The organism is Flavobacteriales bacterium, assembly GCA_025210295.1.
GTDB lineage: Bacteria > Bacteroidota > Bacteroidia > Flavobacteriales_D > Parvicellaceae > S010-51.
Map to the genome: position 1 here is coordinate 1 of JAOASC010000041.1, position 57,671 is coordinate 57,671.

The window sequence follows — 57,671 nt, forward strand, 5'->3', positions numbered from 1 at the left end:
AGATCGTTACACCATTCGTGCAGGTCGGAACTTACCCGACAAGGAATTTCGCTACCTTAGGACCGTTATAGTTACGGCCGCCGTTTACTGGGGCTTCAATTCATGCCTTCTCCGAAGATAAGCACTCCTCTTAACCTTCCAGCACCGGGCAGGTGTCAGGCCTTATACATCATCTTTCGATTTAGCAAAGCCATGTGTTTTTGATAAACAGTCGCCTGGGTCTATTCACTGCGGCTTACCAGAAGTAAGCGTCTCTTCTCCCGAAGTTACGAGACCATTTTGCCTAGTTCCTTAGCCACGAATCACTCGAGCACCTTAGAATTCTCATCTTGACTACCTGTGTCGGTTTGCGGTACGGGCAACTATAACCTGAAGCTTAGAAGTTTTTCTTGGGAGCATGATTAGTGTATTTCCGTCATCTAATGAGTCAGTTATCACTCGACATTCAGCAAGGTAGCGGATTTGCCTACTACCCTATACCTATTGTCTTAGACGTGCTATTCCGTCAGCACGCATACAGTTCACTTCTCCGTCCCTCCATCGCAGTTATAGTTGGTACAGGAATATTAACCTGTTGGCCATCGACTACGCCGTTCGGCTTCGCCTTAGGACCCGACTAACCCTCAGCTGATTAGCATGGCTGAGGAAACCTTAGTCTATTGGTGAGGGGGTTTCTCGCCCCCTTTATCGTTACTTATGCCTACATTTTCTTTTCTAAGCGCTCCACAATACCTTGCCGGTACTACTTCGACGCACTTAGAATGCTCTCCTACCACATTACGTATTAAACGTAAGTCCATAGCTTCGGTGATATGCTTATGCCCGATTATTATCCATGCTCGATCGCTCGACTAGTGAGCTGTTACGCACTCTTTAAATGAATGGCTGCTTCCAAGCCAACATCCTAGCTGTCACTGCAATCGAACCTCGTTTGGTCAACTTAGCATATACTTGGGGACCTTAGCTGATGGTCTGGGTTCTTTCCCTCTCGGACATGGACCTTAGCACCCATGCCCTCACTGCCGTATATATTTTATAGCATTCGGAGTTTGTCAGGGGTTGGTAGGCGGTGAAGCCCCCTAGCCCTATCAGTAGCTCTACCTCTATAAAACTCTACTACGACGCTGCACCTAAATGCATTTCGGAGAGTACGAGCTATTTCCCAGTTTGATTGGCCTTTCACCCCTACCCACAACTCATCCAAAGACTTTTCAACGTCAACTGGTTCGGTCCTCCATTTTGTGTTACCAAAACTTCAACCTGGTCATGGGTAGATCACAGGGTTTCGCGTCTACCGCATCTAACTATACGCCCTATTAAGACTTGCTTTCGCTTCGGCTCCGTAACTTAATTACTTAACCTTGCTAGATACGAGTAACTCGTAGGCTCATTATGCAAAAGGCACGCCGTCACAAATAAATTTGCTCCGACCGCTTGTAGGCGCACGGTTTCAGGTACTTTTTCACTCCGTTATTCACGGTACTTTTCACCTTTCCCTCACGGTACTTGTTCGCTATCGGTCTCTCAGTAGTATTTAGCCTTACCGGATGGGCCCGGCAGATTCAGACAGGATTACACGTGTCCCGCCCTACTCAGGATACTGCTAGATCTTTAAAACATTTCGTGTACGGGACTATCACCCTCTTTGGCACACCTTTCCTGAGTGCTTCCACTATATTTTAACTTCTCATGTTGCAGTCCTACAACCCCAATATTGCCGAAACAACATTGGTTTGGGCTGTTCCCCGTTCGCTCGCCACTACTAGGGGAATCATTTTTATTTTCTTTTCCTCCAGGTACTTAGATGTTTCAGTTCCCTGGGTTTGCTTCCCGAATAATCGGGATAACTGGTCTTCAACCAGCTGGGTTGCCCCATTCGGAAATCTACGGGTATAACGAGTATTTGCCTCTAACCGTAGCTTATCGCAGCTTATCACGTCCTTCATCGCCTCTGAGAGCCAAGGCATCCGCCATGCGCCCTTAATTGCTTTTTAATAAGTAACAATTTATTTTGAATCTAATTTTTGTGATCTAATTAATTTCTATTGTTTTATTTTACTATTTTCAATATGTCAAAGAACTTATTCTGTATGATACAGATTGTGGAGAATATCGGAGTCGAACCGATGACCTCTTGCGTGCAAGGCAAGCGCTCTAGCCAGCTGAGCTAATCCCCCTTATAACTGTAGTCCCTCGCAGATTTGAACTGCGGACCTCTACATTATCAGTGTAGCGCTCTAACCAACTGAGCTAAGGGACTATATATTCACTATACAACCTCTCAACGCTCTTATAGTCGTTACACTGAGCTTATAAGGAATAAGTTTGAAGTATATAAAAATTAAGACTAACTCAGAAAGTATTCTCAACTTCCAAAAATCCTAAGATTCTCTAAAAAGGAGGTGTTCCAGCCGCACCTTCCGGTACGGCTACCTTGTTACGACTTAACACCAGTTACTAGTTTTACCCTAGGCAGCTCCTTTCGGTTACCGACTTCAGGCACTCCCAGCTTCCATTGTTTGACGGGCGGTGTGTACAAGGCCCGGGAACGTATTCACCGCGTCATGGCTGATACGCGATTACTAGCGATTCCAGCTTCATAGAGTCGAGTTGCAGACTCCAATCCGAACTGAGATAGGTTTTTGAGATTTGCATCCGCTCGCACGGTAGCTGCCCTCTGTACCTACCATTGTAGCACGTGTGTGGCCCAGGGCGTAAGGGCCGTGATGACTTGACATCGTCCCCACCTTCCTCTCTGCTTACGCAGGCAGTTTCTCTAGAGTCCCCGACCGAATCGCTGGCAACTAAAGATAAGGGTTGCGCTCGTTATAGGACTTAACCTGACACCTCACGGCACGAGCTGACGACAGCCATGCAGCACCTTGTATATTGTCCGAAGAAATACTGGTTTCCCAATATGTCAACATACATTTAAGCCCTGGTAAGGTTCCTCGCGTATCATCGAATTAAACCACATGCTCCACCGCTTGTGCGGGCCCCCGTCAATTCCTTTGAGTTTCAACCTTGCGATCGTACTCCCCAGGTGGATCACTTAACACTTTCGCTGTGCCACTGACAGTGTATCGCCAATAGCTAGTGATCATCGTTTACGGCGTGGACTACCAGGGTATCTAATCCTGTTCGCTCCCCACGCTTTCGTCCATCAGCGTCAATAATGACTTGGTAAGCTGCCTTCGCTATCGGTGTTCTATGTCATATCTAAGCATTTCACCGCTACATGACATATTCCGCCTACCTCAATCACATTCAAGAGTTCCAGTTTCAATGGCAGTTCTACAGTTGAGCTGTAGGCTTTCACCACTGACTTAAAACCCCGCCTACGGACCCTTTAAACCCAATAAATCCGGATAACGCTTGGACCCTCCGTATTACCGCGGCTGCTGGCACGGAGTTAGCCGGTCCTTATTCGTATAGTACCGTCAGCTCTCTACACGTAGAGAGGTTTCTTCCTATATAAAAGAAGTTTACAACCCATAGGGCAGTCATCCTTCACGCGGCATGGCTGGTTCAGACTTGCGTCCATTGACCAATATTCCTCACTGCTGCCTCCCGTAGGAGTCTGGTCCGTGTCTCAGTACCAGTGTGGGGGATCTTCCTCTCAGAACCCCTAGACATCGTCGCCATGGTGAGCCGTTACCTCACCATCTAGCTAATGTCACGCATGCCCATCTTTAACCGATAAATCTTTAAGAATCATAACATGTGTTATGAAAATATTATGAGGTATTAATCCAAATTTCTCTGGGCTATCCCTCTGTTAAAGGTAGGTTGCATACGCGTTACGCACCCGTGCGCCACTCGTCATCTCCCGCAAGCGGGAATGTTACCGTTCGACTTGCATGTGTTAAGCCTGCCGCTAGCGTTCATCCTGAGCCAGGATCAAACTCTCCATTGTAATTATAAAGTTTAATCTGTTTAATCTCAAAGAATTTTTCAATTTGCTTATACTTAATATATAAGTATTGCTGTTTGCTAGTCTTAATTTTTATTTTAGTTTCTAAAATGTTTTCTAAAAACTATACTTCAATAAGTCAAAGAACTTCTATTTTTAAATTTTCTTTCGCTTTGTCAAAACCGTTGTTTTTAAAAGCGAGTGCAAAGATAAATGAAATATTTAAACCTGCAAGAAAAATTTTAAATTTTATTTTTTAATCTCGCCCTGTTAATAAAACCGTTGTTTTGTAGAGCGGGTGCAAAGATACACAACATTTTCTTTTCAGCAAGCAATAAAACAAACTTTTTTTATTTTTACCCTCACAAAAACCACTAAAACACTGTCTAAAAGAAAGTTACAACCTAAAGTTTTTTTACCTTTTTTTTCTTTGTATTATATATGATTAATAAACACTGTAATAACTGCATAGAGTAATTTTATAAATCTGGTTTAGTTAAGCTAACTAATTTAACTATTAATTGATACAATGATATAATATTTTAAAGTCTCTTTTCTCTATATTCTCTATTCTACTTTAACCCGCGTTAGGGATAGAAGTAATTGTTTGAACTCTTTTTGATATAGATTCAAGATTTTAAGATTCAGGACTAAAGACTTGAAAGGTTAGTATACCTCAAGATAGGCATCTAAAAAAAGTGAGTGCGGATAGCCCGACCTGAAAGGGAACGCCCTATTTTTTGGGATTGATAACCAAGGTTTCGAAAGACAAAGGCAATAAATCGTTGATTGATTTGAAAATTAAAATCTCATTTTGACCTTTTAGGATAATTTCGATTGGGGAATTTTGATTTCGTTCGTATTCGCTAATTACTTGTCGGCAAGAGCCACATGGTGTTACGACTTCGTTGTATGCTTCTTTAATGGACTTAGCTGTAATCGCTAGCTTACGGATTTTTGAATTGGGATAGTTGGCTTTGCAATAAAAAATAGCAACTCGTTCAGCACATAATGAAGATGGGAATGCTATATTCTCCTGATTGTTACCTAAAACAACATCTCCTGTATCGAGCAACAAAGCTGCTCCAACATAAAAATCTGAATAAACAGCATACGCCTTATCTCTAATCTCATCTGCTTTTTGAATTAGCATTTGATTTTCTTGAGATAACTCCTCAAATTGTAAGGATTGATACGCTATTTCTATTGTCTTTTTCTTCATATTTGCATTGCTAAATTAAAAGTAATTCGTTAATAACCTACTATTTTCAGTGTTTTTTGACTATTTTGTAGCATTACTTTTACAATTCGCTTATTTAACGTTGATTTTTTTGATTGAAAACAAATTATTTTTCTGCTTTTCGCGTTATCTAAATTTTATAGAATAAAAATAATAGGTATGGGAATGATGACATTGCTTTCTAGTTTTTTGGGAATTGAATTATACGACAATGATTTTGAAAAATTAATTTTTAGATTTTGCATTGCATTGCTCTTTATCTTTATAACTGTTAGGGGGCTATACTATCCTATTGCTAAGAAAAAAGAATATGCTTTTTCTTATATGATTTTAGGCGTCGTGATCTTCTTTATCAGTTTTACATTAAAAAAGTTTGAACTAGGTACAGGAATGGCTCTTGGTCTCTTTGCTATTTTTGGTATAATACGTTATCGAACTGATGCCATGCCTGTAAAAGAGATGACGTATCTTTTTATCGTCATAGGATTGTCTATTATCAATGCCTTATCAAACAAAAAAGTAAGTTATACTGAGATTTTATTTACCAACCTTGTAATTGTTGTTATAACATATTTAATGGAACGTGTATGGTTCAATAATAAATCCCTTGTTCCTGTACCTAAGCCCCCAAAGCCTGAAGCTAAGCAATCAGTTGTTTATGACGATTTAGAGCTAGTAAAACTTGAAAAGAGAGACCAATTATTAGCTGACCTTTCAACAAAAACTGGACTAACTATCAACCGAATTAAAATTGATTCTATTAACTATAAAGAACAATTTGCTCAAATAACTATTTACTACAAAAATATTTAACCTTTATTTAAATATAAACTCAAGAGCTCTTTTTTATCGACTTTTCCATTTTGATTTAAGGGAATCTTATCCACTAAAATAACATCTCCAGGAATCATATAATGCGGTAGTGTTTTGGACAATTCCGCTTTTAGCTGTTCCACTGAATAACTTCCTTCTTCTTCTAGCTGGATAAAACTGGCTATTTTTTTAGTTATCCCCTTACGCTTTAAAGGAAGGGTTTCTGCATAGACTACATAATCCAGATTATTAAAAGCCCCAGTTATTTCATTTAATTCTATTCTATAACCGTGTAATTTAACCAAATCATCATTTCTACCATAAAAGTATAAATAACCATTTTCTAAATATCCTTGATCTCCTGTTTTAAAAGCTCTTTGATGATTAATCATTCTAAACTTTTGGTCATTGAGTGCTTTATTATTGACATATCCTATTGAAACATTGGGTCCTACAATAATAATTTCCTTATCTTCTATTAAGATTTCTGTTTCCTCTTTTACTTTTCCTACTGGCAATGGATCTTGTTCTTCTAATATTTCTGGCGTTATTTCTACTACTGTTGTTGCAACTGTAGCTTCTGTTGGACCATACGTATTGATAACACGGGCAAAACTATAATTTGAAAACAACTTCTTAACCAATGCATTAGGTAATACCTCTCCACAAAAAAGGAAAGTAGTTATTGATTGAAACCTTTTAGTATCTTTAATTCTTGCATAGGTCAAAGCAAAAGATGGAGTAGAAACCCAAATACTACCATTGTATTGCTCTATTCTTTCCATTAAGACGGATGGATTGGCTCCTTGCGCACTACTGTTCAACATTATTGTTGCTCCTAGATGAGCAAAAGTCATGACTTCAAATACTGATAAATCAAAACTTAATAACGCTGTATTGATGAATGTATCTTTGGTTGAAAAGTTAAAATCTGTCCCACCCATCCAACGGACAAATGACTGAACTGCTTCTGATGATATTTGAACTCCCTTAGGTTCTCCTGTACTACCAGAAGTAAAAATAATATAGACAACAGGGTCTGATTGTTCCTCTTTAATCAAGGTTTCATTAACCAGTTTACTTGTCTTTATATTTGTTTTTAAGAGGCTAATCTGATTTATTCCATCGATAGCTAACGTCTCTTCTGTTGTGTTAATAATTAATTGACTATCTACTGTCGTCTTTATTTTCTCAATTCTTTCTAGAGGATAAATTACATCTACTGGAATATAAGTGATTTTCAATTTCATAAGGGCATATATAGCGACTAACATATTAGCACTCTTATGTCCATATATAATAACTGGGGTTCCCAATTGATGGCATTCATTTTGTTCAAGAACAGTTATTAATTCATCAACCCTGGCATTAAACGCTCTCCAAGTTAATGAAAAATCTTCTCCAATTACTGCCAACTTATCGGCTTCGATTTCCTTCTCTACAAATTCTTTTTTATTAAAACAAAATCTCATCTCTTAAAATAATTTACCACTAAAAATATAAATTGCAAAAGCTACTGAATTTACCATTAGAAAAATTGATATAACCTTGATGATAACTGGAGACATTCCTCCAAAAACTACATCTTTTTTGGATTTCTTACAGCGATATATATAATAATTATGTAACACTGAATAAACACCAAACAGCATCCCACTAGCAATGTAATGCAACTGAAAACCATTCCAAAACCCCATCAATGTAAATGTACTCATTAACGCAATATTTTGTCTTGTAATAGGTTTGTATATTTTCTTTTTCGTCAAATATTTAAATATCGGTCTGAAGAAATAATTATTTAGCCAATCCCCTAAACTTTTATGCCACTTCTTCCAAAATTCTTTGGGGTTTAATGCTAAAAATGGCTGATCAAAGTTAATTGGAACTGTAATTCCTAATAAGTGCCCAAAACTAATGGCTAAAAGTGAATACCCTGCAAAGTCAAAAAAGAGGTACAATAAGTAGGTGTACATATACTCCAAATGATACACTAGCGTGCCATCGTTTACCAAATAAACCAACACTAAACGTCTGATCGCTTCGGCTATGATAAATTTATACAGTAGCCCTACTATTAGTTTTTCCCAAGCTAGATTGAAGTTGGTCCATGTGATTGAATCATAACCTTTATCCACGTCTTTCTGAAATCTTCTAAAATTATCTATAGGACCTATTAATAACGTTGGAACAAAAGCTGCAAAATTGAAAAAGCTTAAAAATGAAATTTTTACATCAGTTTCTTTATCGTCTATATATAAACCGATAACTTTAAATACAACATAAGATAAGCCTGCAATTTGAAATATGTTTTTTAAGGTAAGTACAGGTTCCTCAGACCAATCTATTACGTTTACTGTTTTCATCAAAAAGATGGGAACAGCCAAAATCAACATGGGAAATAAGACATTTGACTTTTTGTAGTATTTCCGGAGTAAGTTTACCGCAACATATAAATAGATGATTAATCCTAAAAAATGGAAAGGCTTAGGATATAAAAGCGCTAAATATGCAGTTGCGATCAAAGCTAATACCCATTGGTATGCAATGACTTTGCTAAAAAACTGTTTAGCAATTAGCATGATAACATATGCAATAAAAACGAAAGCAAAAAAGATTGCTGAAGTAAATGGGAGTGTATTGTGCAGTTCCATTGTTTTAAAATTGTTGGTAAACAAAATCTACTTTAGAAGCGGCCTCTACCTTTTTATTAGGGTGTAATAAAACATCAATATCTAGATGATATAAGTATAACCACCCTATAATTAGAAAAAGATAGATTAATACATTCTTCACAATCGCTTTAACTTCCATAATATAAACTATCTATATATTGATTAACTTTCATCCAGCCATAATCGCCGAGATGCATAACATCTCTCAATACTCCTGGTTCATAATTTTCTTTTGAATCCACAAACATGTTGTAATATGGTATCTTATTTTCTTTTAATTGGCTAGTTATCGAGTCCATAATTGGATTTAAACGTTCTAGACCAACAAAATAATGAGGATTAAGCGGTTGTATAATAAAACTCGCATTAATATTTTTCTCGCTCAAATACTTAACAACCATTTTAAAGTCTCTATATTCTTCATTGGCATTTATAGCTATACTTTCAACAGTAGAAGATCGTTCTTTTCCATTTTCATCAATTAAATACTTTGTATAATACTCATCTTCTACAATTAGTTTATTGTTGGTGATCGCTTTTAAGAATGTTTCTTGAACTTTAAGTGCAGTATCACTTAAGCTTCCCTCCCATTGACTAACGAGTTCGTTTTTGGGCTTTATAGTATAATTAACCTTGTTAATGTAATAGGTGTAGCCTACTATTTTTTTTAGCTTCAAATCAACATTATATTTCAAGTTATTCCACCATGACTTTGGGCGTGAAAGGTATAATTCTGATAAGTAACTATACTCTTTGGGTACAGGGTCAAAATTTTGTTTATTTTGAGCGATATACTGACCTATATAATGCTTATAAGCTTCATCTATTTCATTGTTGGCTATAATTTTACTTAAAAGTTCTGGCTTAGCAAACTCTACGAAAGCACTTGAATTGGTTCCTCCTCCTTGAAACCAACCTGGACTAAGAAATATACAAACTTTAGAATTGTCTAGATATTCTGTTGCTGCTAATAATTCAATTAGAATGCTTAAATGTTGGTGATGTGCATGACCAATTCCCAAGACTTGTCTTCCCATTTTATTTGGAAAAAATTTATAAGTAGCATAGGGAGTATAATTAAACTCTGAAGAACCAAACAGCGTCAGTTGATTGGTATTTTGAATACTTGCCAAATAATCGATTATATTCTGCTCATCTCCATTTAAGTTGGGAAACACTCCACTAACCGTTATTTGTTCAGCTGTTTTATTTTCTTCATTTATCACTAATTTCACGGCACTTGATGGCAGTAAAAAATAGGCAACCAACAACACTCCTAGGCTTATAATCAATGATAAGAAGTGTACTTTAAAAAATTTAGCCATTTTTAGCTTCCAATTTTCTATTAATGTACTGTATAATTAAATTAACAGTTTGAAAATTATCTTCAATAATTTCGAAGAAAGGAACTTCTATATCATATTCTTCTTCAATTTCGACTGCCAACTCTACAATTGTTATTGAATCTAATATTCCTGATTCCCATAATGCGTCATCTGGTTCAACTACAGAAAAAGAGACCTCTTCTATTTTTTCTATTAAAAATTCTTTCATCATTAATTTATTTTAAATGTTAAATGTGTTACCATTGCATGGCGTTCGAATGATAGCAACCAGAAATGAAGTAGTTCTGGATCACTTTCATCGAAGTGTAACAGTGGTCCATCTACACCAAAAAAGTGACTATCTAGCCATTTTCCTTCCTTATTAACTATAACTGCATAATAAGGGTTGTTTTTGGTTGAATGTTTTTGAGCATACTCAGCTTTTTCATAGAAGCCATGATTTCCTATTCCCATAGGCATTTTAAATCCTTTGTTATAATCTTGCGTTGCTAATTGGGGAATTGCTGCTTTTTGAACTCCTCCTATAACTACTCTGGTTATTTGAGTGGTATCTGTTCCTCTTGAAAAACTGATCTCAAATTCTAAACATTGATCCTGAGTTTTATTATTTGAAGTAACCGCTCTTACCACAACCTTTTTGGGAAATCTTAATTTACTTAATGTTGTTGACCGAGGATCGGCTGTTGAATAATATCCTGGATAAAGAAATGTAGAAAAAGAAGTGGTATCATTTAAAAAATCATTAATTGCTTTCGGGGCTTTTGGATAAACAATATTTTTAAATTTCGATTTTCTAGCTCCTGTCAACGGGTAGAATTCATGATTTAAATTTACAAAAGCAACCTCTTTACTAGAATTTATTGTTCTTAAAGCTTTAAAATTGACTTCCTTACTTACTAGATCTTGATAATTGATTAGATAATCCTTGTATTCATCAAACGTCAACTTTCCTTTATTCACTTCATCAAACAATTCTTCATAAAATGCTCTTGGAAATTCAAACCAACCATGATACAGTGGTTTTTGTTGTTCCCCCTCTTGAGCATAGGTGATCAGTTCCCATAAATAACTATTCAAACAGTTTCTTGCTAAATCTACTCGGACAGTTTTCTTCCCCTCTGTTGTATGCTTAGAAATATCAAATTCATCTCCGACAAATTGAACTTGTTGTCTATTCCATTCTGCATTAATGATTCCTATACGTTTTAAATAATCATCTACTAAGTAATCTGGAATTGTTGGTATCCACTCTAATAAATTAATATTTTCAATTGTAATGGTATCGCTATGCTTATTCGATGGATAAAAGGTAAGGGTAAAATTGGTTGTATCTATCCTTTGAACTTTAATTTGGTGATGTTTATATCGTTCCCAATCTGCACAACGAGATTCAATATCATTGTTATCTGGATATTCTTCATCTGTCATTTCTTTCATTGATGCTTCATATACCAATTCTTGATTATATTCCACAGTTTCTTCTTGACATCCTATCAGCAAGATTGTAATAAATACTATAATAAAAACGAATCTATTTTTCATTTTAAAAAGTTCCAATTAATTCCAATTTTATAGGCCCTATCTTCTAATGGATAATGCATTGCTCCAAAGTAATTACTTTCACTAGTTATTCCTGAATTGAGGTGTGTTAATGCAAAAAATATTCTTACATTTTTAATTCTTGTATTCACAAAAAAATCTACAAACGGATAATTTCCAACGGTATTGTTATTGGCTAAGTAAAATGCTCCTAATGAAGGAGAATAAGACATCAGCTGTACATTGCCATAGTAAGTTAGCTTTGCTCCAGCAAAAACAGCTAAAGATTTCTTAAATGCTTTAAATGCATAACCAGCTTTTAAACTTGTAAAATACTTTGGTAATCGATAGACAATAGCCCCCCCTGTGTGTTGATAGACCAATCTTGGGGTAAGTTTCCAGTTTTTTAATTGAAACTCTTTTTCGATTTCTCCTTTAATAACTTGTGTGTAATCTAAAGTTTGAACTGCTTCTTCTTTATAATTTAAATAAATTGGATTTTTAATGTCGGTGTATTCGACTTTCGCATTCAAAGCGATTTTTTTATGATTCCCACCAATTAAAAAATGATAATTTTCAACTGGTATTAATGTCTGTTGCCAAGAATTGTGATTTCCACTATATCGTTGTAAGTCTATTGATGGGGCTTGTTTGTTAATGGCTGTTTCTATATTCCACTCCATTTGATTTATTGTATACTTAAGATTAGTATTCCAAGAATAATTGCCTTCTCGATAACCTAGCCAATAATAATTCAATTGGGTTTGAAAATCAGTACGAAGTGTTTTGATACTGGTATTTACTCCTAATGCCATATCGTTGTAGTATTGATGTTCATTAGCATGTCGATAATCCAAATATTCGTATTTTACATACGGTAATAAATTATAAGACCAATTCTCTTTCTGAACTTTAAACTGATAGCTCAACTCTTGTGTAATTTGGTTTGTTTTAATGGAATCATTGGTCAATAAACTATCCATATAAATGGCAGGATAAAATTCACTATCGGGGTTAGCATCAGTATAAAATCTTTTTGCATTAACAAAACCTGTATGGGACAATAGTTTATGGCTACTCCCTATCCCTAAGGAATCTTTTTTATTAATAAGCTCTAGCTCTTGATTTAGCGTTAGTAAATTTCCTATTCTTTGTTCATACGCGGAATCTAAATTAACAGTAATCGTTTTTCGATTAAGGCTTAAATCCGATTTGATGATAAAAGAGCTATCATTAGCTATTCCTCCATTTTGCTCTGTTGTGTTTTGAATACGTTGAGCAAAAAAAGATAGTTTATAACGGTTTTGGGGAGTAGTATAATTAAGAGAAGCTAAAATATTATTATTATTGACCTTTTGCCTTTCGTAGCTACCGCCAGCATTTATTTTATCGTATTCTAAAGAAAAATTTCCTTTCTTGGAAAAATTCTGAGTATGTAATATATTAAAATATTGTTCGGTTCTGGCTCCTAATACATAGGTCGCCGAAGTAAATGGATGATACACATTATATTCTTTGTTTGCTACTTCAAACCCACCAATAAATCGACTTACTAAAAATTTACGCTCTTCTTGCTGATTAAAAACTAATGGATAATTATCTAAACCATTATTCCCCAACCATAGATAGGCATTGTCTTTTCTATATTCATGAAAAGACTCAAGACTTGATGTATCTAGTTGGGTAATCTTATCATTTTGAATATAATAAAAAAGAGGCTTTTCTTCTTGCGAATAAATTAATTGCAAAAAGAAAAAACCTCCTATATATAATAAAAACTTCAACTTGAAATTAAGCTTCTGTAGTTGGCGCACCAAAATTTAACGGGAATCCTTGTTGAGCACTATCTTCATTGATCACACCTTGAACACTTTCGTATTTGGCTATGTTATCAGCTAATGCTCTCATTAATTTTTTTGCATGTTCAGGTGTCATTACCACTCTTGATTTTACTTTAGCTTTAGGCACACCAGGCATAATTCTTATAAAATCCAAAACAAACTCAGAAGAAGAATGCGTTATGATCGCTAAATTAGAATAGGTTCCTTCAGCTATTTCTTCATTTAATTCGATATTAATTTGATTGGGGTTTTGTTCTTGACTCATAGTTGTTTTCTTTTAGTTATTTCTAACAAAAATAAAAAAAGCCTTCCAAATGGAAGGCTTTTATTGAAATATTTATGGTATTACTTATTCAGAAACTTCTTGTTCTAATACTGTAGGTTCCATCTCTTCTTTTGGACCAACAGTAATTGTTTGGAAGTCTTCAAGTCCTGTACCTGCAGGAATTTTATGCCCTACAATTACATTTTCTTTCAATCCTAGTAAGTAATCTACTTTTCCGTTAACAGCAGCTTGATTCAATACTTTAGTTGTTTCCTGGAATGACGCAGCAGAAATAAAACTATCAGTCTGTAATGAAGCTTTAGTAATTCCTTGTAATAATGGAATTGCAGTAGCTGGAACAGCATCTCTAGCAGTTACTTTCTTTTTGTCATTACGAGTCAACATTGAATTCTCATCTCTTAACTTACGAGCTGTAACAATTTGTCCAGCCATTAGGTTTTGAGAATCTCCTGCATCTTCAACAACTTTTTTACCCCAAAGCTTATTATTCTCTTGCATAAACTCCCATTTATTTACAGAAGCTTTTTCTAAGAATATTGTATCTCCAGCATCAGCGATTTCAACTTTACGCATCATTTGACGTACAATTACCTCAAAGTGCTTATCGTTAATTTTCACCCCTTGTAGACGATATACTTCTTGTATTTCATTTACAATGTACTCTTGTACAGCTGTAGGTCCTTTAATACTTAGGATATCTTGTGGAGTTGTCGCTCCTTCAGATAAGTTTTGACCAGCTCTTACGAAATCATTCTCCTGTACTAAAATGTGGCGAGATAATGGAATTAAGTATTTCGTTACTTCACCTGTTTTAGCTTCAACAATAACTTCTCTGTTACCTCTCTTAATTTTTCCATAAGAAACCACACCATCAATTTTAGCTACAACAGCTGGATTAGATGGATTACGTGCCTCAAACATTTCGGTTACACGAGGTAAACCACCTGTAATATCCCCTGTTTTTCCTGATTTACGAGGAATTTTAACTAAGATATCACCTCCAGTAATTGCATCGCCCTCTTTTACAATAACGTGAGCATCTACTGGTAAGTTAAATGCTTTAAGTGTTTCTCCTTTCTTGTTTACAACTAAGATCGTTGGAACTGTTTTCTTGCTTCTGTTTTCTTTAATTACGATTTCAGAGAATCCAGTTTGCTCATCAACTTCTTCACGGTAAGTTTCACCAGCAATTAAGTTTTCAAACTCAATTTTACCTTCAACATCCGAAATAATTACGGCATTATATGGATCCCAAGTACAGATTACATCTCCTTTCTTAACGGTACGTTTACCACCTACTAATAAGTGTGCACCATAAGGAATGTTGTTTGTTGCTAATACTTGACCTGTTTCTTTATCTAAGATTCTCATCTCAGCAGCACGCCCAATAACAACTTCAACATCGTTTCCTTCTTCATCTGTTTTAGAAATTGTTCTTAATTCATCAATTTCTAATTTACCTGTGAATTTAGCTTTAATGCTAGATTCATCTGCAATGTTAGATGCTGTACCCCCAACGTGGAATGTACGAAGTGTTAACTGTGTTCCTGGCTCACCAATTGATTGTGCAGCAATTACACCAACTGAGTCTCCTTTTACAGCTAAGTGACCTGTTGCTAAGTTACGACCGTAACATTTAGCACAAACTCCTCTTTGCTTCTCACAAGTCAATACAGAACGGATTTCTACTTCTTCTATATCAGCTGCTTCAATAGCTCTTGCTTGATCTTCTCTAATTTCAACACCTTCAGAGACGATAATTTCTCCTGTTTCAGGATGTTCAATATCATTTAGAGCAACTCTTCCTAGAATTCTATCATATAATGATTCAACAATATCTTCATTTTTCTTCAATGCTGATACTGTTAATCCTCTCAATGTTCCACAATCATCATCGTTTACAACAACATCTTGTGCCACATCTACTAACCTTCTTGTTAAGTAACCTGCATCGGCAGTTTTTAAGGCTGTATCGGCAAGACCTTTACGGGCACCGTGAGTAGAAATAAAGTACTCCAAAATTGATAGTCCCTCTTTAAAGTTAGAAAGAATTGGATTCTCAATAATATCTTGACCTCCATTTGTTCCTGACTTCTGTGGCTTGGCCATCAATCCCCTCATTCCTGACAGCTGACGAATCTGCTCTTTAGAACCCCTTGCTCCTGAATCCATCATCATATAAACTGAGTTGAATCCTTGCTGATCGTTCTTTAAGTTTTCCATCAAGATATGTGTCAATCTAGAGTTGGTATGTGTCCAGATATCAATGATTTGGTTATAACGCTCGTTGTTAGTGATCAATCCCATGTTATAGTTCATTTTCACTTCATCAACTTGTGCTTCAGCTTTCGCTACCATTTCATCTTTTTCATCAGGTATAACGACATCTCCAAGGTTGAATGACAACCCTCCTTTAAATGCCATGTAATATCCTAAATCTTTGATCTCATCCAAGAAGTTTGCTGCTGTTGGTACATCAGTTACTTTTAAAATTTCACTAATAATATCTCTTAATGCTTTCTTTGTTAAGACTTCATTAATATAACCAGCTTCATCAGGTACTAACTCATTGAATAAAACTCTACCTGTAGTTGTTTCAATCAATTTTGTTACTTTTTCACCCTCTTCAATATCGTTTGTTCTTACTTTGATTTGAGCATGTAAATCTAATACACCTTCGTTGTATGCAATTTTAACCTCTTCTGGTGAGTAGAATGATTTACCTTCTCCTTTAATAGGAACTTCTTTAGTTGATTTTCTTGCTTTAGTAATGTAGTATAATCCCAATACCATATCCTGAGATGGTACAGTAATAGGAGCTCCATTGGCTGGGTTCAAGATATTATGAGACGCCAACATTAACATTTGAGCTTCTAAAACAGCAGCATTTCCTAATGGTAAGTGAACAGCCATCTGATCCCCATCAAAATCGGCGTTAAATGCCGTACACACTAATGGGTGTAATTGGATCGCTTTTCCTTCAATTAACTTAGGTTGGAATGCCTGAATACCTAATCTATGTAGTGTAGGGGCACGGTTCAATAATACTGGGTGACCTTTAATTACATTTTCTAAGATATCCCATACTACTGGATCTTTCTTATCTACAATTTTCTTTGCTGATTTAACTGTTTTTACAATCCCTCTTTCAATCATCTTACGAATAATGAAAGGCTTGTAAAGTTCGGCAGCCATATCTTTTGGTAAACCACACTCATGCAGTTTTAACGTTGGCCCAACAACAATTACAGAACGTGCTGAATAATCAACCCTCTTACCTAATAAGTTTTGACGGAAACGCCCTTGTTTACCTTTTAAACTATCAGATAATGATTTTAACGGTCTATTTTTGTCTGTTTTAACAGCACTTGATTTTCTTGAGTTATCAAATAAAGAATCAACAGACTCCTGTAACATACGTTTTTCGTTACGTAAAATTACTTCCGGAGCTTTAATTTCTATTAATCGCTTTAAACGGTTATTTCTGATGATAACTCTTCTGTATAAGTCATTTAAATCAGATGTAGCAAATCTTCCTCCATCTAATGGAACCAATGGTCTTAAATCTGGTGGAATTACAGGTACTGTTTTAACAACCATCCATTCTGGGCGGTTTTCAATACGCGTATTTGCATCTTTAAATGCTTCAATAACTTGAAGACGTTTTAATGCTTCATTTTTACGTTGCTGAGAAGTTTCGTTATTTGCTTTATGACGTAATTCGTAAGATAATTTATCTAACTCTAAACGTTGTAACAAATCGTGTAACGCTTCTGCCCCCATCTTAGCGATGAATTTATTTGGGTCAGTATCTTCCAACATTCTGTTTTCTTTTGGTAAAGCATCGATAATGTCTAAATACTCTTCCTCAGTTAAGAAATCTAAATATTGTAAAGGCTCTCCTTCTGCGTTATTAACACCAGCAGCATTTATTACAACATATCTTTCGTAATAAATAATTTGATCTAATTTCTTCGTTGGTAATCCTAATAAGTACCCTATTTTATTTGGTAACGAACGGAAATACCAGATATGAGCAACAGGAACAACTAATGAAATATGTCCCATACGTTCTCTACGAACTTTTTTCTCTGTTACTTCAACACCACATCTATCACAAACGATACCTTTGTAACGAATTCTTTTATATTTACCACAGTGGCACTCATAATCCTTAACAGGACCGAAAATTCTTTCACAGAATAAACCGTCACGCTCTGGTTTATATGTTCTATAGTTGATTGTTTCAGGCTTTAATACTTCTCCAAACGATTTTTCTAAAATCATTTCTGGAGATGCAAGACTGATGGTTATTTTGTTAAATCTACTTGATGGTTTCGATTCTTTTCTAAAAGCCATATATTATAGTATTTTGTTGTAAAACAACTATTTTCTAATATTATTCAAAATTCAAATCAACCTAGAAGACTAATGTCTCCTAGGTTTTCATTAAATTAATCTAATGTGATGTTAAGACCTAAACCGCTTAACTCGTTCAACAATACATTGAAAGACTCTGGAATTCCAGGAGTAGGTAAGTTTTTACCTTTTACAATTGCTTCATAAGCTTTTGCTCTTCCAATAACGTCATCCGACTTAACCGTTAAGATTTCTTGTAGGATATTAGATGCTCCAAATGCTTCTAATGCCCATACCTCCATCTCACCAAAACGCTGACCACCAAATTGTGCTTTACCACCTAATGGTTGTTGTGTAATTAATGAGTAAGGTCCAATAGAACGAGCATGCATTTTATCATCTACCATATGACTTAGTTTAATCATATAGATAATTCCTACTGTAGCAGGTTGATCAAATTTCTCTCCTGTTCCACCATCGTATAAGTAAGTTTTACCATTTTTAGGTACTCCTGCCTTATCTGTCAATTCATGAATTTCATCCATGCTTGCACCATCGAAAATTGGAGTTGAGAACTTCGTTCCTAACTTTTCTCCTGCCCAACCTAAAACAGTTTCATAAATCTGTCCTAAGTTCATACGAGAAGGTACCCCTAATGGGTTCAACACGATATCTACAGGCGTTCCATCTTCTAGGAAAGGCATATCTTCTTCACGAACAATACGAGCTACAATACCCTTATTTCCGTGACGTCCTGCCATTTTATCTCCTACTTTTAGTTTTCTTTTCTTCGCTAAGTAAACTTTTGCTAATTGGATAATTCCGTTTGGTAACTCATCTCCAACAGAAATTTTAAACTGTCTTCTTTTATGCTTACCTAAAATATCCGTTGCTTTTAAGTTGAAGTTATGCAATACTCTATCGATTAAAGCATCTATTTCTTCATCTCCAGTCCACCCTTTTGGGTTAATGTGTAAGAAATCAAGGTCTTTTAAGTTTTTCTCTGTAAACTTAACACCTTTCTTCAATACTTCTTCTTTATAGTTATTGAAAACTCCTTTCGACTTCTTGTCTCCAACAATTTCCATTAACTTACCGATAAGTACACCTTTCAATTCATTAACTTCAGCGTTCATCTCTTTTTCGATTTGCTCTAAAAGAGGTTTATCTGCAGCTTTTGATTTTCTATCTTTTACAGATCTAGCGAATAATTTCTTGTCGATCACCACACCTTTAGTAGATGGAGATACTTTTAATGAAGCATCTTTAACATCTCCTGCTTTATCGCCAAAGATCGCTCTTAATAACTTCTCTTCTGGTGACGGGTCACTTTCTCCCTTAGGTGTAATTTTACCGATTAGAATATCTCCAGGCTTAACATCTGCTCCAATTCTAATAATTCCGTTTTCGTCAAGGTCTTTTGTTGCCTCTTCACTAACGTTTGGAATGTCGGCTGTTAATTCTTCAATACCTCTTTTAGTATCTCTTACTTCTAGAGAGTACTCGTCGATATGAATTGAAGTAAAGATATCTTCTTTAACTATCTTTTCTGAGATTACAATCGCATCCTCAAAGTTATATCCTTTCCAAGGCATGAATGCTACTTTAAGGTTTTGACCTAATGCCAATTCTCCTTTTTGAGTTCCATATCCTTCTACTAGTACATCACCTTTCACCAATTTTTGACCTTTGGTTACAACTGGTTTTTGAGTGATTGATGTACCTTGGTTCGTTTTTCTGTTTTTGATTAGTTTATAAACTTTAACATCATTTTCAAAACGAACTAATTGTTCTTCATTAGTAAGGTCATACTTAACATGAATTTCGTTGGCATCCACATATACGACCTCTCCTTCTCCTTCTGCGTGGAATAATACTCTAGAATCTCTTGCGATTAATTCTTCGATACCTGTTCCTACAATTGGAGAGTTTGGTCTTAACAATGGTACTGCTTGACGCTGCATGTTTGATCCCATCAACGCACGGTTGGCATCATCATGCTCCAAGAAAGGGATACAAGATGCTGCAATCGAAGCAATCTGATTGGCTCCAACATCAATATAGTTAATATCTTCTGGTAAAGACATCGGGTAATCTCCTTCGAAACGTGTTTTAACACGCTCAGTTAAGAAATTTCCTTTTTCATCAGTCTTTGCAATCGACTGTGCGATGTTCATGTTATCCTCTTCTTCTGCAGTTAAATAAACAGGATCTTCTGTAATAACGACTTTACCACTTTCTACTTTACGGTATGGCGTTTCGATAAACCCTAGTTTGTTAACTTTTGCATAAACTGCAAGTGAAGAGATCAGACCAATATTTGGTCCCTCAGGTGTTTCAATAGTACACAATCTACCGTAGTGTGTATAGTGAACATCCCTTACCTCGAATCCAGCTCTTTCTCTAGATAAACCACCTGGTCCAAGAGCTGATAATCTTCTTTTGTGTGTTACCTCTGCTAATGGATTTGTTTGATCCATAAATTGAGATAGCTGGTTAGTTCCAAAGAACGAGTTAATTACTGCTGATAATGTTTTAGCATTAATCAAATCGATAGGAGTAAAGACTTCGTTATCTCTAACGTTCATTCTTTCTCTAATTGTTCTAGCCATACGTGCTAGACCAACACCAAATTGATTATGTAATTGTTCTCCAACTGTTCTTACACGTCTATTACTTAAGTGATCAATATCATCGACATCAGTCTTAGAGTTTACTAACTCTATTAAATACTTAACGATAGAGATGATATCATCTTTTGTTAAAACTCTTTGATCAAGCGATTCGTTTAAGTTTAATTTTTTATTAATTCTATAACGACCTACTTCTCCTAAATCATATCGCTGCTCTGAAAAGAATAACTTTTCGATTACCCCTCTTGCTGTTTCTTCATCTGGCGGTTCAGCATTACGTAACAATCTATAGATATATTCTACAGCTTCTTTTTCTGAGTTAGAAGTATCTTTTTGTAAGGTATTATAGATGATTGAGAAATCGGCAGAATTTACATCTTCTTTGTGTAAGATAATTGACTTTACACCTGCTTCTAAGATTTCATCCATGTGTTCTTTTTCAAGAACAGTTTCACGATCTATAATTACTTCATTTCTTTCAATAGAAACAACCTCTCCTGTATCCTCATCAACGAAGTCTTCTACCCAAGTTTTTAATACACGAGCAGCTAACTTTCTTCCTATTATTTTCTTTAATCCTGTTTTAGTAACTTTTACTTCATCTGCTAAATCAAAGATTTCCAAAATTTCTTTATCACTTTGGTAACCAATAGCACGGAAAAGTGTCGTAACAGGTAACTTTTTCTTACGGTCAATGTATGCATACATTACACTGTTAATGTCTGTAGCAAATTCAATCCATGAACCTTTAAATGGAATTACTCTTGCTGAGTATAACTTCGTTCCATTAGCGTGGTGGCTCTGACCAAAGAATACACCAGGAGATCTGTGTAACTGCGAAACAATAACTCTTTCTGCTCCGTTTACAACAAATGAACCTTTAGGTGTCATATATGGTATAGTTCCAAGATAAACTTCTTGAACTATAGTTTCAAAATCTTCATGTTCTGGATCTGTACAATATAGCTTTAAGACAGCTTTTAAAGGTACAGCATATGTTAATCCTCTTTCTACACATTCATCAACGGTGTAACGTGGAGGATCTACAAAATAGTCTAGGAATTCCAATACAAACTGATTTCTTGTATCGGTAATTGGAAAGTTTTCTGAAAAAACTTTAAACAAACCTTCGTCTGAACGATTTTCTGGTGTTGTTTCTAATTGAAAAAACTCTTGGAAAGATTTCAATTGAACATCTAAAAAATCTGGATAATCAATTCGATGCATACTTGATGCAAAGTTGATTCTTTTTGGAATATTAGTTTCGGTTGCCAAGGCTTAAATGTTTAAATTAAACAAATTTCGATCGTTTATTTGTGAAATAGTTACCCTATTATACACAAAAGGGTTTAGGTACATTCCGTCAGACGGAAGTACCTAAACCTTATAGTAATTGATTATATAATTACTTAACTTCTACTTCAGCTCCTGCTTCTTCTAAAGCAGTTTTTAATGCGTCAGCTTCGTCTTTTGAAACTCCTTCTTTAACGTTAGTTGGAGCTGCATCAACTAATTCTTTAGCTTCTTTAAGTCCTAAACCTGCTAATTCTTTAACCGCTTTAACAACTTTTAATTTAGCTGATCCTGCTGCTTTAAGAACTACATCAAATTCAGTTTTTTCTTCAGCTTCAGCACCACCTGCTGCACCACCACCTGCTACTGCAACTGCAGCTGCTGCTGGTTCAATACCGTACTCTTCTTTTAAGATTTCTGCTAATTCGTTTACTTCTTTTACAGTTAAGTTTACTAAACTTTCTGCCATAGCTTTGATATCCGCCATAATAATTTATTTTAGTACTTCCGTACTTGTTTGGTTTTACTTTTTAATTATTCTTTTTATTCTTTTTTATCTTTCAGATAAAGTTTTCACTAATCCTGCAATTGTGCTTCCTCCAGATTGAAGAGCTGACAATACGTTCTTAGCAGGAGATTGTAATAATCCAACAACCTCACCAATCAATTCTTCTTTCGACTTAATGTCTACTAAAGCTTGTAATTGATCGTCACCAATGTATATTGACTCTTCTACGTAGGCAGCTTTTAAAATCGGCTTATCATAATTCTTTCTGAATTCTTTGATAACTTTTGCCGGAGCATTACCTACTTCTGCAAACATAATTGCTGTAGGACCAGCCAAAACATCATACATTTCTGCAAGGTCTTTCCCTTCAACTTTTTCCATTGCTTTTTTAAGCAATGTGTTTTTTACTACGCTTAACTGAACATCTTTTTTGAAGCATGCTCTTCTTAATGAACTTGTAGCCTCAGCTGTTAGTTCAGAAGTGTCTGCAACATAAAATATTCCAGAATTAGCAAGTCTATCAGTTAAGACCTCAATTGCATTTTGTTTTTCTTCTCTGGTCATGTTTCTTCTTTTTTATGCAGTTACGCTTCAATTGATTTAGGTTCAACTTTAATACTTGGGCTCATTGTGCTAGAGATTGATAAACTTTTAATATAAGTTCCTTTAGCAGCAGTTGGCTTTAATTTAATTAAAGTAGAAATTAATTCTTTTGCGTTGTCTGCAATTTTTTCTGATTCGAAAGAAGCTTTACCAACAGCAGCATGTATAATTCCGAATTTATCAACTTTAAAGTCAATTTTTCCAGCTTTTACATCTTTTACTGCTTTCGCTACATCCATAGTTACAGTACCAGTTTTTGGGTTTGGCATTAATCCTCTAGGCCCTAAAATACGTCCTAAAGCTCCTACTTTCCCCATTACTGATGGCATAGTAATGATCACATCTACATCAGTCCAACCACCTTTAATTTTAGTGATAAACTCATCTAGACCTACGTAATCAGCACCAGCTTCCTGCGCTTCTTTTTCCTTATCAGCAGTACATAACACCAATACTTTTACATCTTTCCCTGTTCCGTGAGGTAAAGAAACTGTTCCTCTAACCATTTGGTTAGCTTTTCTTGGATCAACTCCTAACCTAACAGCAACATCTACAGATGGGTCAAAGTTTGTTGATGAAATCTCTTTGATAATTTTAGAAGCTTCTTCTAATGAATATACCTTTTCAGTATCATACTTAGCTAAGGCTTCTTTTCTCTTCTTCGTCAGTGCCATAATTTTTCTGTTTATTCAGATTATACTTCCCAAGGAGCAGTTCCTTTAACTGTTAACCCCATACTTCTCGCTGTTCCAGCTACCATTTTCATTCCTGAATGAACAGTAAAACAGTTTAAATCAGCCATTTTATCTTCAGCAATAGCTTGAACTTGTTCCCAAGTTACAGACCCTACTTTAGATTTATTTGATTCTGAAGACCCCTTTTTAATTTTAGCCGCTTCCATTAACTGGACTGCCGCTGGAGGAGTTTTAATAACAAAATCAAATGACTTGTCGGAATATACAGTGATTACAGCAGGCAACACTTTCCCAGCTTTATCTTGAGTTCTAGCATTAAACTGCTTACAGAACTCCATGATATTTACACCCTTAGCACCTAATGCAGGTCCTACTGGTGGCGAAGGATTTGCAGCTCCACCTTTAATCTGAAGTTTGATTAATCCACTTACTTCTTTTGCCATTGTTATTTATTTATTTCGTGTTTTCGTCGGGAAGCTTTAATCGACTAGCACACTATCTTTAATTCTCTTTTTGTACTTGCATATAATTAAGTTCTAATGGCGTTTTACGTCCAAAAATCTTAACCATAACTTTTAGTTTTTTCTTTTCTTCGTTGATTTCTTCAATAATACCGTTGAAGTTATTAAATGGTCCATCTATTACCTTAACAGACTCACCTACAACATAAGGGATGTTCATTTCTTCATCAGCCTCTGCTAACTCATCAACTTTCCCTAAAATTCGATTTACCTCAGACTCTCTCATTGGCAAAGGATCTCCTCCTTTCTCTCCACCTAAGAAACCGATAATATTATTAGTAGATTGAATAACGTGTTCTACCTCTCCGACCAAAGCTGCTTCGATTAAAACGTAACCAGGAAGATAGTTTTTTTCTTTACTAATCTTCTTTCCATTTCTAATTTGATAAACTTTTTCGGTTGGAATAAGTATTTGCTCAACGTAATCAGAAAGTTTTTGTCTTTCTATTTCAAGTTCAAGTTGTTCTTTAACTTTCTTCTCTTTACCACTTATGGCACGGATAACGTACCATCTTTTCTTTACTTCAGCCATTACTCTTTATTTAGAAGAAGGATTAAACATTTCATAAAAGAACCCTAACATACCTTTCCAAAAACCTTCTTCACCAGCAGGCCAGATTCCAAAAACAAAATCCATAACCCAAACCATTAAAGAAATAATCACACTTGTAACCAAAACAATAATTGCACTAGTTTGTAATTCTTTCCAAGTAGGCCATGAAACCTTATTTAGCAACTCAAAAGCTGCATCTTGTATATATGCTTTAATTCCTGCCACAACTATTTATTTGTTTTTTAATGCACGGATGGAGAGACTCGAACTCCCGACACCTGGTTTTGGAGACCAGTGCTCTACCAACTGAGCTACATCCGTAATATGACAAAAAGGCAATCCGCCATTCGGCGGACACCTTTGTCATTTATTCTGTTTGAATAATCTTTCTTATCCTAAGATTTCAGTTACCTGACCAGCTCCTACTGTTCTACCTCCCTCACGGATTGCAAAACGTAAACCTTTATCCATCGCTACTGGTGTGATTAACTCAACATCAATAGTTACGTTATCTCCAGGCATTACCATCTCACGACCAGCTTCTAAGTTAATAGTTCCTGTAACGTCTAATGTTCTGAAATAGAACTGAGGACGGTATCTGTTATGGAATGGAGTGTGACGTCCACCTTCTTCTTTCTTCAATACATAAACCTCAGCTTTAAACTTGCTATGAGGAGTAATTGAACCTGGCTTAGCGATTACCATCCCTCTTTTGATATCTGATTTATCGATACCTCTTAATAAAAGACCAACGTTCTCACCTGCTCTTCCCTCATCTAAGATCTTACGGAACATCTCAACTCCTGTTACTGTTGAAGTCATTTTCCCGTTATCAGCTTGTAATCCGATAATCTCAACTGGATCTCCTGTATTAACAATTCCTGTTTCAATTGCACCTGTAGCAACTGTTCCACGTCCTGTAATAGAGAATACATCCTCTACAGACATCAAGAATGGTTTCTCAACATCACGCTCTGGAGTTGGGATCCACTCATCAACTTTATCCATTAACGCTTGAACTGACTCAACCCATTTAGCTTCTCCATTTAAAGCTCCTAATGCAGAACCTTTCATGATTGGAGTATCATTATAGTCATAAGACTCTAATAACTCTTCTAACTCCATCTCTACTAACTCTAACAACTCCTCATCATCAACCATATCCACTTTATTCATGAATACAACCAATTTAGGAACGTTTACCTGTCTAGACAATAAGATATGCTCTCTTGTTTGAGGCATTGGACCATCTGTAGCAGCACAAACTAATATCGCACCATCCATTTGAGCAGCTCCAGTAACCATGTTCTTTACATAATCGGCGTGACCTGGACAATCAACGTGAGCATAGTGTCTTGCTGATGTTTCATACTCAATGTGAGCTGTATTAATTGTAATTCCTCTTTCTTTCTCCTCTGGAGCGTTATCAATTTGAGAGAAATCTCTTACTTCAGCCAAACCAGCGTCTGACAAAACTTTAGAAATTGCAGCAGTAAGAGTTGTCTTACCGTGATCCACGTGACCTATTGTACCAATATTCACGTGAGGTTTAGTACGTTCGAAGGTTTCTTTAGCCATCTTTACTTTGTTTTATTTATTTATTAATTATATACTTATTTACCATCACTAACAAAAGAGCCAATGACGGGAATTGAACCCGTGACCTCTTCCTTACCAAGGAAACGCTCTACCCCTGAGCTACACCGGCTTCAAAAACACAAAAAGGAGAACTAGTTACCCAATTCTCCTTTAAGTCACAGAGCGGGAGACGAGATTCGAACTCGCGACCCTCAGCTTGGAAGGCTGATGCTCTACCAGCTGAGCTACTCCCGCTTTTCAGAGTTCAAAGGTAGAATTAATTTTCAAACTCACAAAACTTTTTTTGAGTTTTTTTAATTCTTTTGTGGGGAGAGCAGGATTCGAACCTACGAAGGCTTGGCCAGCAGATTTACAGTCTGCCCTCGTTGACCGCTTGAGTATCTCCCCAACAATTCTACTTAGAGAACTTGAGAGCCAATGGAGGGACTCGAACCCACGACCTGCTGATTACAAATCAGCTGCTCTAGCCAGCTGAGCTACATTGGCGATTTTTTTATGTTTTTCTTTGTAAGAACGTGTCCCTTTGTTTAAAAAGGTCTGCAAATGTAAGAACAATTTTTACATCTACAAACCTTTTCGCAAAAAAAAATCACTTTTTTTTATTTTTTATTTAGAATGAAGCTTTTCTTTATACTTTACCAACTGTCTCCTTAAAGCCTCAACTGACTCATCTGCAGCCTCTTCGAATGATTTGCACTGCTTTTTCGCAAAAATCTCTTTACCTGGTAATAAAATTTTAATTTCTACTGTTTTATTTTCAAAAGACTCTGATTTTTCTACTTTCAAAAATGATTCCGCACCAACAATATTATCAAAATACTGTTCTAACTTCCCTACTCTTTCTTCTACAAATGCAACTAACTTCTTATCTGCATCAAAATTTACTGATTGAATCTTTATATCCATGTTGTTTAATTTTTTAATCACCACTTCTTGGGTGAGCTTGTTTATATATACCTTTTAACTTCTCAATCGAATTGTGAGTATAAACTTGCGTCGCAGACAAATCAGCATGACCTAAAATTTCCTTTATAGCATTTAAATCTGCTCCAGCATTTAGCATTTGCGTCGCAAAAGTGTGCCTCAACACGTGAGGACTCCTATCTTTTTGAGTAGTTACTAGACTAAGATAATATTTTACCTTCCTAAAAACAAACTTTTCATATAATTTGTCCCCCTTATCTGTAACTAATAAAAAGGAACTACTTCCACTAAAAAAACCAGCTTCCTTTTTTAAGACTACATATTCTTTAATTAATTTTAACAATTTATCTGAAATAGGAATATATCTTTCTTTGTTTCTTTTCCCAATAACTTTTACTGTATCTACACCAACATCTGCTTCCTTTATATGAATTAACTCACTCAATCGCATACCTGTGTAATACAATAAATAAAGAATCACCTTATCGCGTCCTCCTTTAAAGTTTTTTTCAAAAACATCATCTTTCAACAAACGGTCCATCTCTGTTGCTCGTACAAAAGCGGGTGTTTTTTTCGCCGTTTTCAACACTTTAATATCTTGAACAGGAGAAACCTCAACCCTCCCTTGCTGAATTAAATACCTGTAAAAAGATTTTACTGCACTCAACTTTCTATTTACTGATCTTTCTGCAATACCCATTTCCAGCAATACAACCAGCCAACTCCTTACCCTACTCGTTTCTGCATCTATCACAGCAACATCAAACTCTTGAAGATAAGCGATATACTGATTGAGATCTTTCTCATAAGCAGTTAATGTATGAACAGAGAACCTCCTTTCATTCTTTAAATAGTTATAAAAAAGCTTTAACTCATCCATAATTCCAATACCTAACTAGCTAAATTTAGACAAAAAAAAAGAGAAAGTTTTAAAACTTTCTCTTTTTTAATCTATATAATTAATGTATAAAACTATACTAAGCTTCCTCTCTTCTTAATCCCTCAATGTATGAAGCTTTAATAATTTCCTGTCTTCTTTCAACAGAAGGCTTAGTAAACTGTTTGCGAGAACGTAATTCTCTCAAAACTTTAGTTCTATCAAATTTCTTTTTGTATCTCTTAAGAGCTCTTTCAATTGACTCTCCTTCTTTTACTGGTATCTGTAACATATCTAATACTAATTTTCTATAATCTAAAACCCCTGATTTTTAATAAGGAAGTGCAAAGATAGCACGAATTTTATTTATTCAAAACTTTTTAGCCAAATTTAATTGTTTTTTTCACATTTCTCTTTTTTTTTAACCATTTTAGAAAACATAGCACAAGTTTGTACTTACTTTTACATCATTATGGAAAACCAACGACCAATAACAGACTGGCTCCCAACAACCATGAAGGAAGTCAAAAAAAGAGACTGGGAAGAACTTGATGTTGTTCTTATTTCTGGAGATTCCTATGTAGACCACCCCTCATTTGGCACAGCGGTTATTGGCCGCATTATTGAAGACGAAGGATTTAAAGTCGCAATTCTTGCTCAACCTAACTGGACCGATGATTTACGAGATTTCAAAAAATTTGGGAAGCCTAAATATTTCTTTGGAATTACTTCTGGGTGTATGGACTCAATGGTAAACCATTATACAGCTAGTAAACGTAAACGATCTACTGATGCATATACAGCTGGAGGACAATCTGGACACCGCCCAGATTATGCTGTTAACACTTATTCTAAAATCATTAAGAAACTCTACCCAGACACACCTGTATTAATTGGCGGAATCGAAGCCTCTCTTAGGAGAGTTACTCATTATGATTATTGGTCAGATAGATTAGCCCCATCTATTTTATCGAGTAGTTTAGCAGACCTATTAGTATATGGAATGGGTGAACAACCATTAAGAGAAGTACTACAACTTTTAAAAAAAGGGGTTCCTTTCCATCAATTAACAATGGTAAAGCAAACCGCCTACCTTAGACCTAAAACCGACAACATTCCCAAAAATAAAAACTGGGATGACATTACATTAAATGCGCATGAGCAATGTTTGAAAGATAAAAAAGCTTTTGCTTCCAACTTTAAGCACATAGAACAGGAGTCTAACAAAACATTTGCCAAAAGAATTATACAAGAGGTAAACAACAATAACCTCATCATCAATCCTCCTTTTCAAACAATGACCGAAAAGGAAATCGACCATTCTTTTGACTTACCCTACACACGTCTTCCTCATCCTAAATATAAAAAAAGGGGGGCTATACCAGCCTACGAAATGATTAAATTCTCTATTAACATGCATAGAGGTTGTTTTGGTGGATGTAGTTTTTGTACCATATCAGCTCATCAAGGTAAATTTATTGCTAGTCGTTCAGAGCAGTCCATCCTAAAAGAGGTCGATCAAGTTACAGAAATGAATGACTTTAAAGGTTACATCTCTGATATTGGAGGCCCCTCAGCCAACATGTATCAATTAAAAGGTAAAGACCTAGCTATATGTGATAAATGCGTAGCACCTTCTTGTATCCATCCTGTAATATGTTCTAACCTAGATACAGACCATAGCGCCATGACCAGTCTATATCAAAAGGTAGACGCGCACCCCAAAGTAAAAAAAGCATTTGTTGGAAGTGGAATTCGTTATGATTTACTCACTCCAAGCTACAACAAAAAAGGAGATCAGGAGACGATGTTGCAGTACATGACTCAACTTCAAAAGAGACATGTATCTGGCCGATTAAAAGTAGCCCCTGAACACACAGCCTCAGACACATTAAGATTAATGAGAAAACCTTCCTTTGATCACTTTAAGTCTTTTAAAAAAATTTATGATAAAATTGATGACAAGTTTAACTTAAATCAAAAACTAATTCCTTACTTTATTTCCAGCCATCCAGGTTGTGAAGAAGAAGACATGGCCAATCTAGCTGTAGAAACTAAAGAATTAGGCTTTGAGTTAGAACAAGTACAAGATTTCACTCCAACCCCAATGACTGTAGCCACAGTTATTTATTATTCAGGCTACCATCCCTATACATTAAAACCTTATTACACTCCAAAATCGAAAAAAGAAAAACAAAAACAACATCGTTTCTTCTTTTGGTACAAAAAAGAAAATCAAGATTGGATTAAAAGCAAACTTGTAAACGCTAAAGACCATACACTTTTAGACCGATTATTAAAAAAGGACAACAACAAACCTAAATGGTTAAAAGACAAGCATAATCAGAGAGCAAAGCCCGTGAATAAGAAATCAAAAATGTTTAGAAAGAAAACTAAAAAGCGTTAAACATTTAAAGTTAAAACGGGAACTTTAGCGTGATTTACCAACACTTCTGTAGTTCTGAACTCCACAATGCTTTTTAACAGACCATAATGGTGATTTGAAACTGCAATTAAATCTACATTATTCAGATTAGCGTAGCTCAGCACCCCATCTTCAACGGTAAAATGATTATATATTTCAATTTTATAATTCTTAATACCGTGTTGTATGGCAACCTTAGTAATTCGTTCTACACAAGAGGTGGTATCTTCAAAATAATGTGGAGTATTAATATACAATAGATGAACAGAAGCATCTAGATATCCTGCTAGAATTTTAACTTGTTCTAAGTTATCATTCTCAGACTCCACTCTAAAATCGGAGGCATAAATTAGGTTATCCACTTTAAAACTATCTCCAGCTGTTTTTCTCAAACTCAACACTGGACATGGTGCATTTCTTGTAACCCATTGTGTCACAGACCCAACAAAGGCTTCTTTTAACCCACTTGCTCCATTAGTCCCCATAACAATTAGGCTAGCCTTAACTTTTTGAGCTTCTTCTAAAATTTTATCTGCGGAATTCCCAAAAAGCAGAACAGATGAAGTCTTTATTCCCTTATTTGCACCTTCCTGCTCTATCACTGCAACTGCTTCTTCAAATCGATTAGCTCCAGCTGTTTCTGTTACAACTCTGGGCAATTTTGGCAACAAGGGAAAAGTCTCCACAGCATCAGAAAAATGTTTTTCTGATTCCCACTTAAATATTGTATCGCTTACTACATGGACAATTCTTAATTCTGCACTAAATAACTTAGCCAAGCTAAACGCAACTTTTTGGGCTTCATTAGCACATTCTGAAAAATCTGTGGGGAATAAAATAGTATTCATCGTCTTATTTTTTATGGGATAACCCAAATATACTTAATTTATTTTTCTTAAAAAGTAACAAAAATCATGAAAACCATCACTCAATAAATTTATGGTATCATTTAATATCTAAAGTATTGTAGTATTTTTTATATTTGTCTATAAACTAACCCCGAGATACAAAGCTTAAACAACGAAAAAGACATGGCATTAAAACAGTCACTACAACATAAATTACTTCAAAAACTTTCTCCTCAGCAAATTCAACTTATGAAGTTGCTTCAAGTTCCTACTATTGAACTAGAACAACGAATCAAACAAGAGATTGAAGAGAATCCAGCCTTAGAAGAGGGACTGGAGGAGCTTCACAACGAGGACAAAGACCTAAACAACACCGAAGAATTAGACTTAAGTAAAGAGGATTTAGATGATTCTAGGGATGATTTTAATATTGATGACTATCTAGATGATGAAACCCCATCATATAAAACATCAACAAGTAACTATAGTGCCGATGATGATGAAAAAGCTGTTCCACTTTCTGGTGGTGCAACTTTTCAAGAGTTGTTAGAAAAACAAGTTGAACTCAGGATTAAGGATGACACTCAAATAGAAATTGCCTACCAAATTATTGGGAACCTTGATGATTCTGGCTATTTAAGACGAGAACTTTTTAACATTGTTGACGACTTAGCTTTTAGCCAAAACATTATGGTTACTGAGGCAGAAGTCGAAGCAGTTCTAAAAGAGATTCAAGATCTTGAGCCTGCTGGTGTTGGAGGAAGAAATCTACAAGAATGTTTATTAATTCAATTGAGAAAGAAAAAGAAAACAATTGAAATAAAGACCGCAGAGGTTCTTATTGAGAATCATTTTGAAGAGTTTACCAAAAAACACTATTCCAAAATCATTAAGAAGCTTGACATTTCTGAAGACGATTTAAAAGATGCTATAGCTGAGATTACCAAACTTAATCCTAAACCAGGAAACTCAATTAGAGAAACAAGCAAAGCTATACAACACATCATTCCAGATTTCATAATCAATGAAGACAATGGGGACTTAAACCTGAGTTTGAACTCTAGAAATGCTCCTCAATTAAAAGTCAGCCGTCAATATGCGGAGATGCTAAAGGGATATGCTGCAAGTGAACGCTCTAAAAAAGATAAGGAGGCCATACAGTTTGTTAGGCAAAAAATTGATGCTGCAAAATGGTTTATTGACGCCATCAAACAACGACAACAAACTTTACTTTACACCATGAACGCTATCATGGAGTACCAGAAAGAGTTTTTTCTTACTGGCGATGAAACGAAATTAAAGCCTATGATTCTGAAAGATATTGCAGATATAATCGATATGGATATCTCAACAGTATCGAGGGTTGCCAACAGTAAATATGTTCAAACTCCTTACGGCACCTTTTTACTTAAATTCTTCTTCAGCGAATCTTTAAGTACTGAAAGCGGAGAAGAGGTTTCTACAAGAGAGGTGAAACGTATTTTACAAGATGCCATTGAAGAAGAAAACAAAAAGAAACCTTTAACAGATGAAAAACTAGCGAATCTATTGAAAGAAAAAGGTTATAATATTGCACGAAGAACAGTTGCTAAATACAGAGAGCAGCTAGACATTCCTGTTGCACGTTTAAGAAAAGAACTTTAAGTATCAACTCCTAGATTTCTATGCGACTGATTAGTCATTTTTTGTCATTGGTACTACATCCTATATTCATTCCATTGTACGGGATATTATTGTTTACACAAATTGAGCACAACAGTACAATTAACTTGAGAGCACTTGAGTCTGTTGATTATTTTAAGTTAGCGTTATCTCCCATCTTATTATTTTCAATAGTATTTCCTTTGTTTAGCTTAATGATAATGTATAACTCTAAAATGATTGCTTCTTTTAGAGTTGAAAGTCAAAAAGAGCGGATACCTGTTCTTTTTCTCTCTTGTATTTATTATGGTATTACCTATTATTTTGTTCGGTCTTTAGACATTGCCTACTACCATTCATTTTTCGGTTTATTTTTAAGCTTCTTAACTGGAGGGTTGATTTTAGCACTATTAAGTTTACTCATTACCCCAAGATGGAAAATTAGCCTTCACAGTATAGGGATTGGAGCGCTAGCTGGTGGGTTTATTGGCTTCACTCAGGAGCTACAACCAATGGCTAATTTAAACACTTTTATTCTCATCAATGTCATGCTTATTGTAGCAGTCGGTATATTGGCTTCAGCACGCTTAATACTTAAGGCTCATACTATTAACCAAGTTCTTATCGGAAGTCTTTTGGGGGTATTTACTGAATACATGATGGTTGCCAATCACTTTTGGATTTAAATACTATAATTTAGCACTCCTCCCTTTAGATTGATTAACTTATCAAATCCATAATTTTTATTTAAAAAATGTATCGCTTGCTGACTTCTACCACCTGTTTGACAAAAGACTACAACATTTTTATTTTTAGGAATGCTTTCATACGCCTCTTCTAAGTCATCTATTGCTATTTCAATCGCATTTAACTTTTCTATTCTAGGTTGCTCCCATGTTTCCCTCACATCTAAAAACACATAATTAGCATCATTAACTAGTGCTAAAGCATCTTCCAACTCAAGTTCTTGATGGTTATTTCCATTAGCGACATTACAAAACACATCATAATCTTGCAACAATCCTTTTTTTAACACAGCTTCTATTGATTTAGTATTTCTATTGACTTGCAATGTTGTTACTCCTCCCCCTAATAAGTCGATAACTTTCAGTTTTCCACTTAAGACTGTCCCTATTTGTAATATCATCTTTAAGACTTCATTGGCCTGAAAAGTACCTAAAACGCCAGGAAGCACACCTAAAACACCAACTTCTGAGCAATTGGGTAATTGATTAGCTTTAGGCGGTTCAGGAAAAAGGCAACGATAGGATGGGCCATTTTGATAATTAAAAACACTCAATTGGCCTTCAAATTTAAAAATGGAAGCATAAACAAATGGTTTATTCAGTAAAACACAAGCATCATTAATCAAATATCGGGTTGAAAAATTATCGGTCCCATCTACGATTACATCATATTTTTCTATAATTGTTAAGGCATTCTCCACATGAAGCCACTCTTGATATTTATCAAACTGAATCAAAGCATTTTGTTGCGAAAGGCGCTCTACAGCGGCATCAACTTTAAGCTGGCCAACATCTTGATTAGTATAAAGTATTTGACGTTGTAAGTTCGACTCTGAAACACGGTCACCATCTACCAGTCCTATTCGTCCTACGCCAGCAGCTACTAAATATTGTAACACAGGACAACCTAGTCCTCCAGCTCCCACCACCAAAACTTTAGCAGTTTTTAATCGCTCTTGCCCCAACTCGCCAATTTCTTCTAATTTTATATGGCGATCATATCTATTTTTCTCCTGATTTGTCAACATTTATTCAACAGCTAATCTTCTCGCATTTTACAATAAAAATTCACTTTCAAAGGTACAACATAAAGCAGCATAATTCTCATCTATTTTAAATTATCATTTACTGTTTTATGAATCCTATCATTTTTTACATTATCAAACCTAAGAATAACAATGAATAATTATATATTTGTATGTTACATTAAACTAAAAACGCACTATGGCAACTAAAACTAAGGATACCAACAGTACTCAGTCTGTTTCTAAAGGGCTTAAGTACTCGAAAGAGCAGTACCTAAAATGGTATGAAGACATGCTGATGATGAGAAAAGTGGAAGAAATGGTCGGAAACTTATACATCAAACAAAAATTTGGAGGATTTTGTCACCTCTACATTGGCCAAGAAGCCTTAGTTACTGGTACAGCATCTGCTTGCCAGAAAGACGATAAACATATTACAGCATATAGAGATCATGCTCACCCAATAGCATTAGGGGTACACCCTAAATATATGATGGCTGAATTGTATGGGAAAAAGACAGGAATGTCAAAAGGAAAAGGAGGATCAATGCACATGTTCCATAAAGAGGTTAACCTAATGGGGGGACATGGAATTGTAGGTGCTCAAATTGCAATGGGAGCTGGAATTGCTTTTGCTGAACAATATAAAGGGACAAAAAATGTTACCTTTTGCTCTTTTGGTGACGGAGCTGCTAGACAAGGAATCTTGCATGAGACTTTCAACATGGCAATGAACTGGAAATTACCTGTCGTATTTATTATTGAAAATAATAATTATGCAATGGGAACTTCGGTTGCTCGAACAACTAATGTTGAAGACATGTCTAAAATTGGACTTTCATACGAAATGCCTTCATTTGTTGTTGACGGAATGACTGTTGAAGCTGTTCATGAAGCTATTGCTGATGCTTGTGAACATGTTAGAGCTGGAAAAGGACCAGTTTTATTAGATGTTAGAACTTACCGTTACAAAGGACACTCAATGTCTGACCCTCAAAAATACAGAACTAAAGAAGAGGTAGAAGAGTACAAAGGCGAGGATCCTATTACAAAAGTGCTAAACACCATAAAAGAACACAACCTTGCTAATGAGGAGGAAATCAAAGCAATTCAAAAGCATGTAAAAGAAACTGTTGCTGAATCGGTAAAATTTGCTGAAGAATCTCCAGATCCAGAACCACACGAATTATATGAGGATGTTTATGTTGAAGAATATCCTTTCGTAAAAGAATATAACTAAGATTAAATTATACTACACATTAAAATAAATTATTAAAATGGCTGAAATTGTAAGAATGCCTAAACTAAGTGACACCATGACTGAAGGTGTTATTGCTGAGTGGCACAAAAATATTGGTGACGCTGTAGAATCGGGAGACTTATTAGCTGAGATAGAAACGGATAAAGCAACAATGGAATTTGAAGCTTTTGAGGAAGGGGTTCTATTGCATATTGGAGTTGAAAAAGGAGGATCTGCGCCAGTTGACTCTGTTTTAGCAATATTAGGAGAAGAAGGTGAAGACATCTCTAGTTTGTTAGAAGAGTTAAAAAACGAGCAACCTGCTGAAGTAAAGGAAACTGAAGCTCCTGCTAAAACCACTCCAAGTACTCCAAAGCCAGCACCTGCTCCAAAGGCAGAAGCTCCTAAACCGGCTCCTGTTGTTGCTCAAACACCAGCTACAACCTACCCACCTGCTAGTTCTGTTGCTGATGGTAGATTAAAAATTTCTCCACTTGCTAAAAAATTAGCTGACGAAAGAGGCATTAACCCAGCGTTTTTAAGTGGAACTGGTGAATCAGGTAGAATCATCAAAAGAGACATTGACAATTACAATGGTTCAGGAAATACTTTTGTTGGAGTAGAAAGTTTTAGAGACGAGCCAGTTTCTCAGATGAGAAAAGTAATTGCATCTAGATTAGGGGAAAGTAAATTCACTGCTCCTCACTTCTATTTAACTGTATCCATTGATATGGATAATGCTATTGAGGCGCGTAAATCTATCAATGCAATGATTGCTCCTCAGAAAGTTTCTTTTAACGATATGGTTATCAAAGCTGTTGCTACAGCATTAAAAGAACACCCTGCCGTAAATGCAGCTTGGTATGGAGACTTTATTCGTACCAACGAGCATGTTCATATTGGTGTTGCCGTTGCTGTTCCTGACGGGCTTTTAGTACCTGTTGTTCGATTTGCTGATGGAAAATCCTTAACACAAATTGGTGCAGAAGTAAAAGATTATGCTCAAAAAGCTAAGGCTAAGAAATTACAACCTGAAGACTGGCAAGGAAACACCTTTACCATTTCTAATTTAGGAATGTTCGGAATTGAAGAGTTTACAGCTATTATCAACTCTCCTGACGCTGCGATATTAGCGGTTGGAGGTATTAGCCAAGTTCCTGTTGTTAAAAATGGTGAAATTGTCCCTGGAAATGTAATGAAAGTAACCTTAAGTTGTGACCACAGAGTTATAGATGGTGCAGTTGGTTCAGCTTTCCTAAATACGTTTAAGAACTATATGGAAAACCCAGTATTATTATTAGGAAAACAAAATATCTAATGATAAGTTTGAAACTATAAAAATACCAAAAGCCCATTCAGTTGAATGGGCTTTTTTTATATCCTCCCTAATATTTAAAACAGTAATTCCATCAGCTCTACTCCAGTAAAGACATACACACTTACCAATACCAATTCTCCTAATAATACTGCAAGAAAAAACTTCCAATAACTATAACTCGTACTTCCTGCTACAAAACAAATTAAATCCGTCGGGACAGCAGGAAAGAATGACCATAATAAAACAATCCAAAAACCATAAGTTTCCATTTTTTCTTCTACCATTTGAACTTTACTAGACGTCTTTCCAAACAATGTAGAGGGCGTTAAAAACGAAGCTGAATAATACATCAATGTGGCCCCTATTTGTATCCCTACCAACGAAATCAATAAAACAAAAAAAGGATTTTCGGGGTATAGTGCGATACCTAACACTACAAAAATAGTACTTGGCAATAAGAAAAGTGCTCTTATACTAGACCCTATAACATAAAAAATCAATATTGAGGTTGCGTTTTCTCCTAGGAATGCCTGAATGGCTGTAGCTGTAAATGAAGCTGGTGAGACAAAATAAAACAACAACACTACAACAGCCAAAGTAAGCCACACCCACCTTAACACTTTTTTTAACAACAATAATTTACGATCACTTATGGAAGTCATGATAAAAAAGCTTACTTCCTAAACCACTTTTTCCAGAACGGATCAGCTGTTTTCTTTTTCTTCAAACGATTCGAACGCTTTTGCTGCTTCTTCATTCGTTTGCGAGTTTCCTTACTTTGGATACTCTGATGATGTTTGGTTAATTCTTTTTCTGCTTGTTTTCGTTCTTTTGCTCGTTGCTTTTCTTTTTTCTCAAAGATTTTATTTTTAGGCTCAGGCCCATTTTCCTGTGCATAACTTCTGGATGTCATAAACAATGACAACCCCAAAAACAAACATATCGTAGCAATTAACTTCATAAGCTATAACCTAAACGTCTAAGGTAATGGTTTTGTTACAAAATTTCCCCCTGAACTATTATTTTTTATGTAAGGCATTATAAACAATTTTAGCTTTTGCTGAACCAATCATGATTGTTAAATCTTCCAAACTTGCTGCTTTAATTCTTTTCACAGACTTAAATTTTCGGATCAGTGTTTCTTGCGTTTTTGCGCCTACTCCTTTTATTTTCAAGAGCTCTGATTTGACTGTCCCTTTTCTCCTTTTACTTCTATGATGTGTAATCCCAAAGCGATGCGCTTCATTTCTTAAATACTGAATCGTTTTTAATGACTCTGAACGTTTATCAATATAAATTGGCAAAGAATCTCCGGGAAAATAAATTTCCTCTAAACGTTTTGCAATACCTACAATAGCTATCTTTCCAAGTAAATCTAGTGTTTTTAAACTTTTTACAGCCGAACTCAATTGCCCTTTTCCTCCATCAATTACAATTAGCTGTGGTAAAGACTCTTGTTCATCTTTTAAACGTTTATACCTTCTATACACAACTTCTTCCATAGAAGCAAAATCATCTGGACCGACTACAGTTTTAATATTAAAATGTCGATAATCTTTTTTGCTTGGTTTAGCATCTTTAAACACCACACATGCAGCTACAGGATTGGTTCCTTGAAAATTTGAATTGTCAAAACATTCAATATGCCTTGGCACCTCTTTTAACCTTAAGTCACGTTTAATTGTTTCAAGAATACGTAACGTATTTTGCTCTGGGTCTGTATTTTTTTGTTGTTTCTGCTTTTCAAGCTTGGTAGCATTAGCATTCACAAATGATAAATTAGACAATTCCTTTTTGGCCCCTTTTAAGGGGATTGTAAATTTAACATCCTCTAACTCTATTGGTAGTGGTTCAGGAATAATAATTTCTTTTGTATCAGATGGAAAACGGTTTCTAATTTCGACGATCCCCCATGCCAATAAATCGATATTGTCTTCGTCTAATTTCTTTTTGATTTCTAAAGTATAACTTTGAATAATTGCCCCATTAATTACTTTTAGATAATTAATATAAGCCGTATTGATATCGCTATCTATATTGAAAACATCAACATCTTTGACAGTAGCGCTAACCACAGTCGATTTTGCTTGAAATTTTTCGATATGGAGTAATTTTTCTTTCAATTCAGCAGCGGTTTCAAACTCTAGCTTTTCGGCATGCGCTTTCATTTTTGCCCGCAACTCATCTACGACTGTTTTGGTGTTCCCTTTTAAAACACTTTTCACATTATTTAAACGGCTTTTATACTCCGTATGCGAAACCATTCCCTGGCAGCAGCCTTTACAATTTCCAATGTAGTATTCAACGGAAGTTTTAAATTCTCGTTTCCCTATATTTTCATCAGTTAATTTATGCGTACAGCTTCTAATATCAAAACTGTTTTTAAAAAGTTCTAATAGTGTTTTGACTGTAGTGACAGAATGAAATGGTCCAAAATATTCTCCTGTCCCTTTTTCTACTCTCCTTACATACTCAATTCTAGGAAACGGTTCCTTTTTTATACGAATCCAAGGATAAGTTTTATCGTCTTTTAATTGAATGTTGTATTTAGGCTGAAACTTTTTAATCAATGAATTTTCCAATAAAAGCGCATCCATTTCAGTGGCCACTTTAATGGTTTTAATCGTGACGATTTTTTTGACTAAAATTCTGGTCTTAGCATTATGTTGTGCATTAGCATTAAAATAAGAACTTACCCTATTTTTTAAGCTTTTGGCTTTCCCCACATAAATCACAATACCATCCTTATCAAAATATTGATAAACTCCTGGTGTAGAGGGTAATGTTTTGATGATGTTTGTTATGTGTGTTGATTTACTCATTAATTAAGTTCATCAAAGATAATTAATCAACCGAAAACTTTACTACCCTCAGTACAATTCTGACAGATATCTATAGCGTTTCGATCCTTGAATATTTGTTTTCTAAATTGTTGGTACGCTTCATTGTTCCATACTGAATTAAAAGACTTAAAGGCAACATTACCTAATTGGTGTTTAGCATCTTTATCAAAACAACAAGGAACCACACTTCCATCCCAAGTTACTACTGCACTACTCCACATTCTCCAACATTGATTGAGCAACTCATTTTTTATTCGATAGGTACCGTCTTTTTGTTTTTTATAACGTGCATAGTATTCATTCTGGGGAATTAATGGGTTTCCATTTTTAAAATCGTAAACCTGAGCCGTCTTAAACTTTATTTCATCAACCCCCATGTCTTTTGCCAATTGTTTGGCGTCCTCAATTTGATGTTCATTAGGTCGAACTACTAAAAATTGAAAAATAACATGTGGTGTTTTTGAGTTTAATTTTCGTTTCCAGTTGATTACATTTTTAGTTCCCTCTATGACTTTTTCGAGGCTTCCATGTACGCGATATTGTTCGTATGTTTCTTGTGTTGTACCATCTATTGAAATAATGAGACGATCAAGACCTGATTCTACAGTCTTTTTAGCCATATCATCTGTTAGAAAATGAGCATTAGTCGAGGTTGCTGTATAGATTCCTTTTAACGCTGCGTAATTTACCATCTCCAAAAACTTAGGATTGATAAACGGTTCTCCTTGAAAATAAAAATTAATGTATGCCAAATATGGCGCCAACTCATCGATGAGCTTTTGATTAGTTACTGGTTTCAAATTACCTGTTGGACGAGAAAACTGCTTTAGCCCACTTGGACATTCTGGGCATCCTAAATTACAAGCTGTTGTTGGTTCAATAGAAAGTGCAAATGGCATTCCTTTTATTGTTCCTTTTTTGGTCAAACGCGCCACTCCAAAACTCATTTTTAAACGAGCGAGGTTGAACACTTTTTTGAGTGTTATTTTTTTTAATATTGCTGTATGATCTGATTTCAAAATTAGAAAAAGGCGGTTTAGCTATCCCCAATAACTGACTGTTAAATTAAAAAAATTATCCCAGCTAACGCAAGATTAGAGTAATTCTTTAATTGCTTTAAACACAATAGCTGTAGCTCCTTTGTGCTGATACACAAATTCTCGAGCTTTATTTTGATAACCATTCAGACGCTGATGATCCTCTAATAGTTCATTGAAGCGTTGTTCAAAATCTTCATACGAACGGACACTGACTCCTCCTCCAAAATCAACCAACTCTTGTCCTTCTGGGTATTTACTATGTTTATCACCATAAAAAACAGCATTTCCAAAAGCTGCTGCTTCTAAAATATTGTGTAAGTCATTGGTAAACCCTCCTCCCACAAAAGCATAATCTGCATATTGATATGTATTAGATAACAACCCAATATTATCAATTAAGATCACCTTCGCTTCAGTAACATTATTTGGTGTTAATTGCGAATAACGCCTCATAGGAACAGTAATAATTTGCTCTATTTCTAAGAGGTGCTTTTCTGAAATATCATGTGGGGCTATGATTACTTTTAAATCGTTATGGTTTTCGGTTAGGTATTTTCCTATAATTTTTTCTTCAGGCTGCCAAGAACTACCCAAAATCATCAGAGGGGAATCCCCCTTAAACTTTTCGATAATCGGGATAGGACTTTTCCGTTCAGCATTTTGAATCACCTTATCATAACGCGTATCCCCACAAACCTCTACATGCTTAAAATTATATTTAGACAATACTTCTCTGCTGCTTTGATTTAACGTATAAATTCGGTCAATATCCTCAAGTATAGAAAGCTGCCATTTGGCATAAGATTTAAAATAAATTTGATTGGGTCTAAAGTTACAGGAAAAATAAACAATTGGAACCTGACTCAACTGCAGTGTATTTAAGTAGTTAAACCAAAAATCATACTTTACAAAGATTGCTATTTCAGGCTCAAGTGTTTCTATAAAATAACTGGCATTACTTTGTGTATCTAAAGGGAGGTAGAATACTTTATCTGCCAACTCATAATCTAAGCTATATTCATAACCTGATGGACTAAAAAAGCTTACAAAAATTATATGGTTAATATAATCTGGATCTTGTTTAACCTTTTCGATTAAAGGCTTTACTTGCTCAAACTCTCCAAGTGAAGAAACATGAAACCAGATCAAAGGTTGCTGCTGGTTACTTGCTCTAAATTTTTTTAATTCCGATTTCCAATTTTTTCGTCCATCTACCCACTTTTTAGCTTTTTCATTTCCCAAAAAGCGAGCTATAGCAACTCCTAAGCCATACGTTCTAATACCAGTATAATACCCTAAACTTAACATTAGTCGATATAAAATTCTTCGGGTGCTTTTCTATAAATAGGGAAAATCCAACCAGCTCTAATCCCAACCAAAAATTCTTTCCTGTTTTCACGGTATGCCCCATATCCAAATTGATAATCACGCATACCTTGTGTAAATCCCTCGGTAAACTCCAAACCAATATTGAAGTTAATCAACTTACGGTTACTAAAATACTGATATCCAACATACTGTTTTAATGCTAACCCCATGGTTAAACGGTCTACATAAACCAAATTAGCTTTTGTTAAAGCTGGCACTTTATCATCTTGATTTTCTACTCTAATTTTATGATGCATAAACCCTACTCCAAATTTCGCGACTATTCCAGTATTTAAATTTACTCCTCCAAAAGGAAAAAGTTTGCCTATCATTACTGTTTCCGAAAAACCTCTTTGATATAACAAAACATTTACAGCGTCTCCATACTGATCTATAATATAGCCTTCATCTGTTTGTAAAAAGTTTAAAAGACTATCTTCTTTGATTTTATTCCCAAAAAGAAAATTCCCTTCTACTTCAACCTGCCAATTTTTCGCTGTTTTAAGCCCAAAGCTTAACCCTATATTATTGGTGAATCCAAACCTCTCACCATAGTCACCACCTGGTATTTGAGGAGAATAACTCAAATTTACAAAAGGAATTGAAATAATTGTATCCCTCAAGTTTTGAGCATTGAAAGCTCCAAAAAAAATCAGCAAAAAGGTAAAAAGGTAAAATTTCTTCATAATCAACAAACGAAGTTTTTGTCTACATATTATCTGAAGCGTACCATTCGGCATAACTTGTTGCTGTTTCTCTTAAAAATGCAGAGTGTAATGCCACTTCTCCTTTTAACTCTTTTTGAATCATAGTCACGATTTCGATCAACATGTTTTCACAAGTTGGTTGATAATCGACATATCGAATTCTTGGATTCATCTTCTCTAGCCCCAAGAAACGAGAATCTTTTCTTAAAATTAATCGATGATCAAATTCCTCATAAACATGCTCCCTCACTATTTTTTTTATATCTCCAAAATCGATTACCATTCCACAATCTGACAAGCAAATATCATTGGTGGGTTCTCCTATTAATGTTACTTTTAAATGATAAGAGTGTCCGTGAATATCTTTACACTTTCCCTCATAACCATCTAATGCATGTGCTGTTTCAAAATCAAACTCTTTGGTAATTCTTATTTTCATTTAATAAAAAATTGGCTATTTTTAGTAAAAAATCGAACGACAAAGTTAAGTATAATTCAACTTAAAATAAAAAATGAGCTATATTTAAGTCTCAATATCTCAAAATGCAAGGTTTATTTAAATACATTTCTTTTACTTTTTTTATTGCTGTTACCATTCCTTTTTGGAGTATAGAACCTATCGTACTGAACGACAGCAATCTAGGAAACTCATTTACGAAAGAGGCTTGGATAATTGAAGATAAGGACTTCCAACTAACGATTAATGATCTTTTATATAACGAGCGACTTCCTTTGAAACAATGTCAGCATAACATTGAAAAAATAGACTTCACTTCTTCAGTTTTCTGGCTAAAATTTGACATTGAAAATGAGAGCTCATACGAAGAATTCTTGATCAATGTTGCTAGAGTAATTACCGATAAAGTAACACTGTATGAATACCACAATTACGAAATTAAACAAACCTATTATGGCGGCGATTTAACGCCTTACCAACAACGTTCAAACAATAGTATTAACAACACTTTTTCTTTAAAAATTCCTCAAAATGGAAAGAAACACTACATACTAAGATTACAAAGTGATGGTGAGAATATTCGTTTACCCATTATTATTAACAACACTAATGACTTTCATATCGCAGCTAAAGAGCGCGTTTTTCTTATGGGAGCCTATTATGGAATGTTAATTCTCTTTTCATTTCTTTACCTCTTCTATTATTTCGGAATGAAAGAGCGCTCTTTGCTCCTCTATTCATTATACGTACTCTCTATTTTTCTTCTTCAATTTACGCTAGATGGCTACTCTTATTACTACATCTTTAGAAACATGATGTTTGTTCAACCCTACACGGTTGTCTTTTTTGCTGTATTGGCCTCTTTTACTTTCTTAATATATGTCAAAGCTTTTTTAAAAATTGATGCTTCTTACAAAAAGCTTAACACTATTTACCAATGGGCTTTTTATGTCTTAGCTTTTAACCTTGTTTTAAACTTCATTCCAGGAAAATCACATGTACTTTCCTACCCTGTTGTTAATCTTACCTCACTTGGAACCCTCTTCCTAATCGCCGGAAGTATCCTGTATTTACGAAACAAAGGAATAGCTATTTGTAATTATTTTACTGCAGCAATTTTTACACTAGTTATTGGTGCTATTCTATTTATATTGACCAATTTCCATATCATTGAGAGTGATTTTGTATTCAAAAATGCTCTAAAAATAGGTTCTGCTCTTGAAATATTATTATTGAGTCTATCGATGTCTAACAAGCTTAGGGAATTACAAAAAGAAAAGGAATTAGCACAAGAAAAAGCACTTCAAAACCTTACAGAAAAAAACAAATTAATTGATCAACAAAATGAACTTCTTGAAACACAAGTAAAAGAACGAACTACGGAACTTGAAATTCAAAAGGAGCAGGTTTTAGAAAAGAACAAAGAGATTATTGATAGTATTAACTATGCTAAAAGATTACAAGACGCCATCATTCCTCCTTTGGAAGCTGTCAGCACTATTACTAAAGATGCCTTTGTTTTATTTCAACCTAAAGATATTGTAAGTGGTGATTTTTATTGGATAACTGAAACGACAACCTCTTATGAAGATAGGCAAAACTCAAAAAGGTTATTACTAACAGCTGCAGATTGTACTGGACATGGTGTACCGGGTGCTTTCATTAGTATTATTGGATTAAACATCTTTAACCAAACCTTAAAAGAACGCACGGTTAATGACCCAGCACAAGCTCTTGATTTTTTAAACAAACAAGTTTACAACACCGTCAATAAACATAAAGGGAATGATGATATTATTCGTGATGGTATGGATCTGGCTATCTGTTCAATCGACATGAACTCTTTGGAACTAGAATTTGCAGGTGCCAAAAACCCTTTGTATATCGTTAGAGGTTCTGAACTCATAGAACTGAAAGGGGATAAACAACCAATTGGCTTCTCCGATAACGTTACACCATTCACCCTACAAAAGTTCCAACTAGAAAAAGGAGATATGGTTTATGCCTCTACAGATGGATATGCTGATCAATTTGGAGGTCCAAGAGGAAAGAAGTTTAAGTATAAACCTTTTAAAGATTTGTTGTTATCTATTTCAAAAAAGCATCCTGAGCAACAAAAAAACATCTTAAAACAGCGTTTTGATGAATGGAAAGGAGACCTGGAACAATTAGATGATGTTTGTGTTGTTGGAATAAGAATTTAAGCTACTGCGTGACTATTATCAAAAAGACATATCCTGTTAACCAATTAAACGCTCCCACAAGATTTAATAGCTTTTGCGAACAAAACATTAAAGAGATTCCTAGTAGAAAAGGCATTAAAAAAGCGATAAAAAAAGGAGAATTACTTTTAAATGGTAAAATTACAGAGGGAGGAAGATGGCTAAAAAGTGGAGACCTAATTTCTTTAGTTGACACCAACCCTACTCCTCCAAAGATCTATACACTAAAAATTCCTGTTGTATACGAAGATGAACACATCGCTGTTTTATACAAACCAGCAGGAATTAGCGTTAGTGGCAATCAATACAAAACAGTAGTCAACACCTTAGGATTTAACTTAAAAAAGTCCCATCAACCTGATGCACTCAATTGGCCCTTACCTGTACACCGTCTTGACAACCCAACAAGTGGTTTACTGATAATTGCCAAAACGACTACAGCCCAAGTTCAACTAGGAAAAGCTTTTGAACGTAAGGAAATTCAAAAGAAATATCATGCTTTAGTGATTGGCAAGACATCCCCTACTGGAACGATTGATCATAGGATTGAAGATAAACCATCACATACTACTTTCAAAACCTTAACAACCGTACCTTCTTTAAAAAACCAATACCTTTCTTTGGTCGAACTTGAACCCCAAACAGGTCGTACACATCAATTAAGAATACATTGTGCTGCAATCAAATCTCCAATTTTAGGGGATAAAATTTATGGCACAGAAGGCTTAATATTAAAACATAAAGGTTTATTTTTATGTGCTGTTGCTTTAAAGTTTTTACACCCCATCACCCTAGAAAAAATGAATCTATCTATCCCAACTCCTCAAAAGTTTTTAACTCGATTAGAAAACGAAAGTAGGCGTTATCACAACTACAGAAAAAATGAAATTAACGACCCCAAAAAATGAAAAATTTTACCTCATTGCCTTACTAGAAATTCCCCATATTGGACTTACAATTGCCAAGAAGCTAATTAAAAAATTTGGTTCTGCCGAACAAGTTTTATCGCTAAGTTCCTCTCAATACCAAACCTTAGGAAGCATAGGTTACAACATTATTGAAGCAAAGCAAAAAGGAACTATTTTTAATACAGCACAACTACAACTCGATTATTGCTTCTCCAATGCTATAGAAATTTTAAGTTACTACGACCATCATTACCCCAAACGCTTAAAACATTGCCCAGACGCACCTTTAATTCTATATTTTAAAGGACACTGTGACTTTAACAACACAAAAGTAATAGCGATAGTAGGAACTAGAAATGCAACTCCATACGGAAAAGATATTTGTAATAAAATTGTCGAAGAATTAGCCAAAAAAAATGTTCTTATCATTAGTGGGCTGGCTTATGGTATAGACATCACAGCTCATCAAAAAGCAGTTAAATCTCACACCCCAACTATTGGTGTATTGGCTCATGGCTTAGATTCCATTTACCCCAAAGCTCATCATACTACTGCTCAAGAAATGTTAACGAACGGAGGGCTTTTGACTGAACATAAAATCAATACTCGCCCCAGTAGAGAAAATTTCCCAAAAAGAAATAGGATTGTAGCAGGGCTATCAGATGCTATTATTGTCATTGAATCTGCAATTACAGGAGGCTCTATGATTACAGCAAAATTAGGGAATGATTACAATAGAGATGTTTTTGCTATTCCTGGTCGTATCGGTGCTAACTATTCTGAAGGCTGCAATCATCTAATCAAAACAAATCAGGCTCACTTACTACAAACATCTAAAGACATTGCCTACATCTTAGGCTGGAAAACAAACACAAAAAAGCCCAGCACTATACAAAAACAACTCTTTATCTCCTTAACCCCTGAAGAAGATGCCTTAATGAATTTATTACAAAAACACCAGCGTTTATCTATGGATGAACTTGCCGTCAAAACTTCCCTTCCCATTAGTCAAGTTTCTCCTCAGTTATTATTATTAGAGTTTAAAGGGTTAATCCATCAATTACCAGGAAATATCTACGAAGTGATTTAGCAACGCTATACCCTATTTTAGAGGCTCTAACATAATTTTATAACCTTTCTTCACTTCTTCTTGAGTAAGTTTTATTTCGTCTTTTCTTTCAAGATAATACGCTTCATTCTTAAGTTTCTCTAAAAAAAGAGGTAAAGCACTTTTTTTCACATAATACTCCACTTTTGTATATTGTCTTTTATTAAAGAAAAATTTTGCTTTAGACTTTGTCCCTAATACGTTTAATTTTTTGATTGTTATTACTCCTTGAGTATAAATGGAATCAGGAATATAAATGAGATAATCTTTTGAAGCATAATCTTCAAAAGGTAATATATAATCTTTTCGTTCCAGTTTTCTTTGGTAATGCTGAATCCCTACATCATCTTGGGCAAAAGAAAACTGCACAGCAAAAAACAGAAGGAAAAAAGAGAAATTGTATAGTACAATTTCTCTTAGGTGTTTTAAACTATTTCTTTCCTTATTCACCTGTTACAACTGTTGAATAAGTTTTTACAAAAAGACCTCCTTTTACAGTTTGATCAACTGAAGAGACCTTTGTTATTTTACCATTTTTTGCTGCTGTAGCAATAGACGCATCTGCATTTGCTGGTCTAAAGCCTAAAATAGTTTTGTATGATGCAACACCTTTTTTTGTTGTTCTTCCTCCCGGGTTGTCTGTAATTAATAAAGGGCCAGAAACACTACAAGAACCTAAGCTTAACAATAAAGCTCCTGCTATAATATTTTTAATACTTTTCATCTTTTTTTAATTTATTCTCCTGTAACAATTACCTCTACTTTTTGAAAAAGCCAGAAATTAGTCGTTTTTACATCTACACATCCTATTTTTTCAATTTTTCCTTTTTTTGCAGCCTCAATTACCCCAAAATTTTTATTGGTAACAATCATACCTGCTGCTAATTGTTCTCCTCCAGAACCTCCAAAAATAACTGTTGTTTTAGAAACTCCTTTTTTAGTCCCAATAGGATTATTGGTTACAGTATAAGGTCTTGTTATAGAACAAGATGTTAACATTCCTATAGCTGCTGCTAAATATAAATATCTTCTCATGATCTCTTATTAATTAATCTCCTGTTACTGTTAAAGTTACTTTAGGAAAAATAAACACTTTTACTTTCATTTCAGCGATTCCAACTTTTGAAATTTTGCCGTTATCCATTGCTGCTTTGTAGGAAAAATCTGCATCTTTCTGAAACGCTCCTGCTTTTGCGACACCAACTCTAGAACCTACAGGGTTGTTGGTTACAACTGCTGTGTGTGAGACTGTACACGAACCCAAAAATAAGGCTGTTGCCATCCCAATTAGTACTCTTGTTTTTTTCATAAAACTATTATTACATATTTTTCTACGAAAATGTATATAATACAGCTAAACAAAATAATTTTACTAATTTCTCTATTTAACGGTTGTTTTTGGGGCTATTTTGTGCAAAAAAAAAGCTTCAACAAAATTGTTGAAGCTTTTATGAGGTCTCTGCCGGATTCGAACCGGCGTAGATGGTTTTGCAGACCACTGCCTAGCCACTCGGCCAAGAGACCTTTTCAATAAGGACTGCAAATATAAGATAAATATTTTACTCCTCCACAATTACAGAGACAAATTTCACATCACCATCTAAAGGAGGGTTAATTTTTCTAATTTCAACTCGTATCTTTTCAATTTGTTTATGTGCTTTCTTTAAGCGATTTACGATTCGATAGGCTACTGTTTCGATTAAATCTGCCCTTACAGCCATTTCTTCTTCTACAACTACATTAACCTCTACATAGTTAATTGTTTTTTGTAAATCATCATTTGCAGCTGCTGCTTTAAAATCAACCCATAAATCTACATCGACTTCAAAGTCTCCTCCTATTTGAGTTTCTTCAGGTAAACAACCATGGAAACTATAGGTTCTTATTCCATATACTCGAATAATATTCATTTACTCTTTGATAATTTTATGTATTTCGTTTCTACTATTTGAACTGTATTTCAATATATAGAGTCCTTTAGGTAAAGGAGAAATATCTATTTGACTACTATATTCTGTTAATAAAAGTTTACCATTTAAGCTAAACACTTCGAATTTAGCATTTTCTACTGACTCTATTTTCACATTGATTATCCCAGCAGTTGGATTAGGAAAAATAACGAATTTGGGCTTTTTAACTTTCTCTACAATATTGGTCTCAACCCCATTAGATATTTCGACTAAGCCAACGACTTTATAAACATCATTGCTACTTTTTTGTGTACAATAAAAAGTTACTGACACTTCAAACAAGCCTTGACTATGATGAGGAGCAACAACAGTATCAATAAATATTAGCTCATTCCCAGATTGCCAAACAGAAACATTTAATTCGGCATTATTAGAATCCAAATACACTAAGCTATTGACAACAGCTGAATCTATAGGAATTTGATAATCAATACTACAATTTTCCGAAAATATTGAAAGACTATCTACAACAACTCCATTAATATTAAAATGAGTCCATGTATTTTCGCTTGATGCAATAGCATAAGGCAATACAATCGTATCTGTTCCAACAATACCATCAAATACCCAAACATGATGCACTCCTTCACATAAACTATCTTCAAAAGTTAACCCTCCCATTAATCCATTTACTCCATCATAAGATATAAGTGTACTATCTGAATTAAAGGCATTGTGATCTACAATAACAACACCATTACAACTTCCTGAATCAGAATGTGTATAAATCCCTACTCTAAATTGCTCTACAGTAAAATCAACTTCAAGCGTATCATTATTAGTGTTGATAACATACAAACTATAATTTTGACTACACAAGTTTTCAAATATACTATCTTGAGTAAAGTTAATTCCATCAATTGAATACCAATAATTCGTAGCACCTGATAAAATCTTTACCTTCATACTTCCGTTACAATTATCAATACTTGGTTGGGTTTCTAAGAAAGCAATACTATTGGTTATAAATTCTGTATTCACAGTATCACCATAAGTATTTACCACCCTCAACGTATTAATAGCCGGACAGAGACTATCTAAAGAATTTTCTGTACCAAAACTACCTCCATTCCAAGAATAATAAAACGGTCCTGAATTCGAGTTAACTGTTACTTCAACTTTGCTATAGCAAGTGAAGCTATTGGTTACATTAATTATAACATCATTAATTACAAGGCTATCTACTTGAGGAATCACGAGGGTTGAATCAATATAGAAATTTTTTATCGCTGTATCGCCTAATGAATTTAAGACTTTTAATTCATGTACGCCAACACATAACCCATTGATAATTGAGTCGCTTTGATAACTACCTCCATCCCAAGAATATTGATAGGGACCTGTAGTTGATGAAACAACTGCTTCCGCTCTTCCTGTACAATTTAAAGTATCTGGGAAAGTCACCACATCAAGGCTTGATAGAAAAGCTAAATCTTCTATTTCAAACAACCTCGAAATGGTATCCCCATTAGAAAAGATAATGGTTACAGTATGATAACCATAACATAATCCCCATCTTTGAGGCGTATTATTACTTGAACTACCATCCCATAAATATTGATCTACACTTCCATTTGCAAAAACAAAAGCTTCTCCAGAGCAATTGGAAGTATCTGGAGAGAATGCAAACCCCAATACTTCAACGGAATCGATAGAAAAAGTTGTATGGACTGTATCTCCTAATACATTGATCATTGATAAACTGTGTAATCCTGAGCATAAGCCTGCAATTAAACTATCCCCACCATAAGCACTATTATCCCATGAATATTGATAAGGACCATTACTTGAATAATTAGACACCATGGCCATTCCTCCACAGTTAGAAGTATCTACCATTGTGCTGATGATATAACTAAGCGACTCTTGAACGACAAAGTTGGTTGTAACAGTATCACCAACGCCATTGACTACAGAAAGTATATGATTACCATGACATAGATTCCCTACTGTTGAACTCGCATTAAAAGCACCATTATCCCATGAATACAAAAATGGAGGAACACTTTGAACGGTTGCAGTCGCTGTCCCATTGCAACTATTATCATCATCTGTGGTGATAATATCTACAGGAAAAGAAGAAGAACCTAAACTATCAATATAAAAGGAAGTCTCAAAACCAATAGGGCTAAAGAAACGGTAATAACCATGACATATACTATCTATAGAATAAGCTCCTTGAAGCAAAATTGTATCAGCAATTGGGGCTCCGAAACTTTCACTATGGTACAATTCATTAGTAACATTACTATTCCAGTACCCGGAATTTGAAGTGTAGGTCATTGAATCAATTTTAAATGCACCTAAACAAATCAAAGAATTAATGACATAGTCAAACCCCACTCTCTGATAACCTGGATCGGAATTCCCTAACATCGCCTTACTTTTAATAAACCCTAGTGTATCATTCGTTAGCGAATCAATAGCATAAGCTTTAAAAGCCTGGAACATACCACTTATAGGATCAAACGATACATCATAAACAGTATCAGAGTAGATAATAGAATCAGAGGTAACATCAAATCTTCCATTATTATAATTAATCTCATCTCCAAGAATAACTTTATACTTTACAGGGTTGTCATGGTTCTTAAATTCAAATTTTAAAGATGCATCATGTGCACCAAAGGAAGAATAAGGATAATGCTTTAATGAAAAAAATTGTTGTGCTATTGAAAAAGAAAAGGGAGCTAATAATAATAGAACCAAAATAATACGTTTCATAATCCACACTTTTTTACAAAAATACAAAAAGCCATTGTACAAAATACAATGGCTTCTTTTTTATTATTAATACAGTACTAATCTACTATACTGAAGCAGCTTTTAAAGCCTCCACTTTTGCTATTCCCTCTTCAATTCTAGGAATAACATATTCTTTTCCTAAAACCGAGCAGATATGAAACATTGATGGCCCCATTCCTTTACCAGTAACTAACAACCTAAACCCTGGCCCTACTTTACCAAATCCATATTCATTTTTCTCTAAATATGCTTGAAATTTAGCCTCTATATTTTCTGTTGTAAACGAATCGATTGACTTTAGCTCAACCAATAACTCTTGCATAATGGTAGCGGTATCTTCTTTCCACTTCTTCTTCACTGTTTTAGGATCATAGTCCTTAACATCTTCAAAAAAGTAACGTCCTTCGTCTAACATATCTTCAACAAAAGTTGCTCTTTCTTTCATTAATTCACAAACTTGCTCTACATATTCTTTACAAACCTCTATTTTTTGTTCTTCTAGAATAGGGATTAACAATTCTGCTAATTCTGAATTCGACTTTGCTCTTAAGTATTGTTGGTTAAACCACTTCGTTTTATCTGGATCAAACTTAGAACCACTCTTCCCTACACGTTCTAATGTAAATGCTTCAGCTAGTTCTTCTACCGAAAATAACTCTTGCGGAGTTCCAGGGTTCCATCCTAAAAATGCCAACATATTGACAAATGCATCTGCTAAATATCCTTTCTCACGATATCCTGAAGAAGTATCTCCAGATGTAGGATCATTCCACTCTAATGGAAACACAGGAAAACCTAATCGATCTCCATCTCTTTTACTTAACTTCCCATGACCATCTGGTTTTAAAATCAATGGTAAATGAGCAAACTTAGGCATGGTATCCTCCCAACCTAAATAACGATATAACAAAACATGTAAAGGCGCAGATGGTAACCACTCCTCTCCTCTAATTACATGTGTAATTTGCATCAAGTGATCATCAACAATATTTGCCAAATGATAAGTAGGCATACCGTCAGACTTATAGATAACCTTATCGTCCATGTTATTGGTATTCACAATTACCCAACCTCTAATTTCATCATGAAAACGCACTTCCTCATTTCTTGGCATTTTCAAACGTAAAGTATAAGGATCACCATTCGCCAACCTTTTCTCTACCTCATCAGCAGAAAGGCTAACAGAGTTTTTCATTGAACCACGGGTAATAGAGTTATATTGCCAATTAGCCATTTTAGCACTTTTAGCCATTTCACGCATTGCGTTCAACTCTTCAGCTGTATCAAAAGCGTAATAAGCATGTCCACTCTCTACTAACTGAAATGCATAATCTTTATAAATTCCTGCTTCCTTTCGCTCTGATTGCTTATATGGACCTAAATCTCCACCTACTCCCTGACCTTCATTAGGAGAAATTCCACACCAAGCCAAAGCTTCTAGAATATACTCTTCTGCCCCTTGAACCAATCGAGTTTGATCGGTATCTTCTATCCTCAATAAAAAATCTCCGCCATGTTTTTTGGCAAATAAATAATTATATAATGCCGTTCTTACTCCTCCAATATGTAATGGACCTGTTGGACTAGGTGCAAACCTTACTCTAACTTTTGTATTACTCATAATAATCTTGTGAATTTTCCTAAAAATAGGCAAAGATAGCCTTTGAAAATGAAAGTTAAAAACCTTTCGTTGTTATAAATTCATCTTTTATCTATAGTTTTGTGAAAAAATAATAAAAAATGAAAAAAATAAACTTGATAATCTTCTTTTTTGCAATATCACTTTCATTTTTTGCACAACTGCAAAAATCTCAACAAGCCCATATCACATGGGGTGATGAACTTAAATTTAAAAAAGGAGAAGAATTCATAAAATACCTAGGAAAAGATTCTAGAAATCACTTTTTAATTAAGTCGTTAAAAAGAGGGAGTCAATATGAAATCAATATTTTCGGTAATGACATGGGCTTAAAAAACAAAGCGGTGATTGACATGAAACACCATGGAAACTACAGAATGACTTATGAAGGTTCTTACTTGATTAACAATAACATCTATGTTTTTAGTTCATTCCCAGATAAGAAAAATAAAATCAATAGGCTCTACTGTAGAACCTTTGATAAAAATGATTTAAGTATTGGGAAATTAACCGAAATCGAACAGCTTCCTTATGAGAAAGGAAAGTTTAAGGGATCTTTTGGAGTAGAGGTCTCGGATGATGAATCTATGTTATTGGTGTATTTAGGTAAGCCTTATGAAAAAAATGCACCAGAAAAATTTGGCTTTACAGTATTAGATGAAAAACTAAATGAAAAGTGGAAAAAAGACATTGAACTTCCTTATACAGAACAATTTTTTAAAATTCAGGATTATCAAATTAATAATGACGGAGATGTTTACCTCCTAGGAAAGGAATATAAAGAACGTAAAAAAGATCGAATTAAAGGAGCTCCCAACTACAAATATCACATACTTGCTTATCTTGACAATGGTAGAAAAATAAAAGATTATGAAATTAATTTAGAGGATAAGTTTATTACCGATATTACCTACAAAATTGCTAAAAATGGTGATCTCATTTGTTCTGGTCTATACTCAAAAAATGGGACAACCAGCATTAAAGGAGCTTTTTATATGACCATAGACTTTGACACTCGAAAAATTAAAAACAACAGTATTAGAGAGTTTGAAGAAGATTTTATTACACAAGGTTGGTCCGACAAAGAAATTGCTAAAGCGAAGAAAAAAGAGCTCAAAAAAGATAAAGCAATTGAAATGTACCAATACGACCTTAGTGATTTTATCTTAAAAGAGGATGGTGGAGCCATTCTATTGGCTGAACAATTTTACATTACCGTCTCTACTTATACTACTACTGACGCCAACGGAAATACAACAACAAGAACTGTTTATCATTATCACTACAATGATGTAATACTCGTTAATATTTCTCCTAAAGGGAAAATCGAATGGGTGACAAAAGTTGAAAAGAGTCAACACAGTACCAATGATGGTGGGTATCTTTCTTCTTATGTTCTTCAAGTAGATGGAGACCAACTTCACTTAATTTACAATGAAAGTGCGCGTAATTATTTTGAAAAAGAAGAAAGAAAAGGGATGAAACGTAAAGATAAAAATGCTTACCTTACTGTAATTGCTACAGTAGAAAGTAATGGTGAATACCAAAAGGAGATTCTAATCAACGCTAGTGAAGAAAACACCTATCCAGTGCCTAAATTTTCGGAACAAATTAATGATAAACAACTGTTAATTTATACTCGAAGAAAGAAAAGTAGAAAATTTGCCTTAGTTGATTTTAAATAAATTGTTGCAATGAAGAAGATCTTTTTTATTCTCCTAATACCTATCCTGAGTTATGCTCAACCCATCCGTTTTGATTATGGGCAAAACCTAGCGATCAATGAAAATATTGTTTGCTCTTTTCAAGACTTTTATCATCCAGAGCCCATTCATTACATTGATGTGAATGGAGATGGAAAACTAGATGCCTTAACCTCTGGTAACGCTATGAGTCTCTTTAACAGACAATCATTTTTATACATACAAGATAGCGTGGGTTATTATACCAATACTGCTATTCCTTTTAAATATTCGAATGTTAATGCAGCCTTTGGTGATGTTGACAACGACGGTGATGTTGACTTAATTGTATCTGGAACGCAGCAAAGTGGCACCTACAGCACCAAACTATTATTAAACGATGGTAACGGAGATTTCTCAACTGAAGCTCCAATTCCTGTAGCCCATAATTTCTGGGGTAAATTTCAATTTGCAGATGTTGACAACGACAATGACCTCGACTTTTTTTACGTTGGTTTTGATGTTGGAAACAATGCACAAAGTAAATTATGCTTAAATGATGGGAATGGGAATTTTTCTGTTTCAAACACCGTAACTTTTGCTAAAGTTCATAGTGGAGGTATTGCTTTTGCCGATATTGATGGAGACAATGACTTGGACTTATTTTATACAGGAAAATTCTATTCCAACAGCTATGCTTATTTATACACTAATGATGGGAATGGAAATTATAGTCAAGTTTCTGGAACCAGCTTTACAGGGGTAACCAAGCCTAATATTTCTTTTGAAGATGTTGATGGAGATAATGATTTGGACCTATTCTACACAGGACTTCCTGATGGGTCAACCCCAAGTTTTATCACAAAATATTACAACAATGATGGAAGTGGAGGTTTTTCGGATAATACAACAGCTCCTTTTTACACCAACGAACATACTTCTTTTCATTTTGAAGATATTGACAATGATAATAGTAAGGAATTAATTTTTATCAATAATAATCAAGAGGATGGCATCAACAATGAAATCTATACAAACGATGGGAGTGGAAATTTCACTCTGAACACCACTTTTTATTTAAACACCAACTTGCATACAATTACATTTTCTGATTTAGACAATGATAACGATCTAGATATCACTGATGCTAAATCAGCAACCTTTTATCTCAATGATGGGAATGGAAATTTTTATGAATCCAAAGGAATAAGTGAAGGAACTATAGCTCTAGGTGACATTGATGGAGACAACGACCTTGACATCTTAGTTTCAGGGCTTAACACCTCTTATTTATTTAGTGGCTTAACTCCAAGTTTAAGTGAAGACACGTTGATTACAACAATATACTTAAACAATGGAATTGGTGGTTACACCCCTATAGCTGGATTACCTTTTGAGGGGCTAATCACATCTAAAGCAAAATTCTTTGATGCCGATGGAGACCTTGACCTTGACCTTTTTATTCTTGGAAAAAATACAAACAACATTAAAGTCGCACAGCTCTTCTTAAATGATGGCAATGGA

Annotated in this window: 48 protein-coding genes, 8 tRNA genes and 2 rRNA genes (1 of these 58 running past the window's edge); 11 read left to right on the forward strand and 47 right to left on the reverse strand. The window is 34.9% G+C overall.

Annotated features, from left to right (window positions below; translation table 11 throughout):
• From N4A35_11890 to N4A35_11910, 5 genes are all read right to left on the reverse strand, one after another.
• Positions 1-1,994: ribosomal RNA gene (locus N4A35_11890) — 23S ribosomal RNA — on the reverse strand; the annotation flags it as partial.
• Positions 1,995-2,103: 109 nt separating this feature from the next.
• A tRNA-Ala gene (locus N4A35_11895) sits at positions 2,104-2,177 on the reverse strand.
• 9 nt (positions 2,178-2,186) lie between these two features.
• Positions 2,187-2,260 (reverse strand) — tRNA-Ile (locus tag N4A35_11900).
• A 135-nt stretch (positions 2,261-2,395) separates the two neighbouring features.
• A 16S ribosomal RNA gene (locus N4A35_11905) occupies positions 2,396-3,916 on the reverse strand.
• 730 nt (positions 3,917-4,646) lie between these two features.
• Positions 4,647-5,135, reverse strand: coding sequence for a cytidine deaminase (locus N4A35_11910; GenBank protein MCT4582112.1), 489 nt, complete (start codon positions 5,133-5,135; stop codon positions 4,647-4,649).
• 177 nt (positions 5,136-5,312) lie between these two features.
• Here N4A35_11910 and N4A35_11915 point away from each other — a divergent pair, with 177 nt between their 5' ends.
• On the forward strand, positions 5,313-5,966 hold the full coding sequence (locus tag N4A35_11915) for a DUF4956 domain-containing protein (protein MCT4582113.1): 654 nt from the start codon (positions 5,313-5,315) through the stop codon (positions 5,964-5,966).
• On the opposite strand, the gene N4A35_11920 is transcribed toward N4A35_11915, so the two are convergent.
• From N4A35_11920 to rpsU, 25 genes are all read right to left on the reverse strand, one after another.
• Positions 5,963-7,438, reverse strand: coding sequence for an AMP-binding protein (locus N4A35_11920; GenBank protein ID MCT4582114.1), 1,476 nt, complete (start codon positions 7,436-7,438; stop codon positions 5,963-5,965). The genes N4A35_11915 and N4A35_11920 overlap by 4 nt on opposite strands.
• A 3-nt stretch (positions 7,439-7,441) precedes the next feature.
• Entirely contained in the window at positions 7,442-8,617 is a 1,176-nt protein-coding gene (locus tag N4A35_11925; protein MCT4582115.1) for a hypothetical protein, read from the reverse strand.
• A gap of 4 nt (positions 8,618-8,621) precedes the next feature.
• Positions 8,622-8,777 carry a hypothetical protein gene (locus tag N4A35_11930; GenBank protein MCT4582116.1) on the reverse strand — a complete coding sequence of 52 codons (156 nt, stop codon included), beginning with the start codon at positions 8,775-8,777 and terminating at the stop codon, positions 8,622-8,624.
• Positions 8,767-9,963 (reverse strand): D-alanyl-lipoteichoic acid biosynthesis protein DltD, encoded by a 1,197-nt coding sequence (locus tag N4A35_11935; GenBank protein ID MCT4582117.1) that lies wholly within the window; start codon positions 9,961-9,963, stop codon positions 8,767-8,769. Before N4A35_11935 ends, N4A35_11930 begins: the two co-directional genes overlap by 11 nt.
• Complete coding sequence (locus N4A35_11940; protein ID MCT4582118.1) at positions 9,956-10,195, reverse strand: phosphopantetheine-binding protein; 240 nt, start codon at positions 10,193-10,195, stop codon at positions 9,956-9,958. The genes N4A35_11935 and N4A35_11940 overlap by 8 nt, the downstream gene beginning before the upstream one ends.
• Positions 10,195-11,526: a hypothetical protein gene (locus tag N4A35_11945; protein ID MCT4582119.1), complete on the reverse strand. Its 1,332-nt coding sequence runs from the start codon at positions 11,524-11,526 to the stop codon at positions 10,195-10,197. The genes N4A35_11940 and N4A35_11945 overlap by 1 nt, the downstream gene beginning before the upstream one ends.
• Positions 11,523-13,307 carry a putative porin gene (locus N4A35_11950; GenBank protein MCT4582120.1) on the reverse strand — a complete coding sequence of 595 codons (1,785 nt, stop codon included), beginning with the start codon at positions 13,305-13,307 and terminating at the stop codon, positions 11,523-11,525. Before N4A35_11950 ends, N4A35_11945 begins: the two co-directional genes overlap by 4 nt.
• A 7-nt stretch (positions 13,308-13,314) precedes the next feature.
• The gene (locus tag N4A35_11955; GenBank protein ID MCT4582121.1) at positions 13,315-13,629 is read right to left on the reverse strand and encodes a DUF3467 domain-containing protein; all 315 of its coding nucleotides are present in this window, start codon (positions 13,627-13,629) and stop codon (positions 13,315-13,317) included.
• Positions 13,630-13,713: 84 nt separating this feature from the next.
• On the reverse strand, positions 13,714-18,009 hold the full coding sequence (rpoC, locus tag N4A35_11960; GenBank protein MCT4582122.1) for a DNA-directed RNA polymerase subunit beta': 4,296 nt from the start codon (positions 18,007-18,009) through the stop codon (positions 13,714-13,716).
• Positions 18,010-18,104: 95 nt separating this feature from the next.
• Positions 18,105-21,917, reverse strand: a complete 3,813-nt coding sequence (gene rpoB / locus N4A35_11965; protein MCT4582123.1) for a DNA-directed RNA polymerase subunit beta — start codon at positions 21,915-21,917, stop codon at positions 18,105-18,107.
• Positions 21,918-22,047: 130 nt separating this feature from the next.
• On the reverse strand, positions 22,048-22,422 hold the full coding sequence (gene rplL / locus N4A35_11970; protein MCT4582124.1) for a 50S ribosomal protein L7/L12: 375 nt from the start codon (positions 22,420-22,422) through the stop codon (positions 22,048-22,050).
• A gap of 66 nt (positions 22,423-22,488) precedes the next feature.
• Positions 22,489-23,007, reverse strand: a complete 519-nt coding sequence (rplJ, locus tag N4A35_11975) for a 50S ribosomal protein L10 (protein MCT4582125.1) — start codon at positions 23,005-23,007, stop codon at positions 22,489-22,491.
• 20 nt (positions 23,008-23,027) lie between these two features.
• Positions 23,028-23,720, reverse strand: a complete 693-nt coding sequence (rplA, locus tag N4A35_11980; GenBank protein MCT4582126.1) for a 50S ribosomal protein L1 — start codon at positions 23,718-23,720, stop codon at positions 23,028-23,030.
• Positions 23,721-23,740: 20 nt separating this feature from the next.
• Positions 23,741-24,184 carry a 50S ribosomal protein L11 gene (gene rplK / locus N4A35_11985; protein MCT4582127.1) on the reverse strand — a complete coding sequence of 148 codons (444 nt, stop codon included), beginning with the start codon at positions 24,182-24,184 and terminating at the stop codon, positions 23,741-23,743.
• Positions 24,185-24,242: 58 nt separating this feature from the next.
• Entirely contained in the window at positions 24,243-24,794 is a 552-nt protein-coding gene (gene nusG, locus N4A35_11990; protein MCT4582128.1) for a transcription termination/antitermination protein NusG, read from the reverse strand.
• A 6-nt stretch (positions 24,795-24,800) separates the two neighbouring features.
• Positions 24,801-25,040, reverse strand: coding sequence for a preprotein translocase subunit SecE (secE, locus tag N4A35_11995; protein ID MCT4582129.1), 240 nt, complete (start codon positions 25,038-25,040; stop codon positions 24,801-24,803).
• Between the two features lie 23 nt (positions 25,041-25,063).
• A tRNA-Trp gene (locus N4A35_12000) sits at positions 25,064-25,136 on the reverse strand.
• A 69-nt stretch (positions 25,137-25,205) separates the two neighbouring features.
• Positions 25,206-26,393 carry an elongation factor Tu gene (gene tuf / locus N4A35_12005; protein MCT4582130.1) on the reverse strand — a complete coding sequence of 396 codons (1,188 nt, stop codon included), beginning with the start codon at positions 26,391-26,393 and terminating at the stop codon, positions 25,206-25,208.
• A gap of 58 nt (positions 26,394-26,451) precedes the next feature.
• Positions 26,452-26,523 (reverse strand) — tRNA-Thr (locus tag N4A35_12010).
• Positions 26,524-26,575: 52 nt separating this feature from the next.
• Positions 26,576-26,648: transfer RNA gene (locus tag N4A35_12015), tRNA-Gly, on the reverse strand.
• 71 nt (positions 26,649-26,719) lie between these two features.
• Positions 26,720-26,801, reverse strand: a tRNA-Tyr gene (locus tag N4A35_12020).
• Between the two features lie 25 nt (positions 26,802-26,826).
• Positions 26,827-26,900, reverse strand: a tRNA-Thr gene (locus tag N4A35_12025).
• Positions 26,901-27,020: 120 nt separating this feature from the next.
• Entirely contained in the window at positions 27,021-27,320 is a 300-nt protein-coding gene (gene raiA, locus N4A35_12030; GenBank protein MCT4582131.1) for a ribosome-associated translation inhibitor RaiA, read from the reverse strand.
• A gap of 13 nt (positions 27,321-27,333) precedes the next feature.
• Positions 27,334-28,218 (reverse strand): tyrosine-type recombinase/integrase, encoded by an 885-nt coding sequence (locus tag N4A35_12035; GenBank protein ID MCT4582132.1) that lies wholly within the window; start codon positions 28,216-28,218, stop codon positions 27,334-27,336.
• 97 nt (positions 28,219-28,315) lie between these two features.
• Entirely contained in the window at positions 28,316-28,507 is a 192-nt protein-coding gene (gene rpsU, locus N4A35_12040; protein MCT4582133.1) for a 30S ribosomal protein S21, read from the reverse strand.
• Between the two features lie 180 nt (positions 28,508-28,687).
• On the opposite strand from rpsU, the gene N4A35_12045 reads away from it, so the two are divergent.
• Positions 28,688-30,622 carry a YgiQ family radical SAM protein gene (locus N4A35_12045; GenBank protein ID MCT4582134.1) on the forward strand — a complete coding sequence of 645 codons (1,935 nt, stop codon included), beginning with the start codon at positions 28,688-28,690 and terminating at the stop codon, positions 30,620-30,622.
• Here N4A35_12045 and N4A35_12050 read toward each other — a convergent pair.
• The gene (locus N4A35_12050; protein ID MCT4582135.1) at positions 30,619-31,488 is read right to left on the reverse strand and encodes a universal stress protein; all 870 of its coding nucleotides are present in this window, start codon (positions 31,486-31,488) and stop codon (positions 30,619-30,621) included. The two genes, N4A35_12045 and N4A35_12050, sit on opposite strands and share 4 nt — an antisense overlap.
• A 183-nt stretch (positions 31,489-31,671) precedes the next feature.
• On the opposite strand from N4A35_12050, the gene rpoN reads away from it, so the two are divergent.
• Both rpoN and N4A35_12060 read left to right on the forward strand, forming a co-directional pair.
• Positions 31,672-33,132 (forward strand): RNA polymerase factor sigma-54, encoded by a 1,461-nt coding sequence (gene rpoN / locus N4A35_12055; GenBank protein ID MCT4582136.1) that lies wholly within the window; start codon positions 31,672-31,674, stop codon positions 33,130-33,132.
• 20 nt (positions 33,133-33,152) lie between these two features.
• A complete protein-coding gene (locus tag N4A35_12060) occupies positions 33,153-33,815 on the forward strand; it encodes a hypothetical protein (GenBank protein ID MCT4582137.1) in 663 nt (220 codons plus the stop codon).
• Here N4A35_12060 and N4A35_12065 read toward each other — a convergent pair.
• On the reverse strand, positions 33,812-34,903 hold the full coding sequence (locus tag N4A35_12065; protein ID MCT4582138.1) for a HesA/MoeB/ThiF family protein: 1,092 nt from the start codon (positions 34,901-34,903) through the stop codon (positions 33,812-33,814). The genes N4A35_12060 and N4A35_12065 overlap by 4 nt on opposite strands.
• A gap of 196 nt (positions 34,904-35,099) precedes the next feature.
• Here N4A35_12065 and pdhA point away from each other — a divergent pair, with 196 nt between their 5' ends.
• Positions 35,100-36,140, forward strand: a complete 1,041-nt coding sequence (gene pdhA / locus N4A35_12070; protein MCT4582139.1) for a pyruvate dehydrogenase (acetyl-transferring) E1 component subunit alpha — start codon at positions 35,100-35,102, stop codon at positions 36,138-36,140.
• 37 nt (positions 36,141-36,177) lie between these two features.
• Positions 36,178-37,458 (forward strand): pyruvate dehydrogenase complex dihydrolipoamide acetyltransferase, encoded by a 1,281-nt coding sequence (locus N4A35_12075; protein ID MCT4582140.1) that lies wholly within the window; start codon positions 36,178-36,180, stop codon positions 37,456-37,458.
• Positions 37,459-37,532: 74 nt separating this feature from the next.
• On the opposite strand, the gene N4A35_12080 is transcribed toward N4A35_12075, so the two are convergent.
• The 7 genes from N4A35_12080 to N4A35_12110 all read right to left on the reverse strand — a co-directional run bounded on the left by N4A35_12080 (position 37,533) and on the right by N4A35_12110 (position 43,855).
• The gene (locus N4A35_12080) at positions 37,533-38,120 is read right to left on the reverse strand and encodes a VTT domain-containing protein (GenBank protein ID MCT4582141.1); all 588 of its coding nucleotides are present in this window, start codon (positions 38,118-38,120) and stop codon (positions 37,533-37,535) included.
• Between the two features lie 11 nt (positions 38,121-38,131).
• Positions 38,132-38,419 (reverse strand): hypothetical protein, encoded by a 288-nt coding sequence (locus N4A35_12085; protein ID MCT4582142.1) that lies wholly within the window; start codon positions 38,417-38,419, stop codon positions 38,132-38,134.
• A gap of 58 nt (positions 38,420-38,477) precedes the next feature.
• The gene (gene uvrC, locus N4A35_12090; GenBank protein MCT4582143.1) at positions 38,478-40,280 is read right to left on the reverse strand and encodes an excinuclease ABC subunit UvrC; all 1,803 of its coding nucleotides are present in this window, start codon (positions 40,278-40,280) and stop codon (positions 38,478-38,480) included.
• A 26-nt stretch (positions 40,281-40,306) separates the two neighbouring features.
• Entirely contained in the window at positions 40,307-41,248 is a 942-nt protein-coding gene (locus N4A35_12095) for an SPASM domain-containing protein (GenBank protein ID MCT4582144.1), read from the reverse strand.
• A gap of 147 nt (positions 41,249-41,395) precedes the next feature.
• Positions 41,396-42,649 (reverse strand): hypothetical protein, encoded by a 1,254-nt coding sequence (locus N4A35_12100; protein MCT4582145.1) that lies wholly within the window; start codon positions 42,647-42,649, stop codon positions 41,396-41,398.
• Complete coding sequence (locus N4A35_12105) at positions 42,649-43,395, reverse strand: hypothetical protein (protein ID MCT4582146.1); 747 nt, start codon at positions 43,393-43,395, stop codon at positions 42,649-42,651. Before N4A35_12105 ends, N4A35_12100 begins: the two co-directional genes overlap by 1 nt.
• Positions 43,396-43,417: 22 nt before the next feature.
• Positions 43,418-43,855, reverse strand: a complete 438-nt coding sequence (locus N4A35_12110) for a 6-carboxytetrahydropterin synthase (GenBank protein ID MCT4582147.1) — start codon at positions 43,853-43,855, stop codon at positions 43,418-43,420.
• Positions 43,856-43,959: 104 nt separating this feature from the next.
• Here N4A35_12110 and N4A35_12115 point away from each other — a divergent pair, with 104 nt between their 5' ends.
• Genes N4A35_12115 through dprA form a run of 3 tightly spaced genes read left to right on the forward strand, consistent with a single transcriptional unit; the run spans position 43,960 to position 48,093 of the window.
• A complete protein-coding gene (locus tag N4A35_12115) occupies positions 43,960-46,077 on the forward strand; it encodes a SpoIIE family protein phosphatase (protein MCT4582148.1) in 2,118 nt (705 codons plus the stop codon).
• 8 nt (positions 46,078-46,085) lie between these two features.
• Entirely contained in the window at positions 46,086-47,003 is a 918-nt protein-coding gene (locus N4A35_12120) for an RluA family pseudouridine synthase (protein ID MCT4582149.1), read from the forward strand.
• Complete coding sequence (gene dprA / locus N4A35_12125; GenBank protein ID MCT4582150.1) at positions 46,978-48,093, forward strand: DNA-processing protein DprA; 1,116 nt, start codon at positions 46,978-46,980, stop codon at positions 48,091-48,093. Before N4A35_12120 ends, dprA begins: the two co-directional genes overlap by 26 nt.
• 12 nt (positions 48,094-48,105) lie before the next feature.
• Here the strand turns inward: dprA and N4A35_12130 are convergent, their stop codons facing one another.
• From N4A35_12130 to gltX, 8 genes are all read right to left on the reverse strand, one after another.
• Positions 48,106-48,561: a hypothetical protein gene (locus tag N4A35_12130; GenBank protein ID MCT4582151.1), complete on the reverse strand. Its 456-nt coding sequence runs from the start codon at positions 48,559-48,561 to the stop codon at positions 48,106-48,108.
• Positions 48,554-48,835, reverse strand: coding sequence for a TRL-like family protein (locus tag N4A35_12135; GenBank protein MCT4582152.1), 282 nt, complete (start codon positions 48,833-48,835; stop codon positions 48,554-48,556). The genes N4A35_12130 and N4A35_12135 overlap by 8 nt, the downstream gene beginning before the upstream one ends.
• 11 nt (positions 48,836-48,846) lie before the next feature.
• Positions 48,847-49,146: a TRL-like family protein gene (locus tag N4A35_12140; GenBank protein ID MCT4582153.1), complete on the reverse strand. Its 300-nt coding sequence runs from the start codon at positions 49,144-49,146 to the stop codon at positions 48,847-48,849.
• A gap of 13 nt (positions 49,147-49,159) precedes the next feature.
• Positions 49,160-49,420: a hypothetical protein gene (locus tag N4A35_12145; GenBank protein ID MCT4582154.1), complete on the reverse strand. Its 261-nt coding sequence runs from the start codon at positions 49,418-49,420 to the stop codon at positions 49,160-49,162.
• A gap of 144 nt (positions 49,421-49,564) precedes the next feature.
• Positions 49,565-49,635: transfer RNA gene (locus tag N4A35_12150), tRNA-Cys, on the reverse strand.
• Positions 49,636-49,670: 35 nt separating this feature from the next.
• Positions 49,671-50,021, reverse strand: coding sequence for a dihydroneopterin aldolase (gene folB / locus N4A35_12155; protein MCT4582155.1), 351 nt, complete (start codon positions 50,019-50,021; stop codon positions 49,671-49,673).
• Positions 50,022-52,805, reverse strand: coding sequence for a T9SS type A sorting domain-containing protein (locus tag N4A35_12160; GenBank protein ID MCT4582156.1), 2,784 nt, complete (start codon positions 52,803-52,805; stop codon positions 50,022-50,024).
• An 85-nt stretch (positions 52,806-52,890) separates the two neighbouring features.
• On the reverse strand, positions 52,891-54,447 hold the full coding sequence (gene gltX / locus N4A35_12165; protein MCT4582157.1) for a glutamate--tRNA ligase: 1,557 nt from the start codon (positions 54,445-54,447) through the stop codon (positions 52,891-52,893).
• A gap of 119 nt (positions 54,448-54,566) precedes the next feature.
• On the opposite strand from gltX, the gene N4A35_12170 reads away from it, so the two are divergent.
• On the forward strand, positions 54,567-56,150 hold the full coding sequence (locus N4A35_12170; protein ID MCT4582158.1) for a hypothetical protein: 1,584 nt from the start codon (positions 54,567-54,569) through the stop codon (positions 56,148-56,150).
• 9 nt (positions 56,151-56,159) lie between these two features.
• On the forward strand, positions 56,160-57,671 hold the 5' portion of the coding sequence (locus tag N4A35_12175) for a T9SS type A sorting domain-containing protein (GenBank protein MCT4582159.1). The gene runs 1,386 nt beyond the window's last position; only the first 1,512 of its 2,898 coding nucleotides appear in the window; it begins with the start codon at positions 56,160-56,162; its stop codon lies off the right edge, out of view.

Bases quoted from the DNA above. Each gene is read 5' to 3' on its own strand.
- N4A35_11920 (MCT4582114.1), bottom strand. From the start codon at position 7,438: ATGAGATTTTGTTTTAATAAAAAAGAATTTGTAGAGAAGGAAATCGAA.
- tuf (MCT4582130.1), bottom strand. From the start codon at position 26,393: ATGGCTAAAGAAACCTTCGAACGTACTAAACCTCACGTGAATATTGGT.
- dprA (MCT4582150.1), top strand. From the start codon at position 46,978: ATGAAATTAACGACCCCAAAAAATGAAAAATTTTACCTCATTGCCTTA.
- raiA (MCT4582131.1), bottom strand. From the start codon at position 27,320: ATGGATATAAAGATTCAATCAGTAAATTTTGATGCAGATAAGAAGTTA.
- N4A35_12135 (MCT4582152.1), bottom strand. From the start codon at position 48,835: ATGAAAAGTATTAAAAATATTATAGCAGGAGCTTTATTGTTAAGCTTA.
- N4A35_11945 (MCT4582119.1), bottom strand. From the start codon at position 11,526: ATGAAAAATAGATTCGTTTTTATTATAGTATTTATTACAATCTTGCTG.
- N4A35_12160 (MCT4582156.1), bottom strand. From the start codon at position 52,805: ATGAAACGTATTATTTTGGTTCTATTATTATTAGCTCCCTTTTCTTTT.
- N4A35_12080 (MCT4582141.1), bottom strand. From the start codon at position 38,120: ATGACTTCCATAAGTGATCGTAAATTATTGTTGTTAAAAAAAGTGTTA.
- gltX (MCT4582157.1), bottom strand. From the start codon at position 54,447: ATGAGTAATACAAAAGTTAGAGTAAGGTTTGCACCTAGTCCAACAGGT.
- N4A35_12115 (MCT4582148.1), top strand. From the start codon at position 43,960: ATGCAAGGTTTATTTAAATACATTTCTTTTACTTTTTTTATTGCTGTT.
- N4A35_11940 (MCT4582118.1), bottom strand. From the start codon at position 10,195: ATGATGAAAGAATTTTTAATAGAAAAAATAGAAGAGGTCTCTTTTTCT.
- pdhA (MCT4582139.1), top strand. From the start codon at position 35,100: ATGGCAACTAAAACTAAGGATACCAACAGTACTCAGTCTGTTTCTAAA.
- N4A35_12065 (MCT4582138.1), bottom strand. From the start codon at position 34,903: ATGTTGACAAATCAGGAGAAAAATAGATATGATCGCCATATAAAATTA.
- N4A35_12085 (MCT4582142.1), bottom strand. From the start codon at position 38,419: ATGAAGTTAATTGCTACGATATGTTTGTTTTTGGGGTTGTCATTGTTT.
- N4A35_12110 (MCT4582147.1), bottom strand. From the start codon at position 43,855: ATGAAAATAAGAATTACCAAAGAGTTTGATTTTGAAACAGCACATGCA.
- N4A35_12140 (MCT4582153.1), bottom strand. From the start codon at position 49,146: ATGAGAAGATATTTATATTTAGCAGCAGCTATAGGAATGTTAACATCT.
- N4A35_12100 (MCT4582145.1), bottom strand. From the start codon at position 42,649: ATGTTAAGTTTAGGGTATTATACTGGTATTAGAACGTATGGCTTAGGA.
- N4A35_12105 (MCT4582146.1), bottom strand. From the start codon at position 43,395: ATGAAGAAATTTTACCTTTTTACCTTTTTGCTGATTTTTTTTGGAGCT.
- N4A35_12045 (MCT4582134.1), top strand. From the start codon at position 28,688: ATGGAAAACCAACGACCAATAACAGACTGGCTCCCAACAACCATGAAG.
- rpoN (MCT4582136.1), top strand. From the start codon at position 31,672: ATGGCATTAAAACAGTCACTACAACATAAATTACTTCAAAAACTTTCT.
- N4A35_11955 (MCT4582121.1), bottom strand. From the start codon at position 13,629: ATGAGTCAAGAACAAAACCCCAATCAAATTAATATCGAATTAAATGAA.
- N4A35_12050 (MCT4582135.1), bottom strand. From the start codon at position 31,488: ATGAATACTATTTTATTCCCCACAGATTTTTCAGAATGTGCTAATGAA.
- N4A35_11930 (MCT4582116.1), bottom strand. From the start codon at position 8,777: ATGGAAGTTAAAGCGATTGTGAAGAATGTATTAATCTATCTTTTTCTA.
- rplA (MCT4582126.1), bottom strand. From the start codon at position 23,720: ATGGCACTGACGAAGAAGAGAAAAGAAGCCTTAGCTAAGTATGATACT.
- N4A35_11935 (MCT4582117.1), bottom strand. From the start codon at position 9,963: ATGGCTAAATTTTTTAAAGTACACTTCTTATCATTGATTATAAGCCTA.
- rplK (MCT4582127.1), bottom strand. From the start codon at position 24,184: ATGGCAAAAGAAGTAAGTGGATTAATCAAACTTCAGATTAAAGGTGGA.
- N4A35_11910 (MCT4582112.1), bottom strand. From the start codon at position 5,135: ATGAAGAAAAAGACAATAGAAATAGCGTATCAATCCTTACAATTTGAG.
- N4A35_12075 (MCT4582140.1), top strand. From the start codon at position 36,178: ATGGCTGAAATTGTAAGAATGCCTAAACTAAGTGACACCATGACTGAA.
- N4A35_11915 (MCT4582113.1), top strand. From the start codon at position 5,313: ATGGGAATGATGACATTGCTTTCTAGTTTTTTGGGAATTGAATTATAC.
- N4A35_12035 (MCT4582132.1), bottom strand. From the start codon at position 28,218: ATGGATGAGTTAAAGCTTTTTTATAACTATTTAAAGAATGAAAGGAGG.
- rplJ (MCT4582125.1), bottom strand. From the start codon at position 23,007: ATGACCAGAGAAGAAAAACAAAATGCAATTGAGGTCTTAACTGATAGA.
- N4A35_12170 (MCT4582158.1), top strand. From the start codon at position 54,567: ATGAAAAAAATAAACTTGATAATCTTCTTTTTTGCAATATCACTTTCA.
- rpoC (MCT4582122.1), bottom strand. From the start codon at position 18,009: ATGGCTTTTAGAAAAGAATCGAAACCATCAAGTAGATTTAACAAAATA.
- folB (MCT4582155.1), bottom strand. From the start codon at position 50,021: ATGAATATTATTCGAGTATATGGAATAAGAACCTATAGTTTCCATGGT.
- uvrC (MCT4582143.1), bottom strand. From the start codon at position 40,280: ATGAGTAAATCAACACACATAACAAACATCATCAAAACATTACCCTCT.
- N4A35_11925 (MCT4582115.1), bottom strand. From the start codon at position 8,617: ATGGAACTGCACAATACACTCCCATTTACTTCAGCAATCTTTTTTGCT.
- N4A35_12095 (MCT4582144.1), bottom strand. From the start codon at position 41,248: ATGAGTTTTGGAGTGGCGCGTTTGACCAAAAAAGGAACAATAAAAGGA.
- rpsU (MCT4582133.1), bottom strand. From the start codon at position 28,507: ATGTTACAGATACCAGTAAAAGAAGGAGAGTCAATTGAAAGAGCTCTT.
- nusG (MCT4582128.1), bottom strand. From the start codon at position 24,794: ATGGCTGAAGTAAAGAAAAGATGGTACGTTATCCGTGCCATAAGTGGT.
- N4A35_12060 (MCT4582137.1), top strand. From the start codon at position 33,153: ATGCGACTGATTAGTCATTTTTTGTCATTGGTACTACATCCTATATTC.
- rplL (MCT4582124.1), bottom strand. From the start codon at position 22,422: ATGGCGGATATCAAAGCTATGGCAGAAAGTTTAGTAAACTTAACTGTA.
- N4A35_12145 (MCT4582154.1), bottom strand. From the start codon at position 49,420: ATGAAAAAAACAAGAGTACTAATTGGGATGGCAACAGCCTTATTTTTG.